Origin of the sequence: Streptomyces flaveolus (assembly GCF_014648815.1) — a bacterium.
Taxonomy (GTDB): Bacteria; Actinomycetota; Actinomycetes; order Streptomycetales; family Streptomycetaceae; genus Streptomyces; species Streptomyces flaveolus.
Map to the genome: position 1 here is coordinate 337,170 of NZ_BMRV01000002.1, position 56,237 is coordinate 393,406.

Consider the following 56,237-nt stretch of genomic DNA (forward strand, 5'->3'; position numbering starts at 1 on the left):
TTCGGCGCCTTTCGCCCGCTCATCAGCCTGAACCGGAAATCTCGTCAGCGACTATACCGGTTCAATAACAGGAGGCAGGAGGCCCGCGATATCCGTTCGCCCACGGTTAACGTACGACCGTGGATCTACTACAACCGGTCATCAAGTCGTACGCATGGGGTTCACGCGACGCGCTGTCCCGGCTCCAGGGGAGGAACACCCCGTCGGCCGGACCGGAGGCGGAGTTGTGGATGGGCGCGCACCCGTCCGGCCCGGCGGGGATCACCCGCGGGGGACGGGAGACGACACTTCTGGACGCCGTGACCCGCGACCCGCACGGGGAGCTGGGCACCGCGTGCGCCCGGCGGTTCGGGGGCAGGCTGCCGTTCCTGCTGAAGGTGCTGGCCGCCGAGCAGCCGCTTTCCATACAGGTGCACCCGGACCGGCAGCAGGCGCGCTCGGCCTTCGCCGCCCAGCAGGCCGACGGCGGCCGCGGCCCCTACGCGGACGACTGGCCCAAACCCGAACTGCTCTGCGCGCTCACCCGCTTCGAGGTCCTGGCCGGCTTCCGCCAACGCGAGGAGGCCGCACACCTGCTGGAGAACCTCGGGGTCGACGGCCTGCGTCCGGTGATCGGACTGCTGCGCGCCGGCACCGACGAGCACGTTCTCTCCGAAGCCCTGCGAGCCCTGCTGGAGTGGGCTCCGGACGAGCGGACGTCACTGGTGTCCGCCGTCGTGACCTCGAGCCGGCGCCTGGCACGGTCCGCGGACTTTGATGCCGCCGCGTACGCGGCGGTGGGGCGCCTGGCGCGGCATCACCCCGAAGACCTCGGTGTCGTGGCCTCCCTGCTTCTGAACCACCGGGTCCTGGATCCCGGCGCGGCCCTGTTCATGCCGGCCGGCGGACTGCACGCCTACGTCCACGGTGTCGGTCTGGAACTGCTCGCCAACTCGGACAACGTGCTGCGTGCGGGACTGACGGCCAAGGAGGTGAACGTGCCCGAGCTGCTGCGGATCACCAACCCGGCGGTGCGCGTGCCGGTAGTCACGCCGACGACCGTCCGGGGGCCGGGAAGAACATGGCTGTACGACTGCCCGGTGGCGGAGTTCGCCCTCTACAAGACTGAACTCGACGGCACCAGCGGGCCTCTCGTGCCCGCGACCGGCCCTCGCATCGCCTTCTGCGCGGACGGATCGGCCCGACTGCACACAGGGGCGAGCGGCGTCGAGCCGCTGCGGCTCACCCCCGGCACCTCCTGCTTCCTCTCCGCCTCGGACGAGGACGTCCGGGTCGAGGGCAGGGGCACCCTGTTCGTGGCCACCGTCGGCCAGGACCCGGGCGGACGCGGCACCCTCGCTTAGAACCCCTTGTTCGTTTCCCTGATTTGACAACGTTGTCGCGCCCGGGGATCACCTCGACGCCGCCACCGCAGCTTCGAGGGTCCCGCGGGGCGACCGGAGGAAGGACCGTATCGGTGTACGCCGCCCTGGACATCGGAGGGACCAAGATCGCGGGAGCGTTGGTGGACGGACGGGGAACCGTCGTCCACCGCGCCGAACTCCCGACGCCTGCGCGGGAATCCACCCAACGCATGGCGCGGACCGTCGACGCCGTGATCGACACCCTGTCGGCCACTGAGGCCTGGGGCACGGTACGTGGTGTGGGCATCGCCAGCGCAGGCCCCGTCGACACGGTCACCGGCACGGTGAGCCCTGTGAACATCCCTGCCTGGCGGGACTTCCCGCTCGTCGAGAGCGTGCGCGCCCATCCGATGCTCGTCGCCGGCCTGGAGCCCGTCCTGCTCGGGGACGCCGTGGCCATGGCCGCCGCCGAGCACTGGCTGGGCGCCGCTCGCGGCGTGGCCAACGCCCTGTGCATGGTGGTGTCGACCGGCGTCGGCGGCGGTTACGTCCTGGACGGCCGACTGCATCCCGGGCCTTCCGGGAACGCCGGCCACATAGGTCACATCTCCGTCGACTTCGACGGACCGCCCTGCGCCTGCGGTGCCCACGGATGTGTGGAGGGGTACGCCAGCGGTACCGCGATCGCCCGCTACGCCGTGCAGCGGGGCTGGTCACCGCAACCGGGTTCGCAACCCTCCGCAGCCGCGGTCGCCGCGTCCGCGCGCGAGGGCGACGAGCGGGCCCTGGCCGCCTACGACCGCTCGGCCCGCGCGTTGGCCGCCGCGATCGCCGGCAGCGCGGCGCTGCTGGAGATCGAGGTCGCGGTCATCGGGGGTGGCGTCGCGCAGGCGGGCGAGACGCTGTTCACGCCATTGCGCCGGCACCTGCGCGCGTTCGCGGCCCTCGACTTCGTGCGCGATCTCGAGGTGCGTCCCGCCGCACTGGCGCGGGACGCCGGCCTCATCGGTGCGGCGGCGGCCGCCCGACAGCAACTCGACGAAATGGGTGGAGCGGCGTCGCCAGTCGTTCAGGGAAGCGCCACTTAACCGGTTTTCCCCGTACCGCTGAAGTGGCCGCCCTTCATGGGTAAGCGTTCCCGTCTTTTCGTGGCCCCTCACCGAAACTCCTGGTGGGTCCTCCCGGAGCGGAACCTCCCCGGCGGAACGCGAAGGGGCGCGGCATGACGCCGCGCCCCTCGACCGCCCGTGCCCGCCGCCTCTACGAAGGAGGTGCGGCGGTCGATGCCCTCGGTACCAGGGAGGGCGTCGCGAAGGGCTGGGACGTCACGTCGTGGCCCGCCAGCACCTCGAACAGCACCCGCGCGACCTGCGCTCCGAAGGTGTGCACGTCGTGGCTCATCGCCGACAGTGTCGGATGCGTCAGCCGGCACAACTGGGAGTCGTCCCACGCCAGCAGCGACAGTTCGTCCGGCACGGAGACGCCCATCTCGGCGGCGACCCCGAGTCCGGCGACCGCCATGATGTCGTTGTCGTAGAGGATCGCCGTGGGCCGCTCGGCGGACAGCAGCAGGGAACGGGTGGCACGCGCCCCGTCCTCGCCCGAGAAACCCGTCTCGACGTGCGGGCCGCGCTCGAGGCCGAGTTCGCTCGTCGTCTGCTCGAACGCGGTCGTCCGGATCGCGCTGTGCCCGAGCCCTCGGGGACCGCCCACGTGCGCGATGCGCCGGTGCCCCAGCACCGCCAGGTAGCGCACCGCCTCGGCGACGGCAGCGGCGTCGTCGGTCCACACCGACGGGAAGCCTCCGGTGAGGGACGGATGGCCGACCGCCACTGCCGGAAGACCGATGCGCCGCAGCGGGGCGATGCGGGGATCCTCGTGATGGAAGTCGACCAGGATCGAGCCCCCTATCTGCCGCTCCCGCCACCAGCGTTCCTGCAGCCCGATCTCCTCCTCCAGCGAGTCGACGAGGCGCAGCAGCAGCGAACAGTCGCGCTCGGCCAGCACGCTCTCGATGCCGGAGACGAACTCCATGTAGAAGGGCTCCAGGCCCAGCAGCCGCGCAGGTCGGCAGATCGCCAGCCCCACGGTGTCGACGGACCGGCGCGACAGGCTGCGGGCCGAGGAGTTGGGCGCCCAGCCCAGCTGGCGGGCCGCGGCGAAGATCCGCTCCCGGGTGGCGTCGGAGACCCCCGGCTTGTCGTTGAACGCCAGGGACACGGCGCCCTTGGACACGCCGGCGGCCGCGGCGACGTCCCTGATGGTGACGCGTTCGAGCGGTGCGCTCACGCCGGTTCCACACAGAACAGTGCTGCTCGCACGGCGTTCGCTCCGGTCTCTGACGCGCCCGTGACCCGCAGCCGGAGCTGTTCACCGGGAAGCAGGGTGCGCAGACCGGTGTCGCAGACCGCGTCCGGTCCCAGCCTGTCGGCCTGCAGGAGGAGGTCGCGTACGAGGGTGTGTGCTGTTACCACGACCTCGACATTACCCGTCCCGGCACCCATCGGGGACTCGACGACCACGTCGTAGTCCGGGACCGGGTAGGCGAATTCCCGGTCCGTGACCGACAGGTGCACACTGCGCAGGTCGCCACTGTCGGCGACGAGGAACTCCTTGGCGGAACGGGGGGCGGGGACCAGGTCCTGCGGCACGGACTGCCGGTGCACCGAACGGGCGGCGACGGTCACGTCGAGCACCTGCTCGGACACGGCGGCTCCGTCCGCACGCAGCCGCCGCAGGGTCACGCGTGCCTGCCAGGGCTCGGCGGACTGGTTGACGGCGGCGAGCACGGGACCGTCGTCGCCCTCTCCCGGCTGGAGCGTGAGCAGCCGGTCCGCGTAGACCCGGCGCAGTTCGTGGTACAGGGGCTTGAGGCGGCCGTCACCGTCGATGGCTGCCCATGAGCTGACCGGCCAGCAGTCGTTGATCTGCCAGACGACGGTGCCGGCGCACACCGGCCAGTGCGAGCGCCAGTGCTCGATCCCGGCGGCGATCGCCCGGGCCTGCACGACCTGGGTCAGGTAGTGCCAGCGGTCGAAGTCGTCCTCGGGCAGCACGAAGTGGCGTTCCACGCCCCGATTCAGCTTGCCGTTGCCGTCTTCGGCCTTCTGGTGGTGCAGCATGCCGGGAGAGTCGGGAGCGAGACGTTCGCCGGGCAGTGCCCGCCGCAGGGTCGCCATCGCGGGCGGCGCCTGCCAGCCGAACTCCGACACGAAGCGGGGCACCGAATCGCGGTACTCGGCGTAGTCCCGGCGGTTCCAGACCTCCCACGAGTGGTGGGTGCCGTGAGCCGGGTCGTTGGGGTGGTGGTCCCAGGAACCGGACCAGGGGCTGCCGGCGGTGTAGGGACGGGTGGGATCGAGTTCGGCGACGATCCGCGGGAGCAGGTCCAGGTAGTAGCCGCCGCCCCAGGAGTCGCCGCGCAGCTCGGGCTCCCAGTCCCAGTCGCGAAAGCCCCAGAGATTTTCGTTGTTGCCGTTCCACAGCACGAGCGAGGGATGCGGCATGAGTCGGACAACGTTGTCGCGCGCCTCGGCCTCGACCTCGCCGCGCAGCGGCTGCTCTTCGGGGTAGGCGGCGCAGGCGAAGAGGAAGTCCTGCCAGACCATGAGGCCCAGTTCGTCGCAGACGTCGTAGAAAGCGTCGTCCTCGTAGATGCCGCCGCCCCAGATCCGCACCAGGTCCACGCCCGCATCTGCCGTCTGGCGCAACCGAGTGCGGTAGCGCTCCGGCGTGATCCGGGACGGGAACACGTCGTCGGGGATCCAGTTGACGCCGCGCGCGAAGATCCGTTCGCCGTTGACGACCAGGGTGAAGCCGGTACCGTGCCGGTCCGCCGAGCGGTCCAGTTCCACGGTCCGGAAGCCGATGCGCCGGCGCCACGAGTCGAGGGGGCGCTCCTCGGAGGCGGGACCGTCTTCGACGAGCACGAGTTCCAGGTCGTACAGAGCCTGGTCACCGTAGCCGCGGGGCCACCACAGGGAGGCGTCGGGCACCTCCAGCGTCAGCACGGCCTGCGTCCCGTCCACGACACCGCGCGCCTTCGCGAGGCCGGCCCCGACGGTGGCACGCACGGCGAGCGGGCGGGCCGCTCCCTGGGCGGTCCGCTCGACCTCGACACGCACCTCGACGCGGCCCGTGCCGCCGTCGACCGTCACCAGCGGACGCACGCCGGCCAGCCGGGCCGTCGACCAGCGCTCCAGCCGGACCGGGCGCCAGATGCCCGCGGTCACCAGGGTCGGGCCCCAGTCCCAGCCGAAGCTGCAGGCCATCTTGCGGATGTACTGGAACGGCTCCGGGTAGACGTTCGGGCGCTCCCCCGTCAGTGCCCGTACCGATGCGGCCTCGTCGTAGGCGGAGGCGAAGTCCACCTCCAGGAGCCCGTGCCGGCCCGTGACGTCGAAGCGGTGGCGCCGGTGCATGTTCCTGGTCCGGCCCAGTTCCCGCCCGTCCAGCGTGATGGTCGCGGCAGTGTCGAGTCCGTCGAAGACCAGATCCGTCCGCTCGTGCTCCGCCCCGGCGGTGTCGGTGGCCCGCAGGTCGCGGACGTAGGTCCAGGCACGCCGGCCGACCCAGGCCACGTCGTTCTCATTGGTACCGAGGAAGGGGTCCGGGATCAGGCCGGCCGTGAGCAGATCAGTGTGGACACAGCCGGGGACCTGAGCGGGCAGCAGGTTCTCGCTGTGGCGCAGGCTCCAGCCCTCGGCGAGCGGGGCGACTTCCTTCATCTACGGCTCCTTCGGCGGGACGGGCCCGGTGTCGTATGCAACGCGGCTCAACCTAACCCCACAGAAGTGAACCGGTCTAGCCTTCATTGCCTGACAGGAGCTGTCGCGGGCGAACAGCGGGAACAGGGACGCTTCGAGGCGCCCTCTCACCTCGTGTAACGATTGAGTATCGCGACGGATTGAGAAGCTTTACCGGTTCACGGACGACTGACATAGTCGCCGTCAACCACCACCGGAGCCCGAGCCGTGATCCTTGGAAAGGAGCTGGGCACATGGGGAAGAGGACGCTGAGCGTCGCTCTGCTCGCCACCGCGATGCTGACCGTCGCGGGGTGCAGCGGAGGGGGCAGCCCGAACGCCGACGAGACCGCCGCCGCGCCGGTGAACCCGGACGGCGTCTCGGGGGACATCACCGTGCTGACCAATCGCACCGACCTGGTCGAGGACGGGACGATGAAGAAGTACGCCGCCGAGTTCAACGAGACCTACCCCGAGGTGAAGGTCAAGTTCGAGGGTCTCACCGACTACGAGGGGGAGGTGAAGATCCGCATGAACACGGAGGACTACGGTGACGTCCTGCTGATCCCGTCGGCGGTCGCCAAGGGCGACTACCCCAAGTTCTTCGCGCCGCTCGGCGACACCTCGTCGATGAAGCCGACCTACCGCTTCACCGACAAGACCGACGTGGCCGGCAAGACGTACGGCATCGCCACCTTCGGAACCGCCAACGGCCTGGTCTACAACAAGGCGCTGTGGAAGAAGGCCGGGATCACCGACTGGCCGACCACGACCGAGCAGTTCCTCGACGACCTCAAGGCCGTCAAGGACAAGACCGGGGCGACCCCCTATTACACCAACTTCAAGGACGGCTGGCCGCTCGAAAGCCCCTGGACCAACAGTGTCGGCTCCCTCAGCTGCGACACCCAGGGCCATGACAAGCTCGCCGAGATGGACGAGCCGTGGGCCGAGGGCAACGACCTCAACACCCTCGACACCCTGCTCTACGACATCGTTCACGAGAAGCTGTCGGAGAAGGACCCGGCCACCACCAACTGGGAAAGCTCCAAGACCCTTCTGGCCAAGGGCAAGGTGGGCAGCATGGTGCTCGGCTCCTGGGCCGTCAACCAGATGCGGGACGCGGCCGAGAAGGCCGGCCAGAACCCCGACGACATCGGCTTCATGCCCCTCCCGTCCCAGAGGGACGGCAAGTTCTGCTCCACCCTGGTCTCCGACTACCAGCAGGCCGTCAACATCCACTCCGACCACAAGGAGGCCGCCCGGGCGTGGATCGACTGGTTCACCGAGAAGTCCGGGTACGCGGCGAAGGAGGGCGCCGTCTCGGCCCTGAAGTCCGAGGGAATGCCGGAGACCCTCAAGGATTACGGTGACAACGATGTCAAGATGATCGAGCGTTCCGCGGCGCGGACGGCCGAGGTCGATGCCATCGACAACGCCTCCGAGATCGGGCTCAACAAGCCGGACTACCGCAAGAAGCTCATCGACATCGCCCGCGGCGCCACGGACGGATCACTCGAGGACTACTTCGACGACCTGAACAAGCGCTGGTCCGAGGCCAGGCAGACCGCCGGCTCCTGACCCCGGCACCCGCCTGAACCCAGCACCCGCCGGGTCCCCTGCCCGCCCCCGGTGGACGGGGCCCGGCGCCCAGTGCCCTCAGCGGACGACGAAAGGCCCTGGCTCCGCAATGACCCGAACCCGAACCGTCTCCACGGCGTCACCGCCCGCCCCGGCCAACGAGCCGGGCCCCACCGGCAAGCAGAACTCCCGGCACCGCGCGCCGGCCGGCGCCTCGTGGCGCGACCGGCCGATGCGCAAGATCACGCCGTGGCTGTTCCTGCTGGCCCCCCTCGCCCTGCTGATCACGTTCACGTACGTGCCGGTGGGCAACATGATCTACTACAGCTTCACCGACTGGGACGGCGTCAGCCCCGACCGCGACTACGTCGGCACGGAGAACTACACCGAGATCTTCACCCGCCCCGAGCTGTTCCGGGTCTTCGCGGTGAGCTTCTACTACCTGGCGGCGTCCGTCGTACAGATCGTCATCGCCCTGTACTTCGCCGCCGTCCTCAGCTTCGACCTGCGCTTCAGGAACCTGTTCAAAGGCATCCTGTTCTTCCCGTACCTGATCAACGGCGTCGCGATCGGCTTCGTCTTCCTGTACTTCTTCCAGGACGGCGGCACGCTCGACTCGGTCCTCTCCTGGTTCGGCGTCGGCAGCGACCACGCCTGGCTGGGCAGCCCGGAGTCGGCCAACACCTCCATGGCCGGCGTGTCCGTGTGGCGCTTCACCGGCCTGAACTTCGTGCTGTTCCTCGGCGCGATCCAGTCGATCCCCGGCGAACTCTACGAGGCCGCCCAGCTGGACGGGGCGAGCCGCTGGCAGCAGTTCCGGCACATCATCGCGCCGAGCATCCGGCCGGTGCTGAGCCTGAGCGTCATCCTGGCGATCTCCGGCTCCCTCTCCGTGTTCGAAATCCCGTACATCATGACCGGCGGCGCGACGGAGACCTCGACGTTCGTCATCCAGACGGTGAAGTTCGCCTTCCAGTTCAACAAGACCGGCCTGGCCTCGGCCTGTGCCGTGGTTCTGCTGGCGATCATCCTGGTGATCACCTGGATCCAGCGCCGCCTCGTGCCCGACGAGAAGGTGGATCTCGTATGACCCTCACCGCTCCCGCCCGCCCGCAGGATCGCACGCGCCGCCGTCCGCGCGTCGGCACGGCCCTGACGTACCTGTCGCTGGTCGTCGCCTCCGTCGTGGTGCTGCTGCCACTCGTCGTGATCTTTCTGACCTCGCTCAAGTCCTACGGGGAGATCTCCGACGGCCAGGGCGCCCTGGCCCTGCCGGACGACTGGCTCAACTTCTCCAACTACGCCACGGCCTTCACCGACGGCCACCTGCTGACGGCCTTCGGCAACACGGCCTTCATCCTGCTGTTCTCGATCACCGGAACCGTGATCATCGGCTCCATGACCGCGTACGCGATCGACCGCTTCGACTTCCGTTTCAAGAAGCTCGTCATGGCGCTGTTCCTGATCGCCACGCTGGTACCGGCCGTGACGACCCAGGTCGCCACCTTCCAGGTCGTCAACAGCTTCGGACTGTTCAACACCCGCTGGGCACCGATCCTGCTCTACATGGGCACCGACATCGTCGCCATCTACATCTTCCTCCAGTTCATCCGCGGGATCCCGAAGTCCCTCGACGAGGCCGCACGGCTCGACGGCGCCAACTCCTTCACCATCTACCGGAAGATCATCTTTCCGCTGTTGAAGCCGGCCATCGCCACCGTGGTCATCATCAAGGGCATCACCACGTACAACGACTTCTACATCCCCTTCCTCTACATGCCCGCAGAGGACCTCGGGACCATGTCGACGGCCCTGTTCCGGTTCAAGGGACCCTTCGGGGCGCACTGGGAGAACATCTCGGCCGGAGCCGTTCTCGTCATCGTGCCGACCCTCGTGATCTTCCTGTTCCTCCAGCGCTACATCTACAACGGCTTCGCCCAGGGGGCCACGAAGTAGCGCTTCCCGCCGTCGCCAATGCGGAGCGGTACACATGAGGGGTCTGACTCCGGTGAGCCAGACCCCGTGTGGACCGCCTGTTCGAAAGGCCGATGTGGTGATGAATCGCCGGTCGGACGCAACCAGCACCGCACTGAAGCCGCACAGGCCGACGCGGCATGTCGGCGTACGTCGCCCGCTGCCATCCACTCCGTGCAGGCTCGGCTGGACGGTCGGCGGGCCGGCCGCTGTGCGGCTACAGCGTCACCGCGTCGCAACGGGGCATCGGTCGCTCCGGCGCTCTCAAAAGGAGCGCTACGAAAACGTCATGACGTCCCAAGACGCCACATCTGCTCGACACGTTCGAGGAAAGCTTCACCTCGCAATGCCGTGGTCGCGCTGACGGAGTGCGCCACCAGCAGTGCCGCACATGCATTGCGTTTCCCCAAGAGGCCCAGCCTGTCAAGAATCTGATGATGCGGAACAGGCAGCGCAGGACTCTGGACTGCAACAATTTCCTGGACGCAGAACTGCACGACCTCTGCACGCACATCGTCTTCTGGCCTCAGACGCTGCCGCCTGACGTTGATGTTATGCAGTAATTTCTTCCTGAAGCCGCCATGGAAACTGACACTGAGATCGCGAGAGACCGCCTCGAAAATCGTTTCCGTATCGGTTGCGACACTGTCTTCCCAAGCCTTTTTCAGCTTTGGCTCTCTCCGCACCCGTGAACTGATGCGCCCCAGCTCGGATAAAGCCAGGATCAACGCCTCCCAGAGGGCTTCTGCTGCGGCCTCCCAGGACCTGTCCGCGGTCCAGGACATATAGAACTTCTTGGCCACATCATCGTTGTGCTGTTTCGCGTGTCGGAGTTTCCTGACCATTGCGTCGAAGGCCACGACCCCCCTCGGCGACTCCACTGAACGCAGGAAGGCCACGTCACTGCGCAAGGTCTCGCGGAACAACTTGTAATATTCCGTGACCAACACGTCGAAGGCTGCTTCCGTGGCGGGGCCCGGCACTGGGGCGGCAGGCGTTTCACAGTCCAGCGTCACGCCAGTACACACGATCTTGTTCCTGGCAAGGACGGCAAGGGGATCAGTCATCGCAGCCGCGTCTCGTGGTACAGGCTCCGGGGTTCAGCCACTGGTCCACGGGTAAGTTTGAACCCGATGAAGAATGCGGGTAGCGGTTGATTCTTCGCGAACTGTTGTGAAGCCGAAAAATGACGTGGTTCGAAGTGGACTTTCGCACTGAGCTCGTTGACCCAGACCTCCCCGCCGGACTCATCAGCCCACAGCACCCTTCCAGTGAACGCCCTCGGGCGGCCTGACTCATCGCCGAGCAGCATGAGTGTGTGCAGGCGTCGAGTCAGCTGTTGTGTCATCTGGTTGACCTCGCGGAACAGCTGCTTGGCCTGGCTGTAGTCCCCCAACATGAAGAACCCCAACGCCTTGACGAAGACGAGCTTGTGCCGGTCGGGAAGCTCAGCATCGTCAAGGTCGGTGGCGAGACGGAGCAGGATCGCCAAGTCGGTCTGCGACAAGTAGACCGGCAGACGGTCACCACGCAGGAGTTGCCGGCCGGTGATCCTTTTCCATGTCAGGTCGAGTAGCAGCTGAGCGCAGCGCCAGTCCCTCTTCGTCTCCAACGGTGCGGACTGCAACCGGCTGAGCGCCTTCGCCTCACCTTCTGGTCCTTCCTCGGCTTCGAATTTGGCCAGAAAGTAGACCGCAGCCGGGTCGGCGTTCGCTTCGAGACTGCGGAGGTTCGCCCATAGAGCCTCGTCATCGGCCAGCAGCTTATGGAGTTCGGCTTCGCGCTTGTCGAGGTCTGCCTGTTGCTTCCCCGACAGCGGTGCTCGGTCCACCGAAGCCAATGTGGCAACAGCGTTGGTGAGCCGGTCCAGTCGCTCCTGAGGCGCGAGCATGTTGGTCCTGATCGCATCGCGGGTCGACCATGCCAGTACGTCGACCGGGTAGAGGTTCCCCGGATCGATGGTTCTTGCCTCGAGAACCGCCCGAAGGATGTCATCCAGCCCGCTGATGACCCCCGACGTCTGAGCGATCTCGGGCTCCGAGGAGATCTCATGAATGATGGAGCCCAGGGTCGAAGCCAGCTCAACAGAGAGGGACAGGCGCATCGGCCCCTTCACCCGGCTGTCGGAGAGAGTCTCTTCCAGCAGATCGCGGTTGTGCTCAAGATCCGCGATTCGCTCCTCTGCGGTCCCGTCGCGCTTTTCCTGGCGCCAGTGCACGAAGGCACGCGTGAAGTTCGATTCCTGCAGCACAAGCCGGGGATGATAGCGTCCGGTCTCATTTCGCCGATCAGCCAGTGCGGCAGAGATGTCCTTGTAGTACGGACGATACTTGCCGTCTCTGGACTTCGGGCCGATTCGTTCGAGGAGCGAGACCACAAAACCGACCTCGTCCGTTGCCCCCGTGTAACCTTCACTGATCCGAGCGGTTCGAATGACTTCGGTGATGACCTCGACCTCTACCTCGAGTGAGACCTCGTGCCGCGCCAGAAGCTCCGCCTCGAGGTGAGTGCGGATCGCCAGGAAGATCTCTCCGTTGTCATCCTCAATGTCTCGGATGATGTCGAAGGAATTCAGCACTTCCTGGATCGTTTGCGCCCCTTCACGACCGAGGATGCGGAGGGCTAGATCGATCGGGACAGGCAGGCCATGTCGGGACGCCGTCAATACCAGGGTCGTCACCCTCTGCATCGGACGACGTTCATCAAATGCCTGCTCCAGCAGGGGTTTTTCGTCCGATTCTGGGCTGGGGAGCAGGTCGCTGAGGTCGAGGCCGGCCGCCCTGAGTGCGGCTGCCATCGCGGTGACGCGCTCACCCTGGCTCAGGTGTGTTCCTTGTTTTCGGACGAGCTTCTCCATACCCCGCTCCGCTGCCCGCATCTCGCGTGCCAAGCCGCTGGTGAGGGTGAAGTGAGAGTCGGGGAGCGCGTGGTAGAGGAATGCAAGGAAGCTGATGTCCAACGCGGCGGACTTGGGAGCTCGAACTTCCATGTCGAAGGATCTGAGCAGGGAGAGGAATTGCGTCAGTTCACCGTCGGAAAGTTCCGCCGGGGCGTCGATGGACGGAAATATGCCGTCTCGGCCGGCGTATCCAGACCCGACAACCAGAACTTTGCGACCGCGCCGACGCAGTTGCCGGAGCAAGGTTGCGTATTCGTCAGGATCCACCATTCCATCCCAGATGAGGACGGTGGCTTTCGCTCCATGACGCTCGGCCCAGGCAGCGTACGTGTCAATGTCGTCGAAGGACGGCCGGACAGTACGCCGCGGTTGGTGCAACACTGCCCAGTCGCCGCTTCGGGCGAGTTCCATGGCGAGCGCAGCCAAGGCCACGCTCTTGCCGGTTGCTGTCTGGCCACGCAGGATGACCGGCTGAAGAACGTCGGGATCGTTGAGCATTTCCGCTACCTGGAGCGCAAGGGCGTCCTCGAAATCCCGGCGAATCTGCATACCCGCAGCAATGCCCCGCCATTGGGGCGATCCCTCGGTAGCACCCATGAAGTTGCGGAACTCTTGGTATCGTGCGGCCTCCGAACTCAGGACCGGCGGTGTCAGCAGGTCCAGGTCGACGGGGCGAGCGGAACGTCGAATCTGGTTCCAGGTGTGAATGTCAATTTCAACGAAACCATCGCCGATCGCGATAACGTGTTGAGAAGCATGGCTGCGGGTTGAGGTGGTGCCGATCGACAGGGCGCCCATCTCGGCGAGCCTGCTCATGGCTTCGTCGAGCGTTTCGAGATGCAGTACCAACTGACCAGTGCTGACCAGGCTCTCGACGAAGACATCGCCGACCCATGGACCGCCCGAGAACAGGTGTACCTGCCCCGCACCGAGCAACCGCAATGCGGGCACCAAGTCGGTCGCCGGCAGGTCGTCGCCAGGCGTCCACCCTTCGATGACGACGACACCTCGCGGGGTGACGGTCTCCGTCATCAGACGCGTGAGTTCCTGGAGGCATCTCATCCGGATGTCGGCAGCTTCCAGGGGATTGGCCGCCGGCTGCTGCCCCTCGGGGAGGTCTTCACCTCCGAGTAAGTAGCAGACCTCGAGCTCGGTCTGACTACGTGACGGAGTGGAGGACATCGCACCAACCGGCATGACCGTCCGCCAATCGGTGCGGAATCGCGCCGCGACGTCCGCCTTGGTACGCGTCGTGTAGACGCCGCTCCAGCGATACTGCGCGGCGGCACGTTCGTCGCACGTACCTGATTGGCCAAAAATGAGGAACGCTGGGCCGGCTGCGAGTCGCGTCGCCAACTCCTGCAGATGAGGTACCTGCTCTGGCATTGGTCTCCTCGCGCGCGTTGCTCAAAGGCAAGCCTGATCGAGCCCAGGTCCTTCCGAGCGAAGGAGTATATGCGAGGCGAGCACCGTCGTGCTGGGTCTGCTCTGACATGGCAGTTGCCGTTCCGCTCGGGGCCGGTCCTGAGGACGCGTCTGCGCTGGTGGCCGACGGGGGTCCTGGTGGTCCATGGCCTCATGGCCACGGTCGCGACCGGCTGGGACGCAAAGGAAGCGCGATGCTGCGTCACGTACCGATGATGCCCACCAGAGCCTCCTACTCGCCGAGATCCTCCAGGTGCTCGGACCGGGCGGAGTACTCGTCGGGGCCGACAGTGGGCCCAGCCGGTCCTTATACGCCTTCCACGAGGGCGACGTCCGCGACCCGGTCGAGCCGGCCGCCCTTCTCGTCCGCCTTCGGACGCGGGGCTGTGCGGACATCACCCTCGGCGTGGGCGGCCGGCTGACGTTCTCCGCGCACGAGCCTCCCTCTCAGGCCGATCAAGCTGCCTGAGCCCTGATCCCGTCGAGCACGATGTCGAGCATCCGGTCGAACTCCGCGGCGGAACCGAAGTCGGCCCACCGGGGCGCCAGGGCGGCCATGCCGGGGTGCGCACCGGGGTCGAACTCGGGCACGGGTGCGGGCCCGTCGGGTCCGCCGCCGGTGGATGCCAGCAAGTGCCCGTTGAGGAAGCCGAACAGCACCATCGGGGCGTCCGCTGCCACTCGGTCAGGCAGGCCGGCCGTACGCATCGCGGAGACCAGACGCTCCAGAGCGGTCAGGGCCACCGGCGAAGTCTGAGCACGGGTGGCCAGCAGCGGGAAGACCCGAGGATGCCGACGAGCCATGTCCCGGTAGGAGTGGGCTGTCCTCCGGGCGACCTCTTCCCAGCCGTTCGGCGCGCCGTCGGGAGCAGCCGCCACTTCGGCGAGCACGGCCTCGCAGACCACGTCGAGGAGCGCGGCCTTGCCCTTGACGTGGTGGTAGAGCGACATCGGATCGACCCCCAGGTCCTCGGCGAGTCGCCGTACGCCGAAACGCTCGAGACCGTCGCGATCCACGAGCGCGACGGCCGCGGCCGCGATGCGCTCCCGGTCGAGCCCCGCCGATGTGCCCCGGGCACGCCTGGCCACGGCCATCCCTCCTCAACCCCTTGTCAAACCTACGACGTAGAAATTAGCGTACACAATGAAACCTACAGCGTAGGTTTTGGCTGACCTGCTGAAGAAGACGGAGAACGGACATGAGCGAAACCGCCACCGCGGAGCGCCCGCCACAGCCCGACTGGTCGTCGGTCACGGACGAGGGTCTGGCCGCCTATCGGGTCGCGGAGAACCACTTCCGGGCGTCCGACGCGGCCCGGCCCCTCCTGGGGCACCCTGATCCGGGCGCCACGATCGGCTGGGAGCAGGTGCCACTGCCCGGCCGTGACGTTCCGGTGCGCGTGTACCGGCCCAGCGGCACCCACCAGACCCCGCTCTCCCTCGTACTCCATGTGCACGGAGGCGGGTTCGTGGGCACAGCCGTCCAGTGCGACTGGGCCAACAGCCACCTCGCCGCCCGCCTGCCCGCGCTCGTCGTCTCCGTCGAGCACCGGCTCCTCGACCGGGACACCTCGCTCACCGAGGCCGCCGCCGACGGCTGGGACGTGCTTGAGCACGTGGTGCGGCACGCCGAGCGGTGGCGCATCGATCCGGCCCGGGTGGCCGTCTTCGGCGAGAGCTGCGGCGCGCTGATCAGCGCCTTGGCGGCGATCCGGGCCAGGGAGGCCGGCCTGCGGCTCGTGGCGCAAGTGCTGGTCAATCCCGCCGTCGACGTGACCAGGACGATGTACGCGCACGCCTCGATGTCCGAGCACGGATACGGCACGGGCCTCTCGGTTCCGCAGCTGGAACTGTTCCAGCGCCTCGCGGTACCACCGGGTGCCGATGGCCGCTCGGTCTCCCCGCTGCACGCCGAGGACCTCGGCTCGCTGGCGCCGGCGCTCGTGGTGGTGCCGACCCATGACGCGGTGGCAGATCACGGCCGCCGTTACGCCGAGCGGCTGAGCGCGGCGGGAACGACGGTGCGGATCACCGAATACCCGAAGGCGGTGCACGCGTTCCTCACCCTGCCGGGAGTGCAGCCGCAGGCCGAGCCCGCCCGCGCGGAGATCCTCGCATTCCTCCGCGCGGCCCTGACGAAGTGAGGGGCGACCGATGAACGCCGGACCGCGCACCCACCCACCCCGTACACCCAGGCGGAACGCCCTGTCGAGCACTCACCGGAGAGGGGCGATCGGCGCGATGTACACGGGACTCGGTCTCACCGTCATCGCGACCGTCACCCCCTACGCGGACCGTGCCACCACCCACCTGCTGGTCGACCACATCCGGGCCGGCTATCCCACCTACTCCCAAGCCCGCGTGGACTCGGCCGTCGACACCTACCTCATGCTGCTGTCCATCACCGGAGCACTCGGCGCCCTGGCCTGGCTCGGGGCGGCCTGGGCCGTCAAAGCGGGCAAGCGGTGGGCCCGTCCTGCCTCGACCATGCTCTTCGTCCTCGGCGCCGGCCTCGGGCTGACCGGGCTCCTCACCAAGGACACCTCAGGCTCGACCGGCCTGCCACCGGCCCTGGGCTGGGCCGGGGTGGCCCCCTGCCTGGCAGGCGCCCTGGCGATCGCTCTGCTGTGGAGACAGCCGCGATCGCCATGACGTGCGGCAACTCCGCGTTCGGCACAGAACCCACCGATACACACCAGGGAGGACGGCACCGTGGAACGCATCGGCATCATCGGAGTGGGAGAGATCGGCCGGGCCATCGTGCAGGGCCTGTGCGGCGCGGGCGGCCCGGCGCCCGAAGTGTTCCTCTCGCCGCGTGGCGCCCGCACCGCCACCGAACTCTCCGAGCGGTACGACGGCGTCCGCGTCTGCGCTGACAACCAACAGGTCCTGCACCGAGCGGAGTTGGCGATCATCGCCGTACGCCGTCAGGACCGGCACGAAGCACTGGACGGCCTGCGGGTGGACGGGGCCAAAGTGGTTGTCAACGTGATGGCCGGGGTCGCGAACGAGGACCTGCGCGGCATGCTCGCCACCGACGCCCCGTTGGTACGCGCCATCCCGCTGCCTTCCGTGCGCGAACGCCGTTCTGTCACCGTGACGTACCCGTCGCACCCGGCCGCCGACGCCTTCTTCGAGCAGCTCGGCGGAGCACTGCCGGTCGCGGACGAGGCGGCCTTCGACGTCTTCTCCGCACTGACCGGGACACTTACCACCCACTACGCCTACCTCGCCGCGCTCACGTCGTGGGCCGCCGGACACGGCATCCCCGCCGACGACGCGGAACGCTACGTGCGGGGCCTCTTCCGGGCCGTCGGCCGCGCCTTGGGCGACGAGACCCGCACCCTGCAACGGCTCGCGGCCGACCACGAGACCCCCAAGGGCAACAACGAACGCATCCGGACCACATGGTTCGACCAGGCCAATGCCGCCACCCTCGACAGCGCGCTCGACGGCCTCCTCGCCGACCTGCGGTGTTCGGACAAGAGACGCACCCCCGGGCCACATCGTGAACCGGACGCTCCCTGCCGAGGACAGTGCACGTCCCCGCACGGGAAAGACAGAGGGCTCGACTTCAGCAAGCCGAGCCCTCTCTGACCTGCATGCTTGCCAGATCAGCGACGTGGTGATCCAGCACCCGCTACACGTTGAAGCGGAACTCCACCACGTCCCCGTCCTGCATCACGTAGTCCTTGCCCTCCATGCGCGCCTTGCCCTTCGCGCGGGCCTCCGTCACCGAGCCCGTCTCCACCAGGTCGTCGAAGGAGATGACCTCGGCCTTGATGAAGCCCTTCTGGAAGTCGGTGTGGATGACACCGGCGGCCTCGGGGGCGGTGGCGCCCTTCTTGATGGTCCAGGCGCGGGATTCCTTGGGACCGGCCGTCAGGTAGGTCTGCAGGCCGAGGGTGCGGAAGCCGACGTGGGCGAGGGTGGCGAGGCCGGGCTCGTCCTGGCCGACGGACTGGAGGAGCTCCAGGGCCTCGTCCTCCTCCAGCTCGGCGAGGTCGGCCTCCAGCTTGGCGTTGAGGAAGATCGCCTCGGCGGGGGCGACCAGCGCGCGCTGCTCGTTCTTGAAGTCCTCGTCGGTGAGCTCGTCCTCGTCGACGTTGAAGACATAGAGGAAGGGCTTCGTCGTCAGCAGGTGCAGGTCGTGGAGGAGCTCCGCGCGCTCGCTGCCCTGGACGATGCCGTGGGCGAAGAGGGTGTCGCCCTTCTCCAGGATCTCCTTGGCCTCCTCGACCGCCTTGACCTTCGGTGCGACGTCCTTCTTGATCCGCGACTCCTTCTGGAGGCGGGGCAGGACCTTCTCGATGGTCTGCAGGTCGGCGAGGATCAGCTCGGTGTTGATCGTCTCGATGTCGTCCTTGGGCGAGACCTTGCCGTCGACGTGGACGACGTTCTCGTCCTTGAAGGCGCGGATGACCTGGCAGATCGCGTCGGACTCACGGATGTTGGCCAGGAACTTGTTGCCCAGGCCCTCGCCCTCGCTCGCGCCGCGCACGATGCCCGCGATGTCGACGAAGTCGACCGTCGCCGGGAGGACCTTCTCGGAGGAGAAGATCTCGGCCAGTTTCGACAGACGGGGGTCGGGCACGCCCACGACGCCGACGTTGGGCTCGATCGTGGCGAACGGGTAGTTGGCCGCGAGCACGTCGTTCTTGGTCAGGGCGTTGAAAAGGGTCGACTTGCCGACATTCGGCAGACCGACGATTCCGATCGTGAGCGACACGTTGCGACTTCCCGTACGTGAGGATGCGGAGGGCGGGGCAGGCCAGACTGGGCCGATCCACCAGTCTACGGGGTGTCCGGTAACGGCCGTGCCGGGCGTCGAACGCGTGGCCAGGCATCGCCCCACGGCGTGTCTGTCGGCCTATTCGGCACATAAACAGACCTAAGTTGGTCCAGTGGAGCAACACGGGACGCGACCTGCGCAGTACGGACCGCGACGGGGCCGGACGCCGTTGCCCCCGCAGGGGCGGGGTGCCGGCGGCGGGCCGGCGAGACCGCCGGTCCGGCCCAGGGCGGGAGCGCCGGCGCCGCTGGTGCCGCGGGTCCTGCGGCGGGTGCGCGCGACGCCCAATCCCCGGCTGACCGGGCTGGGCAGCGGACTGTTCTGCGCGGCGGTGATGGTCGTGCTCGGGTTCCTCGACCAGGTGCTGTTCGGCGGGTCCCTGACGGTGTACGGCCTGCTGTTCCTGCCGGTGTGCGTGCTCACGGCGTTCTGGGTGCGCAGGGGCGACCTGCTGATCGCACCCGTCGTCGTGCCGATCTCCTTCGCCGCCGGTCTGTCGACCGTCGCCGAGCGCGGTGACGGGGGTGTCGGCGGGCGGCTGATGGGCCTCGTGACCGCGCTGGCCACCGAGGCCGGCTGGCTGTACGGCGGGACGCTGGTCGCCGGGTCGATCGTGATCGCCCGGCGGATCCGGCTGGTACGCCGCCGGGCCGCCGCCGCCCGGAACCGGCCGACGGCGTCGTGAAGGGTGCGGGCACCACAGCCACGCCGTGACGGGCGCCGTGCGACGAGTCGTGCGGCCGGGGGCGTCGCGGCGGTCTCGGTACGCATGCGAGACGTGGCCGGGGCGGCCTCGGCAGAACGGCGCGAGGTGGCCGCGGTGCCGCGCCTGTCTTCCGCATGAAGGGCGCGAGGCGGCGGGGCGCGTCGTGTGCCGTGCCGGCCTCCGCGCGAGGGGAACGCTGCGGGGCGCCGTGACAGCCCGGTGCGAACCGGACCCGCGGCCGGCCCGGCGCCCCTGAGCCGCTCGCTCAGCCCGCCGCGCGCATCGCCGCTCCCACGATGCCCGCGTTGTTCTGCAGCTGCGCCGGGACGATCTCCGCCTGGATGCCCTCGATGTAGTGCAGGAACTTGTGGGACTTGCGGCTGACCCCGCCGCCGATGATGAACAGCGAGGGAGAGAACAGCATCTCCACGTGGGCGAGGTACTTCTGCACCCGCTGGGCCCACTGCTCCCAGGACAGGTCGTGGTCTTCCTTGACCTTGCTGGAGGCCCGCTTCTCCGCGTCGTGGCCGTCCAGCTCGAGGTGGCCCAGCTCGCTGTTGGGGACGAGGACGCCGTCGGTGAAGACGGCGCTGCCGATGCCCGTGCCGAAGGTGAGCAGGACGACCGTGCCCTGCCGCCCGCGCCCGGCGCCGAAGTGCATCTCGGCCACGCCGGCGGCGTCCGCGTCGTTGACGACCGTGACGTCCAGTCCGCCGAGCCGCTCGCTGAACAGGGCGCGCGCGTCCGTGTCGACCCAGCTCTTGTCGACGTTGGCCGCCGTACGCACCGTGGCGCCGCCGGTGACGACGCCCGGGAAGGTGAGTCCGACCGGGCCGGTCCAGCCGAAGTGGTCGACGACCTGCTTCACCCCGTCGGCCACCCCGTCGGGGGTCGCCGGGTGGGGGGTGAGCACCTTGCAGCGCTCCTGGGCCAGGTCGCCCCTGTCGAGATCAACAGGGGCGCCCTTGATCCCGGATCCGCCGATGTCCACGCCGAAGATCTGCATGGCTCCACGTTACGACGGGCCACAGACCGTCACGCGGGCGGCGTGTTCCCGGCGGTCACGCCCCCGCCGTACCGGCGCCGCCCCGCTCGGCCACCAGCGCGGCGGCCTCCTCGCGCAGGTCGCGGCGGAGCTCCTTGGGCAGCGAGAAGGTGATCGACTCCTCGGCGGCCTTGACGATCTCCACGTCCTCGAAGCCGCGCGGCGACAGCCACTCCAGGACCTGCTCGACCAGGACGTCCGGGACGGACGCGCCGGAGGTGACGCCGACCGTGGTCACGCCCTCCAGCCAGGCCTCGTCGATCTCGTCGGCGAAGTCCACCAGGTAGGCGGCGCGCGCGCCGGCCTGCTTGGCGACCTCGACCAGGCGCTTGGAGTTGGAGGAGTTGCGGGAGCCGACGACGATCACCAGGTCGGCCTCGGCGCCCATCTGCTTGACCGCGAGCTGGCGGTTCTGCGTGGCGTAGCAGATGTCGTCGCTCGGCGGGGAGATGAGCTGCGGGAACTTCTCCTTGAGCGCGTCGACGGTCTCCATGGTCTCGTCGACGGAGAGGGTGGTCTGCGACAGCCACACCACCTTCGACGGGTCGCGGACCTCCACCTTGGCGACGTCCTCGGGGCCGTCGACGAGCTGGATGTGGTCCGGGGCCTCGCCGGAGGTGCCGATGACCTCCTCGTGGCCCTCGTGGCCGATCAGGAGGATGTCGTAGTCGTCGTTGGCGAAGCGGACGGCTTCCTTGTGGACCTTGGTGACGAGGGGGCAGGTGGCGTCGATGGTGGCGAGCCGGCCGCGTTCGGCCTCCTCGTGGACGACGGGGGCCACGCCGTGCGCGGAGAACATGACGATGTTCCCCGGCGGGACCTCCTCCGTCTGCTCGACGAAGATCGCGCCCTTCTTCTCGAGGGTCTGCACGACGTACTTGTTGTGGACGATCTCGTGCCGGACGTAGACGGGGGCCCCGTACTGCTCCAGGGCCTTCTCGACGGCGATCACGGCGCGGTCCACACCCGCGCAGTAACCACGGGGGGCGGCGAGCAGGACACGGCGGCCAGGCGAAGCGGTCATGGCACCCATCGTAAGGCCGCGTTCGGCGGGTCAGAGATCGCGTGGGCGCGGCATCGGCGGGGACACTGGCGGGGACGTTCCGAGGCACAGTCCGATGCGCTGGCGGAGGCACGATGTCCGAGTCCGGTACGACGGCCCCCGGGGCCGGTGAGGAACACGAGCTGAGGCGCAGCCTGGGCTTCAGGGACCTGGTGGTCTACGGGCTGCTGTTCATCGCGCCCATGGCGCCGGTAGGCGTCTTCGGCACGCTGGACGCCAAGTCGCACGGCGCGGTCGCCCTCGTCTACGTCGTCGCCACGGTCGCGATGGCGTTCACCGCCTTCAGCTACGCCCAGATGGTGCGGGTGGTCCCCCAGGCGGGGTCGGTGTTCGCGTACGCGCGCGTGGCGCTCGGCAACGGGACCGGTTTCATCGCCGGGTGGATGGCGATGCTGGACTACGTCCTCATCCCGGCGGTGGCCTATCTGTTCTCCGGTATCGCCATGGAGGCGCTGGTCCCTGAGGTGTCGCGGTGGGTGTGGACGGCGCTCGCGGTGGTCGTCACGACGGCGCTGAACCTGTGGGGGGTGCGGACGGCGGCCCGGGTGGGGTTCCTGGTCCTCGCCCTGGAGATCGCGGTGCTGCTGGTGTTCGTGGCGGCGGCGATCGTGGTCCTCGCGCGCGACGGCGCCGAGCGGGACTGGCTGTCGCCGCTGTCCGGGGACGGCACGCAGGGGGCGTTCGCGCTGTCGGCGGTGGTCGGCGCGGTGTCGGTGGCGGTGCTGTCGTATCTGGGCTTCGACGCGATCGCGACGTTCGCGGAGGAGGTGACCGGGGGGTCGGCGAAGGTGGCGCGGGCGCTGCTGTTCTGCCTGGCGCTGGCGGGTGTGCTGTTCGTGGCGCAGACGTACCTGGTGGCGCTGCTGGAGCCGGTGACGTCGGCGCGGCTGGCGGCGGAGCCGGGGCGTCAGGGGTCGGCGTTCTACGACGCGGTGGACTCGTCCGTGGGGACGTGGCTGCACGACCTGGTGGCGGTGAGCAAGGCGATCGGTGCGGCGTTCGCCGCGCTGGCCGGGCAGGCGGCGGCCGGGCGGCTGCTGTTCGCGATGGGCCGTGACCGGCGGCTGCCGGGAGCGCTGTCGCGCACGGACGCCGGGGTGCCGCGGGTGGCGCTGCTGGTCGCGGCCGTGATCACGCTGGTGGCGGCGGTGTGGGCGGCCCGGCGGGACGACGGCCTCGACCATCTGGTGTCGGTGGTCGACGTCGGCGCGCTGACCGCGTTCACGCTGCTGCACGCGAGCGTGGTGGGCTGGTTCGCGGTCCGGCGCCGTGGGGGTCCGGTGAGCTGGTGGCGCCATGTACTGGTGCCGGTGCTCGGCGCGGCCATCACGATCGCGGTGATCGTGGAGGCCTCGGGGACCGCGCAGGTGGTGGGGGCGATCTGGCTGGCGATCGGGCTGGTGGTCTTGGCGGTGCAATGGCGACGGAGGAGTCCGGCGGGGGCGTGAGGGCCTGGCCCGGGAGGCCGGGCACACGGGGGCGGGTGCGGGAGCGCCCGCGGGGGGGTGAGGTGGATCGGGCGTCGCGGCCGGGTCGGTGGGAGCGGGCCGGCTGGGCGCGAGGCCGACCGCGGCACGAGGTGACGAGGCCGATCGCCCGGCCCGGGGCGGGCAGGAGGAAGCGGACGCCATCGATTCCGGCGTGGGGTCAGGATGCGGCCGGGGGACACGGTCGCCTCGGCTCGGCGGTACCGCTGGCTCCCCCGGGGCGTGACGGTCACCACGGGGTGGGCCCGTGCCCGCAGCGCGGTGGGCAGGGCCGGCGCGGTCGGCCGGGGCGCAGGTCCGGCCCGGAGCGGTGGGGAGGGAGTCTCGCGGTCGGCTCGGCGGGAGCCAGGCGGTGGGCGGCGCGGGTGTGTCAGGGCGGGGAGCGTTGTCGTACGTGGCCGTTACGCTCGGGCGCATGGCTGCGAACACGTCCCCCGAAGCTCCCCTGCCCGTCGGCGAGGTGTCACGGCTGATCGGGGGCTGGATCGACCGGCTCGGCGCGGTGTGGGTCGAGGGACAGATCACGCAGTTGTCGCGGCGCCCGGGCGCCGGAGTGGTGTTCCTGACGCTGCGCGACCCCTCGTACGACATCTCCGTGAGCGTGACCTGCTACCGCCAGGTGTTCGACGCGGTGGCGGACGTGGTCGGCGAGGGCGCCCGCGTGGTCGTGCACGCCAAGCCGGAGTGGTACGCGCCGCGGGGCCAGCTGTCGTTGCGGGCCGCCGAGATCAAGCCGGTGGGCGTCGGGGAGCTGCTCGCACGGCTGGAGCAGCTGAAGAAGTCCCTCGCGCGCGAGGGACTGTTCGCGCCGGAGCGGAAGAAGTCGCTGCCCTTCCTGCCGCAGCTGATCGGCCTGGTCTGCGGGCGGGCCTCCGCGGCCGAGCGGGACGTGCTGGAGAACGCCCGGCACCGCTGGCCCGCCGTCCGCTTCGAGGTGCGCAACGTCCCCGTGCAGGGCGTGCACGCCGTGCCGCAGGTGGTGCAGGCGGTGAAGGAGCTGGACGCGAGGGACGACGTGGACGTGATCGTCGTCGCGCGCGGCGGCGGCAGCGTGGAGGACCTGCTGCCGTTCTCCGACGAGCAGCTGGTCCGGGCGGTCGCCGCCTGCCGTACGCCGGTCGTCTCGGCGATCGGGCACGAGCCGGACAGTCCTCTGCTGGACCTCGTCGCCGACCTGCGCGCCTCCACGCCGACCGACGCCGCGAAGAAGGTCGTGCCGGACGTCGGCGAGGAGTACGAGCGGGTGCGGCAGCTGCGGGACCGCGCGCGGCGGTGTGTGGCGGCGTTCGTCGACCGCGAGGAGCGGGGGCTGGCCCACGCGCTGGCCCGGCCGGCGATACAGGACCCGCACCGGATGATCGACGAGCGGGCCGAGCAGGTGACGGCCCTGCTGGAGCGGGGACGCCGCTCGCTGCGGCACCAGCTCGACCGGGCCGACTCCGAGCTGACGCACACGCACGCGCGCGTGGTGGCCCTCTCCCCCGCCGCGACCCTCAAGCGCGGGTACGCCGTGCTGCAACGGGCCGACGGCCACGCGGTGCGGGACCCGGGCGAGGTGGAGCCGGGCGAGACGCTGCGCGCCCGCGTCTGTGAGGGTGATTTCTCCGTACGAGTCGACGCATAGGGTGGGTGGATGACCAGCGAGGTGGAGCAGCCGGCGGCCGTGTCCGAGGCGCTCGGGTACGAGCAGGCGCGGGACGAGCTGATCGAGGTCGTACGGCGGCTGGAGGCCGGCGGTACGACCCTGGAGGAGTCCCTGGCCCTGTGGGAGCGGGGCGAGGAGCTGGCGAAGGTGTGCCGGCGGTGGCTGGAGGGCGCCCGGGCCCGCCTGGACGCGGCGCTGGCCGAGGAGACCGGGGCGGGGGACGAGGACGGGGACGCGTAGCCCCCTCCCGTCCCCTGCTTCCGCTGTCTCCTCTACTTCCCGCTGTCCTCGGCGAGCGTGTGCGCGACGAGCGCGTTGGCGTGTCCGTGGCCCAGTCCGTGCTCGGTCTTGAGCCAGGTGACGAGTTCCATGTGCCGGGTGAGCGACGAGGAGCGGATCAGCTCCTTCCACTCCGCGACCGGTCGGCCGTACTTCTTCTCGATCGACGGGAAGTAGGAGGCGGGGCCCTTCACGGTGCTGGTCATGTCGGCGCGGTCCCATCGGTGCGAGTGGCGGTCTGTTGCCTGGTAGGACGGCGGCCGGCGAGCGAAATGATCGCCCGCCGGACGTGACCCGCGTCACTCTTCGCCCCTTGATCACGTGAAGCGGATCACTCCACTCCCCTATTGGTTGAAGCTTGAACTTCTTTGGCGTAGCGTCGTCCCCGTCAACGGCTGCCGTGCCGAACCGCGGGGCCGACGCACATCCCGAGGAAGTTCACGCATGTCTCTCGTTCTTGACCCCGCCGCCCAGGACCTGCTGTTCCGCGAGGCCCGCACCGCCAACACCTTCACCGACGAGCCGGTGACCGACGAGCAGGTGCAGGCGATCTACGACCTGGTCAAGTACGGTCCGACCGCCTTCAACCAGTCCCCGCTGCGCATCACGCTGGTCCGCTCCCCCGAGGCCCGCGAGCGTCTGGTCCAGCACATGGCCGAGGGCAACCGGCCCAAGACCGCCACCGCCCCGCTGGTCGCGATCCTCTCGGCGGACAACGAGTTCCACGACGAGCTGCCGGAGCTCTTCCCGCACTTCCCGCAGGCCAAGGACGCCTTCTTCAGCGAGCGCCCCGTGCGTGAGGGTTCCGCCACGCTGAACGCCGCCCTCCAGGCCGCGTACTTCATCGTCGGCGTCCGTGCCGCGGGCCTGGCCGCCGGCCCGATGACCGGCCTCGACTTCGAGGGTGTCCGCAAGGAGTTCCTGGACGACGACCACACCCCGCTGATGGTCGTCAACATCGGCCGCCCGGGCCCGGACGCCTGGTTCCCGCGCTCCCCGCGCCTGTCGTACGAGCAGGTCGTCACCACCGTCTGAGACGACGCCCGCGGTGCGCCGCGGTCACCGTACGACGAAGGCCCCCGGCAGCGCGCCGGGGGCCTTCGTCGTACGTCTGTCCCGGCCGGGGCTCAACCCGTCTTCAGTGCCGCCGCCATGTCGGCCAGCTGCTCGAACGACCCGGTGCCCGCCACGACGGTCGTCGCGCCCTTGGTGCCGTCCGTGTCCTCGAGCACCAGCGCGTCGTACCGGCCGCCCTCGTAGCGGGTCCACGTCCGCCCGGCGATCTGCTCGGTGGCGTCGGTCTTCCGCCCGCCCTGGCTGGCCTCCTCTATGAAGGTGACCGGCTTCTGCGTGGACTGCTCGACCGCGACGTACTCGCCGTCGGGGGCGCGGAAGCCCAGGTGCCAGGCGTCGAAGTCGTCGCCGCGGAACCGTACGGAGGTCGGCTTCCAGTCCTTGGACAGCCCCTCGGGGGCCGCGATCGGGTACGACGCGGCGCGGCGCGCGGTGAGCAGCTCGACCCGGTAGTCGACCCGCTTGATGTCGGGCTCCCCCTCGCTGTGCGGGATGAAGAGCCACATGCCCAGCCCCACGAGCACGATGACCCCCAGGGAGAGGATCATGTCCCGGGCCGTCTTCTGCTTGCCTTTCGTACCTGCCACGCCCCTATCGTCGCAGGTCCCCGACCCGCTCATCCGTGGGGTCCCCTGCTCATTTTGTCGGACTGACGATAGAGTGCGCCCCATACCCTCATCCGGCCGTCGTCGTATCAGAAAGGTGCGCTCCGATGACCGAGCATCATCATCTGCCGTCCGAGCTGGACGTCCCCTCAGAGGCCCCCGACCGCAACCTCGCCCTGGAGCTCGTCCGGGTCACCGAGGCCGCGGCGATGGCCGCCGGCCGCTGGGTCGGGCGCGGCGACAAGAACGGCGCCGACGGTGCCGCGGTGCGCGCCATGCGCACCCTCGTCTCCACCGTCTCGATGAACGGCGTCGTCGTCATCGGCGAGGGCGAGAAGGACGAGGCCCCGATGCTCTTCAACGGAGAGCAGGTCGGGGACGGGACCGGGGCCGAGGTCGACATCGCCGTCGACCCGATCGACGGGACCACGCTGACCGCCAAGGGCATGACCAACGCGATCGCCGTGCTGGCCGCCGCCGAGCGCGGCTCCATGTTCGACCCGTCGGCCGTGTTCTACATGGACAAGCTGGTCACCGGGCCGGAGGCCGCCGACTTCGTCGACATCAACGCGCCCGTGTCCGTGAACATCCGCCGGGTCGCCAAGGCCAAGCGCCGCACCCCCGAGGACGTCACCGTCGTCATCCTCGACCGGCCCCGGCACCAGGACCTGATCAAGGAGGTCCGGGAGACCGGCGCCCGGATCAAGCTGATCTCCGACGGTGACGTGGCCGGCTCCATCCTGGCGCTGCGCGAGGGCACCGGCATCGACCTGCTGCTCGGCATCGGCGGCACGCCCGAGGGCATCATCTCGGCCTGCGCCGTGAAGTGTCTGGGCGGCACCATCCAGGGCAAGCTGTGGCCCAAGGACGACGAGGAGCGGCAGCGCGCGATCGACGCCGGGCACGACCTGGACCGGGTGCTGACCACCGACGACCTGGTCTCCGGGGACAACGTCTTCTTCGTCGCGACCGGCATCACCGACGGGGAGCTGCTGCGGGGCGTGCGGTACCGGTCCGAGACGGCCACGACCGACTCGATCGTGATGCGGTCGAAGTCGGGCACGGTGCGGCGGATCGACTCCGAGCACCGGCTGAGCAAGCTGCGGGCGTACAGCGCGATCGATTTCGACCGGGCGAAGTGACTCCGTCGGTCTCGCGGGGCGCCCTCTGAAGCGGGGGTGCCGGCGCGTGGCGGGTGCGGCTGCGTCGTGGCTGGCCGCGCAGTTCCCCGCGCCCCTGCGTCTGCTTGCTCCCGGGCGTGAGAAATCACGCCCCGCGCCGCCGGCGGCACTGCCCACTGCGTCATGAAGAGAGGCACCCTCTGTGCGGAGAGGGTGCCTCTCTTCCTGTACGTCGGTGCTAACCCGCCGCGGCTATGCGGCCCGCTGCGGTGCGGGTCGTCTTCTGGAGCTCCAGGTCGCGGCGCCGGCGGCGGGCCAGGACCACTCGGCGTTCGGCGGCGGTGAGGCCGCCCCAGACGCCGTAGGGCTCCGGCTGCAGGAGTGCGTGCTCGCGGCATTCGACCATGACCGGGCAGCGCGCGCACACGCGCTTGGCCGCCTCCTCGCGGGAGAGCCGGGCGGCGGTGGGTTCCTTGGAGGGTGCGAAGAACAGTCCGGCCTCGTCGCGCCGGCACACCGCCTCGGTGTGCCACGGAGCGTCTTGGTCCCTGTCCCGCACGGGTACCCGCTGGGCCGGAACGGCAGCTACCTGCAGGGACGAATGCGGCGGTTGCAGCACGGTCTACTCCTGACGACGGCTTCGCGAGCGAGAGACGATGCGTCAGGCTTACCCGCTGTGCGCGCGCCTATGCACTGGGTTTCCCACCGCGGCGGGCGCCGCGCTACACGTGCTTGCGCAAACCCTTCTCGACCTTGCGCTGCACCCGGTCGAGGATGTCCGCGACGAGCTTGCCGCGCTTGGGGCGCGCCTCGACGCTGCCCAGCACGGCCCAGCCGTCCACGTAGATGACGGGGGCCTCGGCCTCGGCCGAGTCGAGGGAGTCCACCTCGAAGCTGCCGAGGACACCGCCGCCCGCGCCGCGCAGCGACACGTTCTCCGGGACCCGCACATCCACGCTGCCGAAGACGGCGAACGCCTTGATCACGACCTGCTGGTGCTCGAAGAGCGCCTCGCTGAGGTCGATCTCGACGCTTCCGAACACCGCGTAGGCGTGGATACGGCGGCTCGCGCGCCGGCGGCCCCTGCGGACGGCGCCGCTGAACACCGCCACCACGTTCTCCTCGGGGTCCGCCGGGATCGCGCCGAGGGTGGGGCGGTCGGGGGCCGGGGCCGCGGTGGCGCCCCGTCCGCCGTGCGCGGCGGGCAGGTCGCGCACGAACACGTCCAGCTCGCCGACCGTCTTGGCGGCCAGCACGCCCTCCACGCGCTCGGCGTGCTCCTCGGCGGTCAGACGCCCCTCGGCGAGGGCGTCGCGCAGCATGTCGGCGATGCGGTCGCGGTCGGCGTCCGAGGCGCGCAGCTCGGTGACGTGCGGCGCCGTGCCCGCCTGCGGCTGTCGGTCGTGCTTCTGAAGGTCCACGTCGGCAGCGTACCCAAACGCGATAGATCGCGACCAGGGGTGGGGAGGACCTTGTCGCGGTCCGCTTCCCCCGCGGCCCAGTGAGCCTTACCTCACAAGCTCGCCGCCGACGGCAGGTTTTACGCTGGTGGACGCTGCCAACGGAGGCCAGCCGTCGTTGCTGAGGAATCCAGCCGCGCGTGATGTCGAGTGAGGAATGGGCGAGATGCCTGAGTTCGCGTACACCGATCTGCTCCCCCAGGGCGAGGACACCACTCCGTACCGGCTGGTGACCGCCGAGGGTGTCTCCACCTTCGAGGCCGACGGGCGGACCTTCCTCAAGGTGGAGCCGGAGGCGCTGCGCAAGCTGGCCGAGGAGGCCATCCACGACATCCAGCACTACCTGCGCCCGGCCCACCTGGCACAGCTGCGCCGCATCATCGACGACCCCGAGGCGTCGGGCAACGACAAGTTCGTGGCGCTCGACCTGCTGAAGAACGCGAACATCGCGGCGGCGGGCGTGCTGCCGATGTGCCAGGACACCGGCACGGCCATCGTCATGGGCAAGCGCGGCCAGAACGTCCTGACGGCGGGCGGCGACGAGGAGGCCCTGAGCCGGGGCATCTACGACGCGTACCAGAACCTGAACCTGCGCTACTCGCAGATGGCTCCGCTCACCATGTGGGAGGAGAAGAACACCGGCTCCAACCTCCCGGCCCAGATCGAGCTGTACGCGACCGACGGCGGCGCCTACAAGTTCCTGTTCATGGCGAAGGGCGGCGGCTCGGCCAACAAGTCGTTCCTGTACCAGGAGACGAAGGCCGTCCTCAACGAGTCCTCCATGATGAAGTTCCTGGAGGAGAAGATCCGCTCGCTCGGTACGGCCGCCTGCCCGCCGTACCACCTGGCGATCGTGGTCGGCGGCACGTCGGCCGAGTACGCGCTGAAGACCGCGAAGTACGCCTCCGCGCACTACCTGGACGAGATCCCGGCCGAGGGTTCGGAGCTCGGGCACGGCTTCCGGGACAAGGAGCTGGAGGAGAAGGTCTTCGAGCTGACGCAGAAGATCGGCATCGGCGCGCAGTTCGGCGGCAAGTACTTCTGCCACGACGTGCGCGTGGTGCGCCTGCCGCGGCACGGGGCGTCCTGCCCGGTCGCCATCGCCGTGTCCTGCTCGGCGGACCGGCAGGCCGTCGCGAAGATCACCGCCGAGGGCGTCTTCCTGGAGCAGCTGGAGACCGACCCGGCGCGGTTCCTGCCGGAGACCACGGACGAGCAGTTGGCGGAGGAGGGCGACGTCGTCAAGATCGACCTCAACCAGCCGATGGACGCGATCCTGGCCGAGCTGACCAAGTACCCGGTCAAGACCCGGCTGTCCCTCACCGGTCCGCTGGTCGTGGCGCGCGACATCGCGCACGCCAAGATCAAGGAGCGGCTGGACGCGGGTGAGGAGATGCCGCAGTACCTGAAGGACCACCCGGTGTACTACGCCGGTCCGGCGAAGACGCCGGAGGGCTACGCGTCCGGGTCCTTCGGGCCGACCACGGCCGGGCGGATGGACTCCTACGTGGAGCAGTTCCAGGCGGCGGGCGGTTCCAAGGTGATGCTGGCGAAGGGCAACCGGAGCAAGCAGGTCACCGACGCCTGTGGCACGCACGGCGGTTTCTACCTCGGCTCGATCGGCGGCCCGGCCGCCCGTCTCGCGCAGGACTGCATCAAGAAGGTCGAGGTCGTCGAGTACGAGGAGCTCGGCATGGAGGCGGTCTGGAAGATCGAGGTCGAGGACTTCCCGGCGTTCATCGTGGTGGACGACAAGGGCAACGACTTCTTCCAGGACCCGGCCCCGGCGCCCACCTTCACGTCCATTCCGGTACGCGGTCCCGGACTCGCCTGACGAGGACGGTGACGATTCGCCTCCACGGGGAACAGTGGTCCCGGCGCGGACGCTGTGACACGTGGAGGTGATCGTCGATGGCCGACGAGCAGGACAGGACCGAGTACCGCACCGAGCACGACTCCATGGGCGAGGTGCGGGTCCCCGCCCACGCCAAGTGGCGGGCGCAGACGCAGCGCGCGGTGGAGAACTTCCCGGTGTCCGGACAGCGCATCGAGCGCGCGCACATCGAGGCGCTGGCCCGCATCAAGGGCGCGGCGGCGAAGGTCAACGCCGAGCTGGGGGTCCTGGACGAGGACGTCGCCGCCGCGATCCGGGAGGCGGCCGGCGAGGTCGCCGAGGGGAAGTGGGACGAGCACTTCCCCGTGGACGTGTTCCAGACGGGGTCGGGGACCTCGTCCAACATGAACACCAACGAGGTCATCGCCACCCTGGCCAGTGAGCGGCTCGGCCGGGACGTGCACCCCAACGACCACGTCAACGCCTCCCAGTCGTCCAACGACGTCTTCCCGTCGTCGATCCACATCGCCGCGACCGCCGCCGTGAGCCGGGACCTCGTGCCCGCGCTGGACCACCTCGCCGCCGCCCTGGAGCGCAAGGCCGGGGAGTTCGCCGACGTCGTGAAGTCCGGGCGTACGCACCTCATGGACGCCACGCCCGTCACCCTGGGCCAGGAGTTCGGCGGGTACGCGGCCCAGGTGCGGTACGGCATCGAGCGGCTGAACGCGTCGCTGCCCCGGCTCGCCGAACTGCCGCTGGGCGGCACCGCGGTCGGCACCGGCATCAACACCCCGCCCGGTTTCGCCGCCGCCGTCATCGAGGAGGTGGCCCGCGCGACCGGGCTGCCGCTGACCGAGGCGCGCGACCACTTCGAGGCGCAGGGCGCGCGCGACGGCATCGTCGAGACCAGTGGGCAGCTGCGGACCATCGCCGTCGGGCTGACGAAGATCGCGAACGACCTGCGGTGGATGTCCTCCGGGCCGCGCACCGGCCTCGCGGAGATCTCGCTGCCCGACCTCCAGCCCGGCTCGTCCATCATGCCGGGCAAGGTGAACCCGGTCATCCCGGAGGCCGTCCTCATGGTCGCCGCCCAGGTCACCGGCAACGACGCGACCGTCGCCACCGCCGGGGCGGCCGGCAACTTCGAGCTCAACGTGATGCTGCCGGTCATCGCCAAGAACGTGCTGGAGTCGGTGCGGCTGCTCGCCAACGTCTCGCGACTGCTGGCCGACCGGACCGTGGACGGCATCGTCGCCCACCGCGACCGGGCCCGCGAGTACGCCGAGTCCTCCCCCTCCGTGGTCACGCCGCTCAACAAGTACATCGGGTACGAGGAGGCCGCCAAGGTCGCCAAGAAGGCGCTGGCCGAGCGGAAGACGATCCGTCAGGTGGTGCTGGAGGGCGGGTACGTCGAGCGCGGCGATCTCACGAACGAGCAACTGGACGAGGCCCTGGACGTGCTGCGGATGACCCACCCGTGACCGGACGGCCGTCGGGGACGCGGGCGCTCCGCGCGATCACCCGCATCGGATGGCCTGGGCACCTAATATCTGTCCATGGCAGACGGTGAAGAGGTGAACGCGGCGGCACGGGCGGGCGGTCCGGCCGCCCCGGCGGAATTCTGGGCACCCGGCAGTCACATCCTGTGGCGGTACCGGGAGAACGGCGGCCGGCACGTCCACATCGCGCGCCCCGTGACCGTCGTCCGCGACGACGCCGACCTGCTCGCCGTGTGGATGGCGCCCGGCACCGAGTGCGTGAAGCCGGTGCTCGCCGACGGCACGCCCGTGCACCTGGAGCCGCTGGGGTCGCGCTACACCAAGCCGCGCACCGTGCAGCGCGACCGCTGGTTCGGCACCGGTGTGCTGAAGCTGGCCCGGCCCGGTGACCCCTGGTCGGTGTGGCTGTTCTGGGACCCGGGCTGGGTGTTCAAGAACTGGTACGTGAACCTGGAGGAGCCGCTGACCCGTTGGGAGGGCGGCGTCGACTCCGAGGATCACTTTCTGGACATCACCGTGCAGCCGGACCGCAGTTGGCGCTGGCGGGACGAGGACGAGTTCGCGCAGGCCCAGCGGGACCGGCTGGTGGACGCCGGCCTCGCCGAGCAGGTCCGCCGGGCGGGACGCGCGGCGGTCGAGGTGATCCGGGCCTGGGGGCCGCCGTTCTCGGACGGCTGGGAACAGTGGCGACCGGATCCGTCCTGGCCGGTACCGTCGCTGCCCGGCGACTGGGATCGCACTCCCGCGCACGTGTCCCCATGAGACCCTTGATGCGCCCCCGGGCAAGAAACGTAGGATCGTCCTCCGCAAGGGTGCGCAGCGGCAACCGGCGGAGCGTGCACTGTGCTTGACCGATCGTCACCGAGGGGCGGCAGGACGTGAGCGAGGGGTACGAGGGCAATACCGGCACGGGTCGTGAACGGCCCGCCGGTGGCACAGGAACAGCCTCTGACCACGCGGGAATTCCGTTCCTGGGGCCCGTCTTGCGGGTATCGGGATTTCTGCGGGACGAACTGCACGCGCCGCGCGCAGTCCCGGACGGATGGATTCGACACGCGTGACGGAGCACCCGACCTCCTTCGAACGCCCCCCGACGGGCGCCGACCCCACGGACTCCCGCGGGGCGTTCCTCAGTGCCCCCGTGCCGCCGCGGGCCCCCGAGGCCGCCTTACCGGCACAGGGGCGCACCGGGCAGACGCCGCCCGTCCCCGGCGCGGCCGCCTTCGAGCACTCCCAGCCGGGCGCGGAGCACTCCGCCGAGCCCGACACCCACCGCCCGCGGCCCACGACCGAGGGCGTCCCGCTCCAGCCGGGCGGTGCCTCGGGCGGGTCGGGGGCGCCGGCGGGGCAGGACGGCCGTGACACGTCCCCGGAGCCGGACCGGCGTACCGGGCAGCCCACCGCGCCGGGACGGCCCACGCCCATGCGGCGGGACGGGGACCGGCTGCGGTTCGTCGGCGCCGCGACCCGGCGGATCGCCCGGGGCATGGACCTGGACGAGATCGTCATGGGGCTGTGCCGGGCCACCGTGCCCACCTTCGCGGACGCCATCCTCGTCTATCTGCGCGAGCCGCTGCCCGTCGGCGACGAGCGGCCCACCGGCCCCCTGGTGCTGCGGCTGCGCCGTACCGACCGGATACCGGCCGAGCGGGACACCGAGGGCGGTTTCCTGCCCGCCGCCCAGCCCGAGCCCTCCGAGCTGGAGGCCGTCGGCTCCGAGCTGTGCGAGGTGCGGCCCGGCAGCGCGCTCGCCGAGGTGCTGCGCGGGGTCCGCCCGGTCTTCACGGACACCCCCGCGGCCCGTGCCGCCCTGCCCGACCTGCTCGGCGACGGCGGCGAGTTCGCCGTGCCCGGCGGCCGGCGCGCAATCCTCGCGCCGCTGCGCGGCCGGCGCCGGGTGATCGGGGCGGCCCTGTTCCTGCGCGGCCCGGAGCGCATCGCCTTCGAGGGTGACGACCTGCTGGTCGCCGCCCAGCTCGCGACGCACAGCGCGCTCGGCATCGACAAGGCGGTGCTGTACGGGCGCGAGGCGTACATCGCCGACGAGCTGCAGCGCACGATGCTCCCGGAGAACCTGCCGCGCTGCACCGGCGTACGGCTGGCCTCCCGTTATCTGCCGGCCGCCGAGACGGCGCGGGTCGGCGGCGACTGGTACGACGCGATCCCGCTGCCCGGCAGCCGGGTCGCGCTGGTCGTCGGGGACGTCATGGGCCACTCGATGACGTCGGCGGCCATCATGGGCCAGCTGCGGACCACCGCGCAGACCCTGGCCGGGCTCGACCTGCCCCCGCAGGAGGTGCTGCACCACCTGGACGAGCAGGCCCAGCGCCTCGGCACCGACCGCATGGCGACCTGCCTGTACGCGGTGTACGACCCGGTCTCGCACCGCATCACCGTCGCCAACGCCGGTCACCCGCCGCCCGTCCTGCTGCACCTGGGCGGCCGTGCCGAGGTGCTGCGGGTGCCCGCGGGCGCCCCGATCGGCGTCGGAGGCGTGGACTTCGAGGCGGTGGAGCTGGACGCCCCGGCGGGTGCCACCCTGCTGCTCTACACGGACGGTCTGGTCGAGTCCCGCCTGCGCGACGTGTGGACCGGCATAGAGCAGCTGCGGGAGCGTCTCGCGGCGACCGCGCAGCTCACCGGGCCGGACCATCCGCCGCCCCTGGAAGCCCTGTGCGACGAGGTGCTGGACATGCTCGGGCCGGGCGACCGGGACGACGACATCGCGCTGCTCGCCGCCCGGTTCGACGGCATCGCGCCCAGTGACGTGGCGTACTGGTCCCTGGAGCCGGAGGACGCGGCCCCCGGCAAGGCCCGCCGCCTGGCCCGGCGCGCCCTGGGCCGCTGGGGCATGGAGGAGCTCACGGACTCGGTGGAGCTGCTGGTCAGCGAGGTCGTGACCAACGCCGTGCGGTACGCGACCAAGCCGGTCACCCTGCGGCTGCTGCGCACCGACGTGCTGCGCTGCGAGGTCGGCGACGACGTGCCGCAGCTGCCGCGGCTGCGGCAGGCGCGCGCCACGGACGAGGGCGGGCGCGGGCTGTACCTGGTGAACCGGCTGGCCCGGCGCTGGGGCGCGACCCGGCTGAGCACCGGGAAGGTGGTCTGGTTCGAGCTGAACCGGGGCTAGAGGCAGCGGAAGGGCGCCCGGTGAAGCACCGGGCGCCCTTTCACGTACCTGCCGACGGCCTGCGGGCTACTGCTCGCGCCGGTCGTTGTCCGGGAACAGCGGGTCCTCCGGCTCCGTGGACACCCCGCCCGTCGGCGGCTGGGTCGACGGGCTGTTGGACGGGGACATCGACGGGGACTCCTCCGGCTCCTCGGTCGTCGGCTCCTCGGTCGGCTCCTCGGTCGTCGGCTCCTCGGTCGGCGTCTCCTCGGCCGTCTCCTCCTCCGAGGGCGACTCGGACGGCGACTCGCTGACCGTGGGCGAGGTGGTGGGCTGCACCGCGGCGCCCTGCTTGGTCTCCAGGTCGAACTCGGCGACGTCCGTCATCACGCCGAAGGTGTACGCGGCCCAGATCTGCGCCGGGAAGCCACCGCCGTTGACGCGGGGCTGGCCGCCCGCCTCGTACATCGGTACCTGGGCGAAGGTCTTAGAGTCCTCGCCGAACAGGCCCACGGAGGTGACCAGGCCGGGCGTGAAGCCGGTGAACCAGGCCGACTTGTTGTTGTCGGACGTACCGGTCTTGCCGGCCACCTGCTGGCCGTCGCGCATCGGGTTGTCGCGCACGGACTTCTTGGCCGTACCGTCGTCGACCACGCCGGTCAGCACGGACGTCACCGTGTCGGCGGCCTCGCGGCTGATGACCTGGTCGCCGATCGGGTCGGGGAACTCGACCTTGCGGGAGTTGTGCTCGACCGACTTCACGACGGCCGGGGTGACCTTCTTGCCGTGGTTGTCGAGGGTGGCGTAGACGCCGGCCATCTCCAGCGGGCTCGCGCCCATACTGCCCAGCGTCTGCGCGGGGACGGCCTCCATGCCCTCGGTCTCCATGCCGAGCTTGCCGGCCACGTCCACGACCTCGGACATGCCGACGTCGACGCCCATCTGCGCGAAGACGGAGTTGACCGACTTGTTCATCGCCTCCTGGACGTCGATGGGGCCGTAGTCGGCGTCGTCCTCGTTCTCGGGGGCGAAGCCGACCTCCTGGCCGCCGTCCACCACGGGGCGCTTGCTCGTGCCGTCGTACATGGTGTTCGCCGTGATCGGCACGCCGTCCTGCGTCTCGGCGTCCTCGTCCACGGCGGCGGCGAGGATGACCGGCTTGAAGGTGGAGGCGGGCTGGTAGTCGTCGCGGGTGGCGTTGTTGCGGAAGTGCTTGACGTAGTCCACGCCGCCGTACATCGCCACGACCGCGCCGGTCTTCGGGTCGACGGACACGGCGCCGGCCTGGACGTCGGCGTCCACGTCGCGCTTGGCCGGGTCGAGCTTACTGGTCAGCTGCTCCTTGACGGCCTTCTCGAGCGCCGTCTGCTTCTTCTTGTCGACGTTGAGCGTGACGGTCCAGCCGCCTTCCTCGACCATCGCCTCGGCCTGCTTCATGTCCTCGGCGGTGCCGCCGGCGACGAGCTGCTTCTTCAGCGCCGTGTTGGCCGCCTCGACCAGGTAACCGGTCTGACCCTCCATCCCGGGTGCCGGCTTGGGCTCCTTGGGGACCGGGAACGTCATGGCCTGGCGGTCGGCCTTGTCCAGCCACTTCTGCTCGACCATGTTGTTCAGGACGTAGTTCCAGCGCTCCTGGACGAGCTTCTTGCCGGTCTCGCTGGCGATCGCCCAGTCGTACTGGTTGGGCGCCTGGAGCAGCGCGGCGAGGTACGCGCCCTGCTCGACCGTCAGGTCCTCGGCGTCGACGCGGTAGTAGGCCTGGGCGGCGGCCTGGATGCCGTAGGCGCCACGGCCGTAGTAGCTGGTGTTGATGTATCCGGCGAGGATGTAGTCCTTGGGCTTCTCCCGGTCGAGCTTCAGGGAGATGACCAGCTCCTTGAGCTTGCGGGAGACGGTCTGGTCCTGGGTCAGGTAGTAGTTCTTGACGTACTGCTGGGTGATCGTCGAACCGCCCTGCGCCCCCTTGCCGGAGAGCGTGTTGAGCACCCCGCGCGCGGTTCCCTTGAGGTCGACGCCGGAGTCCTTGTAGAAGGTCTTGTTCTCGGCGGCGACGAAGGTGTGCTGGACGTCCTTGGGGACCTTGGCCAGGTCGACGATCTCGCGGTTGTAGCCCTTGCGGGCCATGATCGAGCCGTCGCTGTACTTGTAGACGTTGCCCTGCCGCTGGGCGTCGGCGTTCCCCTCGGGGATGTCGATCACCATGTACAGCACGATGAAGGCGCCCATGCCGAGCAGGATCACGCCGAAGAACGTGCCGAGGATCTTCTTCCAGGTGAACAGCCGGCGTATGAGACTCCGGTCGGCCGTCGGTGAGGAGCGGCGTCGACTCGGCGCCGCGCGGCGGCCACCGCGCTGGCGCGCTCTTCTCTCTTCCGCTCGTCCCATGGGTCCGATCCGCTCCGATTCGGTCGTGTGTGCTCACCCGTCACACAGGTTCGCCGCTCAGGTCAGCTCAGAAAGCTAACACCGGGAGATATGGCAAACGGCTGCGGATCCGCCCTTGTACGGACGTGAGAATCAGCACCCGTTCCAAGGGAACCGACGTCCGAGAGGGGTTGAGGGTTGTCATGACAGGGAAAAGTGTTATCACTTAGATAGACCGCAGCAATCATCGGAGTGCGTGCGAGCGCACCTCGCGAGAACGGGGGACCACCATGTCCGTACGAGAAACACCGCAGGTCGAAGCCGACGTGCCGCAGATGCCGGCACCGCGGGTGCGGGAGACCCAGGCGCCCAGCATCGGCGGCGGGCTGGCGCTGCTGCTGGGGCTGCTCGGGCTGCTCGTCGGCGCCGGGCTGATCGTCACCGCCACGGCGGTCTCGGCGACCGGCGCGAAGGCCGGGCTGATCGTCGGGGGCATCGTGATCGCCCTGGCGGCGTTCCTGGCGATGTGCGGACTGAACATGGTGGCGCCGGGCGAGGCCCGGGTGGTGCAGCTCTTCGGGCGGTACCGGGGGACGATCCGGCAGGACGGGCTGCGCTGGGTGAACCCGTTCACCTCGCGCACCAAGATCTCGACGCGGGTGCGCAACCACGAGACGGCCGTCCTCAAGGTGAACGACGCCTACGGCAACCCGATCGAGCTGGCCGCGGTCGTGGTGTGGCGGGTGGAGGACACCGCGCAGGCCACCTTCGAGGTGGACGACTACATCGAGTTCGTCTCCACCCAGACCGAGGCGGCCGTGCGGCACATCGCCATCGAGTACCCCTACGACGCCCACGAGGAGGACGGACTCTCGCTGCGCGGCAACGCCGAGGAGATCACCGAGAAGCTCGCCGTCGAGCTGCACGCGCGCGTGGAGGCGGCCGGCGTGCAGATCATCGAGTCCCGCTTCACGCACCTCGCGTACGCGCCGGAGATCGCGTCGGCGATGCTCCAGCGGCAGCAGGCCGGCGCGGTGGTCGCGGCGCGGCGGCAGATCGTGGACGGCGCGGTCGGCATGGTCGAGGCGGCGCTGGCCCGCATCAGCGAGCAGGACATCGTGGAGCTGGACGACGAGCGCAAGGCGGCGATGGTGTCCAACCTGATGGTCGTGCTGTGCGGTGACCGCGCCGCCCAGCCGGTCCTGAACACGGGGACGCTCTACCAGTGACGACCCCGCCCGAGGGCACGCCTTCGTCCGAGGGCCCGGCCCCCAAGCGCCGGCCGCAGCAGCGCAAGCAGGTGCTGCTGCGGCTGGACCCGCAGGTGTACGAGGCGCTGGCCCGCTGGGCGGGCGACGAGCTGCGCTCGGCCAACGCCCAGATCGAGTTCCTGCTGCGCAGGGCGCTCGCGGAGGCAGGCCGGCTGCCCGGGGACGCCGGGCCGCTGCCGCGCCGGGGGCGCCCTCCGCGGCGCGGTCCGGGCGCGGCGCCACCGCCGTGACCGGCCGCGCCGCCGCGTGATCGCGGGGGCGCGGCCACTGTCGTAGCGGAACCGTGACATTCGGCCCCGACCTGCGGTCCCGCACCCCGTGCCAGGGTCTCTGCACCCCGCGTATACATGGCGCGTATACACCGTGTGTAGAGTGCGGGCATGTCCATCGGTCACACCCTCCTGGGACTCCTGGAGTCCGGGCCGCGCCACGGTTACGACCTGAAGCGTGCCTTCGACGAGAAGTTCGGTCATGACCGGCCGCTGCACTACGGCCAGGTCTACTCGACGATGTCCCGCCTGCTGAAGAACGGCCTCGTCGTGGTCGACGGCATCGAGGCGGGCGGCGGTCCCGAGCGCAAGCGGTACGCGATCACCGACGCCGGGATCACCGACGTGCAGCAGTGGCTCGCCACGCCGGAGAAGCCCGAGCCGTACCTCCAGTCGACGCTGTACACGAAGGTCGTCCTCGCGCTGCTCACCCACCGCGACGCCGCCGACATCCTCGACACCCAGCGCTCGGAGCACCTGCGCAGCATGCGCATCCTCACCGACCGCAAGCGCAAGGGCGACCTCGCCGACCAGCTCATCTGCGACCACGCCCTGTTCCATCTCGAGGCCGACCTGCGCTGGCTGGAGCTCACCGCCGCGCGCCTCGACAAGCTCCGTGAGGTGGTGGCCCGATGACCGCTCCCGCAGGTTCCCTGCTCTCGGCCGAGAAGCTGACCAAGGCCTACGGCCCGACGCTCGCCCTCGACGGCGCCGAGTTCTCCATCCATCCGGGCGAGGTCGTCGCCGTGATGGGCCCCTCCGGGTCCGGCAAGTCGACGCTGCTGCACTGCCTCGCCGGGATCGTGACCCCCGACTCGGGGACGATCACGTACGACGGGCGGGAGCTGTCCGGCATGACCGACTCCCAGCGCAGTGCGCTGCGCCGCTCGGAGTTCGGGTTCGTGTTCCAGTTCGGGCAGCTCGTGCCGGAGCTGACCTGCGTCGAGAACGTGGCCCTGCCGCTGCGCCTGAACGGCACCTCCCGCAAGGAGGCCGAGCGGGCCGCGCTGGCCTGGATGGAGCGGCTGGAGGTCGACGACCTGCGCAAGAAGCGGCCCGGCGAGGTCTCCGGCGGCCAGGGACAGCGCGTCGCCGTGGCACGGTCGCTGGTCACGAACCCGCGCGTGCTGTTCGCCGACGAGCCGACCGGCGCGCTGGACTCCCTCAACGGCGAGCGTGTGATGGAACTGCTCACGGACGCCGCCCGCTCCACCAACGCCGCCGTCGTGCTGGTCACGCACGAGGCGCGGGTGGCCGCGTACTCCGACCGCGAGGTCGTCGTACGGGACGGGAAGTCCCGGGACATGGAGCGGGCCGTATGAGAGGGCGCCGTTGGGCCGCGGACCTGGGCATGGGCTTCCGGTTCGCCTTCACCGGCGGGCGCGAGGGCTGGACCCGGGCCCTGCTGACGGCCGTCGGCGTCGGCCTCGGGGTGGCGCTGCTGCTGCTGACGACGGCGCTGCCGAACGCGCTGACCGTCCGGCACGAGCGGGAGGCCGCGCGCACCGACATCACCTTCGACTACGGGCGGACGCCGAAGGCGGACGACACCCTGATCGTCGCCGACGTCGACACGGACTTCCGCGACGACACCGTCCGGGGCCGCGCCCTGGAGGCCGAGGGGCCGCGGGCACCGCTGCCGCCGGGGGTGGAGAAGTTCCCGGCCGTGGGCGAGATGGTGGTGTCCCCCGCGCTCAAGGAGCTGCTGAAGTCGGACTCCGGCAAGCTGCTGCGGGAACGGCTGCCGGAGCGGATCACCGGCACGATCGGGGAGAGCGGGCTGATCGGCTCGCACGAGCTCGCCTTCTTCCGGGGGGCCGAGGACCTCGCGCCCCGCATCGAGAGCGGCCGGATCGTCCGGATCGACCACTTCGGCGACCCCGACCCGGGGCCCGAGCAGTCGGACCCCGTGCTGCTGCTGCTCGTCCTCGTCGTCTTCGTGGTGCTGCTGATGCCGGTCGCGGTGTTCATCGCCGCCGCCGTGCGGTTCGGCGGCGAGCGGCGCGACCGGCGGCTCGCCGCGCTGCGGCTGGTGGGCTCCGACAGCCGCATGACCCGGCGGATCGCGGCCGGCGAGGCGCTGGCGGGCGCGGTGCTCGGACTCCTCTTCGGTGCCGGGTTCTTCATGATCGGACGCCAGCTGGCCGGTACGGCCGAGGTGTTCCGCATCAGCGTCTTCCCGAGCTACCTGAACCCCTCCCCGCTGCTGGCGCTGCTGGTGGCGGTGGCGGTACCGGCGGCGGCGGTGCTGGTGACGCTGTTCGCCCTGCGCGGGGTGGTCATCGAGCCGCTCGGCGTGGTGCGGACGGCGAAGCCCGCGCGCCGACGGCTGTGGTGGCGGCTGCTGCTGCCGGTGGCCGGCCTGGCGATGCTGTACCCGATGATCGGCAAGGGCCGCGGCAACGGGGACTTCAACCAGTACCTGGTGACCGGCGGCGTCGTCCTGCTGCTGGTCGGCGTCACCGCGCTGCTGCCGTGGATCGTGGAGACGGTCGTCGCCCGGCTCGGCCGGGGCGGCGTGTCCTGGCAGCTGGCCGTGCGCCGGCTGCAGCTGAGCAGCGGTACGGCGGCCCGCATGGTCAACGGCATCGCCGTGGCCGTCGCCGGGGCGATCGCGCTGCAGATGCTGTTCGCGGGCGTGGACGACGACTACACCAAGAGCACCGGGAAGGACGTCACGCAGGCGCAGATGGAGGTGGCCCTGCCGACCGGGACACCGGTGGACGCGGCCGCCGGGAAGCTCCGGGCCACCCAGGGTGTCGAGGCCGTCTTCTCCTACTCCGAGGGCTACGCCGGCGACCGGCGCAAGGACCCGGAGAACTCGACGACGCTCACCGTGGGCGACTGCGTGGCGCTGCGCGAGATCGCGACGCTGACCTCGTGCCGCGACGGTGACGTGTTCGCCGTGCGCGGCGCCGAGTGGGACGCCGATGTCGATGTGATGGCGCTCGCGAAGGGCGGGCGGACGATGTACCTCGACCCGTCGTACGAGGGCAGCCCGAAGAGCCGGGAGATCCCCTGGAAGGTGCCGCCGGGCGTCAAGGAGGCGGCGCCGCGCCGTGGCCTGCTCGCCGGGATCGACCGCGGGGGGTTCCTGATCACCCCGAAGGCTCTGCCGGACTCGCTCGCCCCCGCGCTGGAGGGCCACGCCTACCTCCGGCTCGACGAGTCCGTGCCGGACGTGTACGACCGGGTGCGGAACACCGCGGCGTCCGTCGACCCGCTGGCGTACCCGATGGTCTGGACGGCCACCGAACGCACCGACCGGTTCGACGCCATCCGCACGGGTCTGTTCGTCGGCGCCGCGTGCGTGCTGGCGCTGATCGGCGCGAGCCTGCTGGTCTCGCAGCTGGAGCAGCTGCGCGAGCGCAGGAAGCTGCTGTCGTCCCTGGTCGCCTTCGGCACCCGGCGCCGCACGCTGAGCCTGTCGGTGCTGTGGCAGACCGCGATACCGATCGCGCTGGGCCTGGTGCTGGCCGCGGTGGTCGGCCTGACGCTGGGCACGGTGCTGCTGAAGATGACGGGCACCCCGGTCGCCGTCGACTGGATCGGAGTCCTGTCGATGACCGGCATCGGCGCCGCGGTCGTCCTGGTGGTGACCCTGGCCAGCCTGCCGCCGCTGCTGCGCCTGATGCGCCCGGAGGGGCTGCGGACCGAGTAGTCCCGTCCGTCCCGAGCCCGGACGCGGCACGCACCCCGTGCCCGTCCGCGCGTCCGGACGGGGCCGGCGGTCCCGCCGGTGCGCCCGTCAGCCGCGGACCGTCCGCACGGGAAGGTCCTCCATCGCCTCCCGCAGCGCCGCCGCCAGCTCCTCGTACTCGGCGGCGCGGGCCGCGCCCGTGCGCATGGCGAGGGCGATGCGCCTGGTGGGGGCCGGGTCGGCGAAGGAGCCGGTGAGCAGCTGGGTGGAGCGGGACGTCTCCACGCGGACCGCCGTGCGCGGCAGCAGTGTCACGCCGAGGCCACCCGCCACCAGCTGCACCAGCGTCGACAGGCCCGCCGCCGTCGTGGTCGCGGGGACGTCCGCGCGGCCGGCCTCCCGGCAGATGTCGAGGGCCTGGTCGCGCAGGCAGTGCCCCTCGTCGAGCAGCAGCAGGTTCAACTCGCGCAGCACGCCGCGCTCGATGCCCTCCCGGCCGCCGAGCCGGTGGTCGAGCGGGGTGACCAGCACGAAGTCCTCGTCGAAGAGCGGGAGTTCGGTGACGCCGGGGACACCGAGCGGCACCGCCAGCAACAGCAGATCGAGGCGGCCGGACCCGAGGCCGTCCAGCAGGCTCGCCGTCTGCTCCTCGTGGACCTGGAGATCGAGGTCGGGGTAACGGTCGTGGACCAGCCGCAGGACCGTCGGGAGCAGATACGGCGCCACCGTCGGGATGACGCCGAGCCGCAGCGCCCCGGTGAACGGCGCGCGTACCGCCTCCGCCTCCTCCAGCAGCGCCCCGACCTCCGCCAGGACCGCCTTCGTCCGCACCGCGAGCCGTTCCCCCGCCGGTGAGAGCAGCACCTTGCGCGTCGTACGCTCCAGGAGGGTGACACCGAGTGCCTCCTCCAGGGCCGAGACGGCGCCGGAGAGCGCCGGCTGGCTCATGCCGATCGCGGCGGCGGCATCGCGGAAGTGCAGATGCTCGGCGACCGCAGCGAAGGCCCGCAGCTGGGCGAGGCTGGGCTGCCTCTTCTTACCGGTCACTAATAGCCACCTCCGATCAACTCGACCGAGTGTAGCTATTTCACTAATCAATGCACTGTGTGCCAACATCAATAACGTCCAACCCATGGGAAACACTCGCAAAACGGGTGTTTCTTCGCTGCAAGGAGAGCGCGTGCTCACTGTCGGTGACAAGTTCCCCGAGTTCGATCTGACCGCCTGCGTCTCGCTGGAGAAGGGCAAGGAGTTCCAGCAGATCAACCACAAGACCTACGAGGGTCAGTGGAAGGTCATCTTCGCGTGGCCCAAGGACTTCACCTTCGTGTGCCCGACCGAGATCGCCGCCTTCGGCAAGCTGAACGACGAGTTCGCCGACCGTGACGCCCAGGTCCTCGGCTTCTCCGGCGACTCCGAGTTCGTCCACCACGCCTGGCGCAAGGACCACCCGGACCTGACCGACCTGCCGTTCCCGATGATGGCGGACTCCAAGCACGAGCTGATGCGCGACCTCGGCATCGAGGGCGAGGACGGCTTCGCCAAGCGCGCCGTGTTCATCGTGGACCAGAACAACGAGATCCAGTTCACCATGGTGACCGCCGGCTCGGTCGGCCGTAACCCCAAGGAGGTCCTGCGGGTCCTCGACGCGCTGCAGACCGACGAGCTCTGCCCGTGCAACTGGAGCAAGGGCGACGAGACCCTCGACCCGGTCGCGCTGCTGGCCGGGGAGTGATCTGACATGTCCCTCGACTCCCTGAAGTCCGCCATACCGGACTACGCCAAGGACCTGAAGCTCAACCTGGGCTCGGTCATCGGCAACTCCGACCTCCCGGCGCAGCAGCTGTGGGGCACCGTGCTGGCGACCGCCATCGCCTCGCGTTCCCCGATCGTGCTGCGCGAGCTGGAGCCGGAGGCGAAGGCGAACCTCACGCCGGAGGCGTACACGGCCGCCAAGTCGGCCGCCGCCATCATGGCGATGAACAACGTCTTCTACCGCACCCGGCACCTGCTGTCGGACCACGAGTACGGCACCCTGCGCGCCGGTCTGCGGATGAACGTCATCGGCAACCCGGGCGTCGACAAGGTCGACTTCGAGCTGTGGTCCTTCGCGGTGTCCGCGATCAACGGCTGCGGCATGTGCCTGGACTCGCACGAGCAGGTGCTGCGCAAGGCCGGCATCGACCGCGAGGTCATCCAGGAGGCCTTCAAGATCGCCGCGGTGATCGAGGCCGTCGGCGCCACGCTGGACGCCGAGGCGGTTCTCGCCCAGTAGTCCCGCCGTACCCGGCGAAAAGGGCCCCGCTCACCGTCCTGGTGAGCGGGGCCCTTCGCGTCGCTAGGCCGGGGGCGCCTCCGGTGACGGCTCGGCCTCGGCGGCGGGCTCCGGCCGCGGTTCCGCCGCCGGGGACGCGTCCGTCGACGTCGCGCCGCGCGGCCTGGGCGCCTGCCGCACGGCGGCCTCGCGGGAGTAGGCCCGCAGATAGCCCACGACGGTGTTCGTCACCGCGACCAGCGGTACGGCGACCACCGCGCCGCCGATGCCGGCCACCATGCCGCCGGCGGCCACCGACAGCACCACGGCCAGCGGATGGACCCGCACCGCGCGCCCGAGGATGAACGGCTGCAGGATGTGGCCCTCGATCTGCTGCACCACCAGCACGACGACGAGCGTCATGACCGCCGCGAACATGCCCTGCGTCACCAGCGCCACGACGACCGCGAGGGCGCCCGACACCACGGCGCCGACGAGCGGGATGAAGGCGAACAGGAAGATGAACACGGCCAGCGGCACGGCCATCGGCACGTCGAGGAAGTAGATGCCGAGGCCGATGAAGATGGCGTCGATCAGCGCGACCACGACCGTGCCGCGCACATACGCGGTCAGCGTCCGCCAGGCGCGCGGACCGGCACCGGCGACGCCCGGCCGGGCCGCGGCCGGCACCAGCTTCAGCGTCCACTGCCAGATGCGCTTGCCGTCGTAGAGGAGGAACAGCGTCGAGAAGGCGGCCAGCAGGATGCCGGTGAGTGCCTCGACGACGACCGTGACGCCCTCCAGTCCTGCGGAGGTTATCTGGTCGGTGTTGGCCCCCACCGCGTCGCGCAGGTTCTTGGCGATCTCGTTGATCTGCTTGTCGGTGACGTGGAAGGGGCTGTTCAGCAGCCAGTTCCGCAGTTCGTCGATGCCGTCCTGGACCTGGTCGGAGAGGTTGTCGATGTTCTCCATGACCTGCCAGGTGACGAACCAGCCGATCAGGCCCATCACCACGAAGCCGAGGATGGCGGTCAGCGCCGTGGCCGGCCCACGGGGCACCCCGCGCCGCCGCAGCCACGCCACCGAGGGCTGGAGCAGGGCCGTGATCAGCAGCGCGGCCACGAACGCCAGCACCACCAGCTGTACGGCGCTGATCACCTTCATCAGCACCCAGAGGGTGCCCGCGAGGACCAGCAGCCGCCATCCGGCTTCCGCCGCGACCCGCATGCCCCACGGCACCGCCTGCGCGGGGTCGGGCCGTTCCCGGAGAACCGGCGTGTGGTCCACGAGCGTGTGCCCGTGCCCGGCGGACCCGTGGTCCGCGTCCGGCGAGGACACGTGGTCCGGGGCGTGCCCCGGTACGGCGTCGTGGGCTTCGGGGTCCTCCCCCTCCGCCTCGGCACGACGCTGGTCCAACTGCCTGCTCATCCGGGTCAGTCCGGCGCCGAGCCGGTCCAGCCACCCTGGCACTCGCGACATGATCCGTCCTCTTCCCCCGTCTCTCCCCACCACTCCCCCCTGGAGTCGTTCCGGTCCGACCGTACATGGCGGGAGCGCGAAAGCCCCTCACCGTAGGACGGCGAGGGGCTTCGCGAGGTTGAGCGGTGGTCCGTGCCGGGCCGGCTCAGTACCAGTGGTTGTTCTGCCAGAACGCCCAGGCGTCGCACGGGCTGCCGTAGCGGCTGTCCATGTAGTTGAGGCCCCACTTGATCTGGGTGGCCGGGTTCGTCTGCCAGTCGGAGCCCACCGAGGACATCTTGGACCCGGGCAGGGCCTGGAAGAGGCCGTAGGCGCCCGAGGACGCGTTGACGGCCTGGTAGTTCCAGCTGGACTCGTGGTCCACGATGTTGCTGAAGCACTGCCACTGGCCGCTGGGCACCATCTGCCGTGCCATCGCCTGGATCTGGCTGACGCTGTAGGAGCTCTGGACGGCGAAGGTCGTGGACTCGCGCTCGGCGTCGCGGCTGGCGGCTTCCTGCTCCGCCTCGCGCTTCTTGGCCTCCTCGGCCGCCTTCTTCGCCTTCTCCTGCTTGGCGACGGCGGTTTCGGCGGCTGCCTTGCGGGCCGCCTCCTCGGCGTCCTTCTTGGCGCTCGCGTCCGCGGCGATGGCCTGTACGTCGGCCTGCTGCGTCAGGGACGCGGTCTGCACCTGCGCCTGCTCGCCCATGGGGATGTCCGCGAGCAGCGTCGTGCCTGCTGCCGTCGCCTCCGCGTCGTGGTTCTGCGCGGTGCTGCCCGAGGCAACGCCGACGACGCTTCCGACTGCGGTGACCGCCGTGGCCGAGGCCACTGCGAATCCCCGGACCGAGATCCGGCTCACACGGTTTCCTTCCAGCATCGCCCGCTTCGGTGACCCTCGCGGACGCAATCGTGCCCCTGGCACTGGCCTCCCCAACTACGGGTCACGGGAGGCACGGGCCCGGTGGACAACTCCCTCGACGGGAGCGCCGCGTGGTGCTCGGGCGGCATACGACGCTGCTATGGAGTTGGCCTGGTGCTTCTGTGGTGCCGTACCGCTGGGGGTACAGATGTGTCGTATGCGGGGCCTGACAGGAATGAGACTCTGCCGTAACCCGACGGGGTGAGGCAATTCTGTGTTGCGTGTGAAAGCTCACATCCCGTTTGGGCCTGGGGATTTCGAGAAACCTCCACGCGCGACGACGCCGCCCGGCTAGGCTCTTGGCCTTTCCGGACGGCGTCGACCGTCGGGGCAACAGACCCTTGTCGGGTCGCAGTTCTCAGATGTGCCCGTCCTCCAGCATTTCGGTCACTAGCGCCGCGATCTGGGACCTCTCGGACCGCGTCAGCGTGACGTGGGCGAAGAGCGGATGGCCCTTCAGCTTCTCGACGACGGCGACCACTCCGTCGTACCGCCCCACCCGCAGGTTGTCCCGCTGCGCCACGTCGTGGGTCAGCACGACCCGCGAGTTGGCGCCGATCCGGGACAGGACGGTCAGCAGGACGTTCCGCTCCAGCGACTGGGCCTCGTCCACGATCACGAACGCGTCGTGCAGCGAGCGGCCGCGGATGTGGGTGAGCGGCAGGACCTCCAGCATGCCGCGGGCGGTGACCTCCTCGATGACCTCACGGCTGGTGACCGCCGACAGCGTGTCGAAGACGGCCTGCGCCCAGGGGCTCATCTTCTCCGCCTCGGAGCCGGGCAGATAGCCGAGCTCCTGCCCGCCGACCGCGTACAGCGGACGGAAGACCATCACCTTCTGGTGCTGCCGGCGTTCGAGCACGGCCTCCAGTCCCGCGCACAGAGCCAGCGCCGACTTGCCGGTGCCGGCCCGGCCGCCCATGGACACGATGCCGACGTCCGGGTCGAGCAGCAGGTCGAGCGCGATCCGCTGCTCGGCGCTGCGGCCCTTGATGCCGAACGCCTCCCGGTCGCCGCGCACCAGCCGGACGCTGCCGTCGGGCGTGACGCGGCCGAGCGCCTTGCCGCGCTCCGACTGGATGGTCAGCCCCGTGTGGACGGGCAGCTCGGCGGCCTCGGGGACGTAGACCCGGCCCTCCTCGAAGAGCACGTCCACCTGTTCACCCGGCAGGGTGAGTTCGGACATGCCGGTCCAGCCGGAGGCGTCCGTGATGGCGAGCTCGGCGCGGTACTCCTCGGCGAGCAGGCCGACGGAGGACGCCTTGATCCTGAGCGGGAGGTCCTTCGACACGACGGTGACGTCGAACCCCTCGGCCTGCAGATTGCGGGCGACCGCGAGGATGCGGGAGTCGTTGTCCCCCAGGCGGTAGCCGGTGGGCAGCACGCTGGGGTCCGAGTGGTTGAGCTCGACACGCACGGTGCCGCCGAGATCCCCGATCGGGATGGGGGCGTCGAGGCGACCGTGCCGCACGCGGAACTCGTCGAGCAGGCGCAGGGCCTGCCGGGCGAAGTAGCCGAGTTCGGGATGGTGCCGCTTGGCCTCCAGCTCCGTCACCACGACGATCGGGAGCACGACCTCGTGCTCGTCGAAGCGGTTCAGGGCGTTGGGGTCGGCCAGCAGGACGCTGGTGTCGAGAACGTAGGTGCGCCGATCTGGCTTGTGGCGCTTTGTGCTGGTCACCACGGAAGGACGTACCCCCTCGGAAGAGGTCGGGGAGCGACGGAGTGGATGCTGGGCCGGGAGGGCGGGAGCGAGCCGGCCGGTCGTCGGCCGCCCTGCACGGGCGCGGACCGCGAACCGGCCCTCCGCCGCTTCTTCCGCGCCGTGACCGCACGGTAGGGCTGGTGCAAAGGGCCTCCCGGGCGTACGGCTCTGTGCCGTCCGCTGAGATCCGATGCCCGTGGTTCGGGCGTCGACCTGCTTGCCTTATGCCCTCGAACGAGCTCCGCCATGCAACGACGCAGGACGACGCACCGGTGAACTCCTCATGACGGGCGCCCCACGAGGGCACTCGGGCGGGTCGGGGTGCGGGCCCCTGGGACCGGGCGGCGCCGAGGGCAGAAAAAACGGGCCGGTCCGTGGGGGGGGAGACGGACCGGCCCGAGGGGGGGTTTCCACCATAACCCTTCGTAAGTGATGCTGCGTGCATCGGCGTGCCACAACTACTCTCCGGAATCGTCCGGCGACGCCCGGGTGCTCACGGAATCGCCTATTCCGCCCTGAATCATGGCCAAAACGCGGCCACTCACACGGAATTCACAGGGAAACGGGTGACAGGAGTGGCGACACGGAGGCTCGAATGCGCGCCAGGTCCGGTACGGCGAAGCGCCCCCGCATCCCTCCACCGGGTGACACCACCGGCGAACGCCCGCTTGACCGGGCACCGCGCAGCCCCCTCCACTGCGCGGTGCCACACGCGCAGCTTTGCTCACGCGAATTACCTGCTTCGAATTTACGTGATCACGGCGGACGGTTTCGACCCGTGCGGGGCGCCGGTGGATAACGATGTGGAAACCCTGTGAGGATCGCGGGACGATTCCGCACGCTCCCTCCGGAGCACGGACATTTGCGAAGGTAGGTCGCTTACGCCCGGAACATTCCACCCGACCGGGCGCGTATCTCGGCCTTTGCGGACAGTTTCCGACCCAGTGGGGTGCTCACGTCCCTTCATGACGAAGACCGCGATATCACCTGGGCCGCGGCGAGCGCACGGCGGCTCGAACGACAGTTCCTGGCCATGTCCGCCCGAACGGGCACACCGGTCGCCGACGTGGTCCGTACGCGATCGCCGCGCAGCCGCGCGAGCTGCTGTTCCCCGGGGCCGCCTCCGAGCGGGCGCCGGCGGGCGGCCAGGCGGGCAACTTCCCCGTGCCGCTGGTGGACGGAGTGGTGGCGGGCGCCTGGCACCAGCGGCGCCGGGGGCGGCGCACCACGGTGACGGTGGAACCGCTGGGGCGTCCGACGGCGCGGCAGCAGCGGGAGCCGGCGGCGCAGGCGGCCCGGGTCGGGGACGTGCTGGAGGCCGAGGCGGAGCTGGTGGTGGGCGAGGTGACGGTGGGCCCCCACGCCTGAGCCCCGGTGCCCGTCCCCGGCCTACGGGCTCGGTTTGCGGGCCTCGAAGAGGTGGCGTGCGCTGTGGGCCACGAAGGGCCCCTCGGCCTCGATGCGGTCGTGCAGTTCGCGGAGGCGGGGCCGGTACTCCTCGACGGTGAAGCCGGGGACCATCCACACGACCTTGCGCAGGAAGTGGACGACGGCGCCGATGTCGTGGAACTCCATCCGCAGCCGCTCCGCCCGCACGTCGACGATCTCCAGCCCGGCGGCCTCCGCGTCGGCACGCTCACGGTCGGGGTGGCGGTGGTGGTGGTTCTCCTCGGGCAGGGGGCCGAGGAAGAACTCGATGAGCTCGAAGACGCTCGCGGGGCCGACGTGCTGGGCGAAGTACGTGCCGCCGGGCAGCAGCACGCGCGCGATCTCGTCCCAGTGCGGCCGGACGGGATGCCGGCTGACGACGAGGTCGAAGACCCCGTCCCCGAACGGGAACGGCGCGTCGTCGGGCGAGGCGACCACCGGGACGCCGCGCGGGCGGAGCAGTTCGGTGGCCTTGGCGACGTTCGGCGCCCATCCCTCGGTGGCGACGACGAGCGGGGGCCGGTGCGGGGCGGCGACACCGAGGGCGATGTCCAGGACCTCGCCGCCGCCGGTCTGCACGTCCAGCACGGCGGTGGCCCCGGCCAGCCGCCCGCCCATCGAGCGCGCGTATCCCCAGGACGGCCGTTCCTCGGTCGCCCGCCCCTCGAACCAGGAGAAGTCCCACCCTTCGGTGGGGACGGCGTCGCCTTCGGCCACGAGGTCGTCGAAGGAGCGGGAGGAGGCGGGGGCCATGGGACGGTCGATCCGATCTGTGTCTGTGGTCTTCGCGGGAGTACTGGTGGTGGTCGACGGCTGGGGCGTCAGTCCACCAGGGGCCGGACCTGCTCGGCGGCGAACCGGACGAAGCCCTCGGGGTCGGGCTCGTCGCCCGTCGGCTGGAGGACGACGGTGTCGGCGCCGGCCTCGGCCAGCCGCCGGACGGCCTTGGCCACGTCGTCGGCGTCGCCGGCGACGCCCAGGTCCGGCACGGCTCCGAGGCCTTCGGCCCGCTGTTCGGCCCGCAGCCGCTCGGTGGAGCCGGGTCCGGTGGCCGCGAGGAGATACACGACCACCCTGTGCGGCTCCGTCCGCCCGGCCGCCGTCCGACCCTCGTCGATGAGCCGACGGGCCTGCCGCACGGCGTCGGGCGGGTTGGACGCGGTGAGGATCGTCCCGTCGGCGGCCTCCCCGGCGAGCCGCAGCGAACGGGGCCCGGTGACCCCGGCGAGCACCTCGGGCGCCTGGGCGGGCGGCCAGTCGAGGGCGACGTCGTCGAGCCGGACGTACCGTCCCCCGGTCGTCACCCGCTCCCCGCGCAGCAGGGCCCGCAGGGCGAGCAGGTACTCCCGCAGGAGGGTGACGGGCGACTCGGCCCGCGCCCCGACCTGGCCCATCCAGTCCTGGACGCCGTGTCCGACGCCGAGGATCGGGCGGCCGGGGAACATGCGGTGCAGGGTGGCGGCCTCCATGGCGGTGACGGCCACGTTGCGCAAGGGCACGGGCAGCAGTCCGACGCCGACCCGGAGCCGCTCGGTCCAGGCGAGGGCGGCGGCGGCCGTGGAGATCCCTCCCTCGAGGAAGCAGTCCTCCCACAGCCACAGCTCCTCCAGCCCGGCCTCCTCCGCGACGCGTGACACGGCACGCAGCCGTTCGGGGGCGAGCTGGGGGCGGAACACGACGCCGAGTGCGGTCATGGGCCCTTCCTACACTTGGCGCGGGGCGCGGGACAACGACATTTCGCGGTCCGGCAAGCCGTCGGGGCGTGGCGCGGGGAGGGAGTCGGCATGGGGCGACGCTGGCGGGACGGGCGGGGGCGCCTGGTCGTGGAAGGCGGACCGGACGGGAACGCGGTCACCGTGCCGCTGGAGATCGCCGCGTCCTACCGGGCCCGCACCAAGGGGCTGCTGGGCCGCGACTCGATCGACGGGGCGCTGCTGCTGTCGCCGGCCAACAGCGTGCACACGTTCCGGATGCGCTTCCCGATCGACGTGGCCTACCTGGACCGGCGTCTCACGGTCATCGCCGTACGCACCATGCCCCCGGGCCGCCTGGGCCTGCCGCGCCTCCGCGCCCGGCATGTACTGGAGGCGGAGGCGGGGGCGATGGCCGGGTGGGGGGTGCGGGCCGGGGTGCGGGTGGAGGCGGTGGAGGGGTAGGGGCGGGCTTCACGAGGTGCGCGGGAAGGAGACCTCGACCCGGCGGTTCTTCTTGCGGCCCGCCTCCATCGAGTTGTCGGCGATGGGGTAGTCCTCGCCGTAGCCGCGGACCTCGTAGGTGATGCCGGCGTCGTTCAGGGTCTGGGCGAGGAGTTCCTGTACGGCGTTGGCGCGCTGCTTGGACAGGACGTCGCCGTGGGCGGAGGAGCCGAGGTTGTCGGTGAAGCCGAAGACGCGGATCTTGTTGGCGTTCTGGTTCTTGATCTCCTCGGCGATCCCCGCGACACGGGACTTCGCCTCGCCGCCGAGCTTGGCGCTGTCCTTGCCGAACAGCACCTCGGCCTGGAGCGCGAAGGTCACGTTGGTGTTGGTGTCCTCGCGGCGTTCGTCACCGCTCTGGTCTTCGACGACCGACTTGATGTCCAACACCTTGGCCTGCGCGAGCGTGGCCCCGTCCGGGAGCTTGAGGTCGGGGTCGTTGGGGTCGACGTCCACCGGGGCGGAGGCGGAGGCTTCGGTGCCTGGGGGGTCGACGGGGTCGTCGTCGGCGTGGGCGGTGGCGCCGTAGAGGTTCGTCGCGAGCAGGAGGGTGGCGGTGCTGAGGGCCAGGGTGAGGCGGGGGTACGGGGTCATGGTGGGCCTCACCCGGAGATCTCGATGCCGGCAGCCGAGAACATGGGGAGCTGGAACGTCACCTCGGTCGCGGTGGCTGGGGGTGCGGGGAACTGCATGAAGACCGGAAGTGACTCCCCCGCCTTCAGAGCAGGAAGATTGCTGGTAGTAAGCGGTCGGCCCTCCGTGTCCCTCAGTACGTAGTACCGCTTCTTTCCTTTCGAGTCGACCAAGGTGGCTCCGCCGAGCGAGCTGCCATTGCGGATGATCTCGGTCTCATTGCCGCTCAATTGCGCAGGCACGTTGACGGTCTTACTGCCGTCGTTCTTCAGGTCACCGCTCACAGTGACGAAACCACCTGAATCACGCTGTGCGGCGGTAATCTTGAGAAATAGACCCGCGGGACCCCTCAACTCGGCGAGGGGCTCGTCCGACTGGCTTTCCTGAGCGCTCGGTTGTGACCCACTGGCCTTAGAGGCAGACGCGGAGGGGCTGGGCTTGTTGTCCTCATCTGCGCCCCCACAACCCACCACGCCGAAGGCCAGCCCGATCGCGATTGTCAATGCGACCGCTCCCCTGCTGTCCTTGAGTGTGAACCGAATACTCATGATTCCGCTTCCTTCGTCCTCGTCGTTCGCATGTCAGTCGGCCAGGTGAACATCGAACAGATCCTCGGGCTTCGGCAACTCCGAGACATCTTCCGGTTCGAGATCCCAGTCCTGGCCCCCCTCGCAGGCGAGCTTGGGCAGCGTGTCATCGCCGGGGTCCTCAACAGGTAGCTCAAACGAGCAACGGGGCTCGATGACGGCAGTGGCAGACTCTGTCGCTCTCTGGCCCTCCGTACCCGGCACGATGGTGTCCCCGACAGTCTCATTGGTCTCGGCCACGACCCTGTAGGACAGCGGCCCCACCAGGGTGCAGTCCACGCTTGCGTCATTGCGTGCCGCTAGTTGGTATGCGCGCCAGCACCCGTTGCCGACTGGCGTGTTGCCGTCGAAGATCTCCTGCCAGACATCAGGCTTCTCAACATTCTGCAGCCACTGGCCCGCAAGGGCATCCCGCGTCTCCAACGCCGCCGCAAGAGCGGCGGCATCAGCAGCTGTCTGAGCCTCATTGCGAGTTGCTGCGGCCTGGCCGACCGCGAAGTATGCGAACGCGAGAAAGAGCAGACCTCCCACCACCGTGATGTAGATGGGGAAAGCCTGCCCCTCGTCGCCGCCGTTACGACCGCGCGTCAGCCACCGGTAACTTCGGTGATCTTGTCCCTGATCGCGTTGTAAATCGTCTGCCCGATGTCCGTCCCCGTGATCGCCAGCACGATCGCCACCACCACCGCGATGATCCCCAGGTACTCCACCGCCGTCTGTCCCTTGTCGTTCCGCGCGGCGCGGGACTTCAGGTGGGTGACGGTGGTGTGCAGCCAGTTGCTCATGGTGTTGTCCTCCAGGGTGGCCGGTGCCGCGCTCGTCGTCCGGAACGTACGGCGGGACCGTCCGCCCCTCCGAGGGCCCCAGGACCCAATCGCGGGCCCAATTGCGTACCGAGGGTCGGCTCATCGCGCTCACCCCAGGCCCAGCCACTTGGCGGTGGCCTCGGAGCGGTTCGTGCTGTGGAGCTTGGCGAAGATCCGGTTGATGTGGTTCTTGACCGTCTTCTCGCTGATGAAGCACGTGGCGGCGATCTGCTGGTTGGTCATGCCGGATGCGATGTGGTCCATGATCTCCACCTCCCTCGTGCTCAGTTGGAACCGCGACCTGTCGGGAGTACCAGACGACGACTGTCCCACATTCGGTTGCAGTTGCGAAAGAGTCTGTACAGATGTACGTCTATTGGGTGGATGCGCAGGCGAGTTGGGCCTGCCCGAGACATGTGCACTCGCACTCCCCCGACCCTGCTCCCGCAGCTGGGCCAGCAGCGCGTCCGCCGCCGTCGGGGTGAAGTGGGCCCTGCCCTGCCGCACGTCCCGTACCGCCGCCACCAACTGGTCCGCGGTGAACTCGCCGTGGACCAGGTAGCCCCCCGCACCGCGCCGCAGGGCCTCCCGGACGATCTCCGACTCCCCGCTGTACGTCAGCATCAGCACCGGGGCGATGCCGACCAGGTACGGCAGGGCGGAGATGCCGTCCACGCCGGGCATGCGGACGTCGAGGAGGATCACGTCGGGGCAGTGCTGCTGTGCGGCCTCGCATGCCTGGCGGCCGTCGGCGGCCTCGGCGACGACCGTGATGTCCGGGCGGCCGGAGAGCAGCGCGGTGAGACCGGCGCGGACGACCGGGTTGTCGTCGGCCACGACGACCCGTAGGGCGGCGGCGGGCGCGGGCGGCGGGAAGGGGTGGAGTCGGTGGCCGTTCCGGTTCGTCTCGTCGTCCGGCATCGGAGGTGCTCCTCTCCTGACATGGGGGGTCGTCGGGTACGCCGTGCTCATGCGGGCGGGCTCGTGCTCGCGCCGGGTGCGGGCGCCAGGGCGGCCAGGGGC

The 56,237-nt window shown here is 70.0% G+C and carries 52 protein-coding genes and 1 pseudogene (1 of these 53 only partly in view); 27 read left to right on the plus strand and 26 right to left on the minus strand.

Translation table 11 applies throughout. The features are described from left to right. Positions 1-119: 119 nt before the first annotated feature. Positions 120-1,343, plus strand: coding sequence for a mannose-6-phosphate isomerase, class I (gene manA / locus IEZ05_RS05440; protein ID WP_189228845.1), 1,224 nt, complete (start codon positions 120-122; stop codon positions 1,341-1,343). Positions 1,344-1,456: 113 nt separating this feature from the next. Next, a complete protein-coding gene (locus tag IEZ05_RS05445; RefSeq protein WP_189228846.1) occupies positions 1,457-2,431 on the plus strand; it encodes an ROK family protein in 975 nt (324 codons plus the stop codon). 172 nt (positions 2,432-2,603) lie between these two features. On the opposite strand, the gene IEZ05_RS05450 is transcribed toward IEZ05_RS05445, so the two are convergent. Then, the gene (locus tag IEZ05_RS05450) at positions 2,604-3,632 is read right to left on the minus strand and encodes a LacI family DNA-binding transcriptional regulator (protein WP_189228847.1); all 1,029 of its coding nucleotides are present in this window, start codon (positions 3,630-3,632) and stop codon (positions 2,604-2,606) included. Next, on the minus strand, positions 3,629-6,070 hold the full coding sequence (locus IEZ05_RS05455) for a glycoside hydrolase family 2 protein (protein ID WP_189228848.1): 2,442 nt from the start codon (positions 6,068-6,070) through the stop codon (positions 3,629-3,631). The genes IEZ05_RS05450 and IEZ05_RS05455 overlap by 4 nt, the downstream gene beginning before the upstream one ends. A 272-nt stretch (positions 6,071-6,342) precedes the next feature. On the opposite strand from IEZ05_RS05455, the gene IEZ05_RS05460 reads away from it, so the two are divergent. The 3 genes from IEZ05_RS05460 to IEZ05_RS05470 all read left to right on the plus strand — a co-directional run bounded on the left by IEZ05_RS05460 (position 6,343) and on the right by IEZ05_RS05470 (position 9,621). Next, on the plus strand, positions 6,343-7,665 hold the full coding sequence (locus tag IEZ05_RS05460; protein ID WP_189228849.1) for an ABC transporter substrate-binding protein: 1,323 nt from the start codon (positions 6,343-6,345) through the stop codon (positions 7,663-7,665). Between the two features lie 109 nt (positions 7,666-7,774). Then, positions 7,775-8,755 carry a carbohydrate ABC transporter permease gene (locus IEZ05_RS05465; RefSeq protein WP_189228850.1) on the plus strand — a complete coding sequence of 327 codons (981 nt, stop codon included), beginning with the start codon at positions 7,775-7,777 and terminating at the stop codon, positions 8,753-8,755. Continuing rightward, on the plus strand, positions 8,752-9,621 hold the full coding sequence (locus tag IEZ05_RS05470; protein ID WP_189228851.1) for a carbohydrate ABC transporter permease: 870 nt from the start codon (positions 8,752-8,754) through the stop codon (positions 9,619-9,621). The genes IEZ05_RS05465 and IEZ05_RS05470 overlap by 4 nt, the downstream gene beginning before the upstream one ends. Before the next feature lie 305 nt (positions 9,622-9,926). Here IEZ05_RS05470 and IEZ05_RS05475 read toward each other — a convergent pair whose 3' ends face one another. The 4 genes from IEZ05_RS05475 to IEZ05_RS05485 all read right to left on the minus strand — a co-directional run bounded on the left by IEZ05_RS05475 (position 9,927) and on the right by IEZ05_RS05485 (position 15,052). After that, complete coding sequence (locus tag IEZ05_RS05475; RefSeq protein ID WP_189228852.1) at positions 9,927-10,706, minus strand: hypothetical protein; 780 nt, start codon at positions 10,704-10,706, stop codon at positions 9,927-9,929. Next, a complete protein-coding gene (locus IEZ05_RS05480) occupies positions 10,703-13,924 on the minus strand; it encodes a P-loop NTPase (protein WP_229869573.1) in 3,222 nt (1,073 codons plus the stop codon). Before IEZ05_RS05480 ends, IEZ05_RS05475 begins: the two co-directional genes overlap by 4 nt. A 346-nt stretch (positions 13,925-14,270) precedes the next feature. Continuing rightward, positions 14,271-14,399: a hypothetical protein gene (locus IEZ05_RS36735; protein WP_268255146.1), complete on the minus strand. Its 129-nt coding sequence runs from the start codon at positions 14,397-14,399 to the stop codon at positions 14,271-14,273. 20 nt (positions 14,400-14,419) lie between these two features. Then, complete coding sequence (locus IEZ05_RS05485) at positions 14,420-15,052, minus strand: TetR/AcrR family transcriptional regulator (RefSeq protein ID WP_229869574.1); 633 nt, start codon at positions 15,050-15,052, stop codon at positions 14,420-14,422. 110 nt (positions 15,053-15,162) lie between these two features. On the opposite strand from IEZ05_RS05485, the gene IEZ05_RS05490 reads away from it, so the two are divergent. The 3 genes from IEZ05_RS05490 to IEZ05_RS05500 all read left to right on the plus strand — a co-directional run bounded on the left by IEZ05_RS05490 (position 15,163) and on the right by IEZ05_RS05500 (position 17,560). Further along, positions 15,163-16,107, plus strand: coding sequence for an alpha/beta hydrolase fold domain-containing protein (locus tag IEZ05_RS05490; protein ID WP_189228854.1), 945 nt, complete (start codon positions 15,163-15,165; stop codon positions 16,105-16,107). A 97-nt stretch (positions 16,108-16,204) separates the two neighbouring features. Further along, positions 16,205-16,615, plus strand: a complete 411-nt coding sequence (locus IEZ05_RS05495; protein ID WP_189228855.1) for a hypothetical protein — start codon at positions 16,205-16,207, stop codon at positions 16,613-16,615. 60 nt (positions 16,616-16,675) lie between these two features. Then, positions 16,676-17,560, plus strand: a complete 885-nt coding sequence (locus tag IEZ05_RS05500; RefSeq protein WP_189228856.1) for an NAD(P)-binding domain-containing protein — start codon at positions 16,676-16,678, stop codon at positions 17,558-17,560. Between the two features lie 43 nt (positions 17,561-17,603). On the opposite strand, the gene ychF is transcribed toward IEZ05_RS05500, so the two are convergent. After that, complete coding sequence (gene ychF, locus IEZ05_RS05505; RefSeq protein ID WP_189228857.1) at positions 17,604-18,692, minus strand: redox-regulated ATPase YchF; 1,089 nt, start codon at positions 18,690-18,692, stop codon at positions 17,604-17,606. A 175-nt stretch (positions 18,693-18,867) separates the two neighbouring features. On the opposite strand from ychF, the gene IEZ05_RS05510 reads away from it, so the two are divergent. Further along, positions 18,868-19,440: a DUF6542 domain-containing protein gene (locus IEZ05_RS05510; protein WP_189228858.1), complete on the plus strand. Its 573-nt coding sequence runs from the start codon at positions 18,868-18,870 to the stop codon at positions 19,438-19,440. Positions 19,441-19,726: 286 nt separating this feature from the next. On the opposite strand, the gene ppgK is transcribed toward IEZ05_RS05510, so the two are convergent. After that, positions 19,727-20,467 (minus strand): polyphosphate--glucose phosphotransferase, encoded by a 741-nt coding sequence (gene ppgK / locus IEZ05_RS05515; RefSeq protein WP_189228859.1) that lies wholly within the window; start codon positions 20,465-20,467, stop codon positions 19,727-19,729. Between the two features lie 55 nt (positions 20,468-20,522). Next, positions 20,523-21,539 (minus strand): 4-hydroxy-3-methylbut-2-enyl diphosphate reductase, encoded by a 1,017-nt coding sequence (locus IEZ05_RS05520; RefSeq protein WP_189228860.1) that lies wholly within the window; start codon positions 21,537-21,539, stop codon positions 20,523-20,525. Between the two features lie 104 nt (positions 21,540-21,643). Between IEZ05_RS05520 and IEZ05_RS05525 the strand changes: the two genes are divergently transcribed. The 3 genes from IEZ05_RS05525 to IEZ05_RS05535 all read left to right on the plus strand — a co-directional run bounded on the left by IEZ05_RS05525 (position 21,644) and on the right by IEZ05_RS05535 (position 24,941). After that, positions 21,644-23,017, plus strand: a complete 1,374-nt coding sequence (locus IEZ05_RS05525) for an APC family permease (protein ID WP_189228861.1) — start codon at positions 21,644-21,646, stop codon at positions 23,015-23,017. Between the two features lie 454 nt (positions 23,018-23,471). Beyond that, positions 23,472-24,680 carry an exodeoxyribonuclease VII large subunit gene (gene xseA, locus IEZ05_RS05530; RefSeq protein ID WP_189228862.1) on the plus strand — a complete coding sequence of 403 codons (1,209 nt, stop codon included), beginning with the start codon at positions 23,472-23,474 and terminating at the stop codon, positions 24,678-24,680. A gap of 9 nt (positions 24,681-24,689) precedes the next feature. Continuing rightward, on the plus strand, positions 24,690-24,941 hold the full coding sequence (locus tag IEZ05_RS05535) for an exodeoxyribonuclease VII small subunit (protein WP_189228863.1): 252 nt from the start codon (positions 24,690-24,692) through the stop codon (positions 24,939-24,941). A gap of 32 nt (positions 24,942-24,973) precedes the next feature. Here the strand turns inward: IEZ05_RS05535 and IEZ05_RS05540 are convergent, their stop codons facing one another. Further along, complete coding sequence (locus IEZ05_RS05540) at positions 24,974-25,186, minus strand: DUF4287 domain-containing protein (protein WP_189228864.1); 213 nt, start codon at positions 25,184-25,186, stop codon at positions 24,974-24,976. A 238-nt stretch (positions 25,187-25,424) separates the two neighbouring features. Here IEZ05_RS05540 and IEZ05_RS05545 point away from each other — a divergent pair, with 238 nt between their 5' ends. Continuing rightward, positions 25,425-26,015 (plus strand): malonic semialdehyde reductase, encoded by a 591-nt coding sequence (locus IEZ05_RS05545; RefSeq protein WP_189228865.1) that lies wholly within the window; start codon positions 25,425-25,427, stop codon positions 26,013-26,015. Positions 26,016-26,107: 92 nt separating this feature from the next. On the opposite strand, the gene IEZ05_RS05550 is transcribed toward IEZ05_RS05545, so the two are convergent. Then, positions 26,108-26,641 (minus strand): DUF4245 domain-containing protein, encoded by a 534-nt coding sequence (locus tag IEZ05_RS05550; protein ID WP_189228866.1) that lies wholly within the window; start codon positions 26,639-26,641, stop codon positions 26,108-26,110. Between the two features lie 125 nt (positions 26,642-26,766). Here IEZ05_RS05550 and glpX point away from each other — a divergent pair, with 125 nt between their 5' ends. Beyond that, positions 26,767-27,801 carry a class II fructose-bisphosphatase gene (gene glpX, locus IEZ05_RS05555; RefSeq protein ID WP_189228867.1) on the plus strand — a complete coding sequence of 345 codons (1,035 nt, stop codon included), beginning with the start codon at positions 26,767-26,769 and terminating at the stop codon, positions 27,799-27,801. A 217-nt stretch (positions 27,802-28,018) separates the two neighbouring features. Here glpX and IEZ05_RS05560 read toward each other — a convergent pair whose 3' ends face one another. Further along, the gene (locus tag IEZ05_RS05560) at positions 28,019-28,399 is read right to left on the minus strand and encodes a WhiB family transcriptional regulator (RefSeq protein ID WP_189228868.1); all 381 of its coding nucleotides are present in this window, start codon (positions 28,397-28,399) and stop codon (positions 28,019-28,021) included. Positions 28,400-28,502: 103 nt separating this feature from the next. After that, positions 28,503-29,201 carry a DUF1707 SHOCT-like domain-containing protein gene (locus IEZ05_RS05565; RefSeq protein WP_189228869.1) on the minus strand — a complete coding sequence of 233 codons (699 nt, stop codon included), beginning with the start codon at positions 29,199-29,201 and terminating at the stop codon, positions 28,503-28,505. A 196-nt stretch (positions 29,202-29,397) separates the two neighbouring features. On the opposite strand from IEZ05_RS05565, the gene IEZ05_RS05570 reads away from it, so the two are divergent. From IEZ05_RS05570 to IEZ05_RS05585, 4 genes are all read left to right on the plus strand, one after another. Then, entirely contained in the window at positions 29,398-31,074 is a 1,677-nt protein-coding gene (locus IEZ05_RS05570) for a fumarate hydratase (RefSeq protein ID WP_189228870.1), read from the plus strand. Positions 31,075-31,151: 77 nt separating this feature from the next. Next, positions 31,152-32,555, plus strand: a complete 1,404-nt coding sequence (locus tag IEZ05_RS05575) for a class II fumarate hydratase (protein ID WP_189228871.1) — start codon at positions 31,152-31,154, stop codon at positions 32,553-32,555. A gap of 75 nt (positions 32,556-32,630) precedes the next feature. Beyond that, positions 32,631-33,335, plus strand: coding sequence for a cytidylyl-2-hydroxypropylphosphonate hydrolase (gene fomD, locus IEZ05_RS05580; RefSeq protein WP_189228872.1), 705 nt, complete (start codon positions 32,631-32,633; stop codon positions 33,333-33,335). A 280-nt stretch (positions 33,336-33,615) separates the two neighbouring features. Continuing rightward, positions 33,616-35,703 carry a SpoIIE family protein phosphatase gene (locus IEZ05_RS05585; RefSeq protein WP_189228873.1) on the plus strand — a complete coding sequence of 696 codons (2,088 nt, stop codon included), beginning with the start codon at positions 33,616-33,618 and terminating at the stop codon, positions 35,701-35,703. Between the two features lie 66 nt (positions 35,704-35,769). On the opposite strand, the gene IEZ05_RS05590 is transcribed toward IEZ05_RS05585, so the two are convergent. After that, positions 35,770-38,067 carry a transglycosylase domain-containing protein gene (locus IEZ05_RS05590; protein ID WP_189228874.1) on the minus strand — a complete coding sequence of 766 codons (2,298 nt, stop codon included), beginning with the start codon at positions 38,065-38,067 and terminating at the stop codon, positions 35,770-35,772. 269 nt (positions 38,068-38,336) lie between these two features. Between IEZ05_RS05590 and IEZ05_RS05595 the strand changes: the two genes are divergently transcribed. From IEZ05_RS05595 to IEZ05_RS05615, 5 genes are all read left to right on the plus strand, one after another. Continuing rightward, positions 38,337-39,275 carry an SPFH domain-containing protein gene (locus tag IEZ05_RS05595; protein ID WP_189228875.1) on the plus strand — a complete coding sequence of 313 codons (939 nt, stop codon included), beginning with the start codon at positions 38,337-38,339 and terminating at the stop codon, positions 39,273-39,275. Next, positions 39,272-39,547, plus strand: coding sequence for a type II toxin-antitoxin system antitoxin (locus IEZ05_RS05600; RefSeq protein WP_189228876.1), 276 nt, complete (start codon positions 39,272-39,274; stop codon positions 39,545-39,547). The genes IEZ05_RS05595 and IEZ05_RS05600 overlap by 4 nt, the downstream gene beginning before the upstream one ends. A 150-nt stretch (positions 39,548-39,697) precedes the next feature. After that, a complete protein-coding gene (locus tag IEZ05_RS05605) occupies positions 39,698-40,222 on the plus strand; it encodes a PadR family transcriptional regulator (RefSeq protein ID WP_189228877.1) in 525 nt (174 codons plus the stop codon). After that, positions 40,219-40,908 (plus strand): ABC transporter ATP-binding protein, encoded by a 690-nt coding sequence (locus IEZ05_RS05610; RefSeq protein ID WP_189228878.1) that lies wholly within the window; start codon positions 40,219-40,221, stop codon positions 40,906-40,908. Before IEZ05_RS05605 ends, IEZ05_RS05610 begins: the two co-directional genes overlap by 4 nt. Then, positions 40,905-43,247 (plus strand): ABC transporter permease, encoded by a 2,343-nt coding sequence (locus IEZ05_RS05615; RefSeq protein ID WP_189228879.1) that lies wholly within the window; start codon positions 40,905-40,907, stop codon positions 43,245-43,247. The genes IEZ05_RS05610 and IEZ05_RS05615 overlap by 4 nt, the downstream gene beginning before the upstream one ends. 87 nt (positions 43,248-43,334) lie before the next feature. Here IEZ05_RS05615 and IEZ05_RS05620 read toward each other — a convergent pair whose 3' ends face one another. Next, entirely contained in the window at positions 43,335-44,273 is a 939-nt protein-coding gene (locus IEZ05_RS05620; protein WP_189228880.1) for a LysR substrate-binding domain-containing protein, read from the minus strand. A gap of 133 nt (positions 44,274-44,406) precedes the next feature. Here IEZ05_RS05620 and IEZ05_RS05625 point away from each other — a divergent pair, with 133 nt between their 5' ends. Then, positions 44,407-44,961 (plus strand): peroxiredoxin, encoded by a 555-nt coding sequence (locus IEZ05_RS05625; protein ID WP_189228881.1) that lies wholly within the window; start codon positions 44,407-44,409, stop codon positions 44,959-44,961. Between the two features lie 6 nt (positions 44,962-44,967). Then, a complete protein-coding gene (locus tag IEZ05_RS05630) occupies positions 44,968-45,501 on the plus strand; it encodes an alkyl hydroperoxide reductase (protein WP_161164848.1) in 534 nt (177 codons plus the stop codon). Between the two features lie 63 nt (positions 45,502-45,564). Here IEZ05_RS05630 and IEZ05_RS05635 read toward each other — a convergent pair whose 3' ends face one another. The 3 genes from IEZ05_RS05635 to IEZ05_RS05645 form a co-directional block, all read right to left on the minus strand. After that, complete coding sequence (locus IEZ05_RS05635) at positions 45,565-46,959, minus strand: AI-2E family transporter (protein WP_189228882.1); 1,395 nt, start codon at positions 46,957-46,959, stop codon at positions 45,565-45,567. A 145-nt stretch (positions 46,960-47,104) separates the two neighbouring features. Next, entirely contained in the window at positions 47,105-47,800 is a 696-nt protein-coding gene (locus IEZ05_RS05640; RefSeq protein ID WP_189228883.1) for an aggregation-promoting factor C-terminal-like domain-containing protein, read from the minus strand. A gap of 418 nt (positions 47,801-48,218) precedes the next feature. Then, complete coding sequence (locus IEZ05_RS05645; RefSeq protein WP_176153973.1) at positions 48,219-49,544, minus strand: PhoH family protein; 1,326 nt, start codon at positions 49,542-49,544, stop codon at positions 48,219-48,221. Positions 49,545-50,639: 1,095 nt separating this feature from the next. Here IEZ05_RS05645 and IEZ05_RS05650 point away from each other — a divergent pair. Next, positions 50,640-50,933, plus strand: a pseudogene (locus IEZ05_RS05650) (DNA glycosylase AlkZ-like family protein); the annotation flags it as partial. Between the two features lie 21 nt (positions 50,934-50,954). Here IEZ05_RS05650 and IEZ05_RS05655 read toward each other — a convergent pair. After that, positions 50,955-51,746 carry a class I SAM-dependent methyltransferase gene (locus IEZ05_RS05655; protein ID WP_189228884.1) on the minus strand — a complete coding sequence of 264 codons (792 nt, stop codon included), beginning with the start codon at positions 51,744-51,746 and terminating at the stop codon, positions 50,955-50,957. Positions 51,747-51,814: 68 nt separating this feature from the next. Continuing rightward, positions 51,815-52,687 carry an LLM class flavin-dependent oxidoreductase gene (locus tag IEZ05_RS05660; protein WP_189228885.1) on the minus strand — a complete coding sequence of 291 codons (873 nt, stop codon included), beginning with the start codon at positions 52,685-52,687 and terminating at the stop codon, positions 51,815-51,817. 90 nt (positions 52,688-52,777) lie between these two features. On the opposite strand from IEZ05_RS05660, the gene IEZ05_RS05665 reads away from it, so the two are divergent. Next, positions 52,778-53,149 (plus strand): DUF192 domain-containing protein, encoded by a 372-nt coding sequence (locus tag IEZ05_RS05665; protein WP_189228886.1) that lies wholly within the window; start codon positions 52,778-52,780, stop codon positions 53,147-53,149. 9 nt (positions 53,150-53,158) lie between these two features. Here IEZ05_RS05665 and IEZ05_RS05670 read toward each other — a convergent pair whose 3' ends face one another. The 6 genes from IEZ05_RS05670 to IEZ05_RS05695 form a co-directional block, all read right to left on the minus strand. After that, positions 53,159-53,782 (minus strand): OmpA family protein, encoded by a 624-nt coding sequence (locus IEZ05_RS05670; RefSeq protein WP_189228887.1) that lies wholly within the window; start codon positions 53,780-53,782, stop codon positions 53,159-53,161. An 8-nt stretch (positions 53,783-53,790) separates the two neighbouring features. Continuing rightward, complete coding sequence (locus tag IEZ05_RS05675; RefSeq protein ID WP_189228888.1) at positions 53,791-54,369, minus strand: hypothetical protein; 579 nt, start codon at positions 54,367-54,369, stop codon at positions 53,791-53,793. A 33-nt stretch (positions 54,370-54,402) separates the two neighbouring features. Next, positions 54,403-54,999, minus strand: coding sequence for a pilus assembly protein TadG-related protein (locus tag IEZ05_RS05680; protein ID WP_189229216.1), 597 nt, complete (start codon positions 54,997-54,999; stop codon positions 54,403-54,405). Next, positions 54,996-55,193, minus strand: a complete 198-nt coding sequence (locus tag IEZ05_RS05685; RefSeq protein WP_189228889.1) for a Flp family type IVb pilin — start codon at positions 55,191-55,193, stop codon at positions 54,996-54,998. Before IEZ05_RS05685 ends, IEZ05_RS05680 begins: the two co-directional genes overlap by 4 nt. 129 nt (positions 55,194-55,322) lie before the next feature. Next, positions 55,323-56,135 (minus strand): response regulator, encoded by an 813-nt coding sequence (locus tag IEZ05_RS05690; RefSeq protein WP_189228890.1) that lies wholly within the window; start codon positions 56,133-56,135, stop codon positions 55,323-55,325. A gap of 47 nt (positions 56,136-56,182) precedes the next feature. Then, a protein-coding gene (locus IEZ05_RS05695) for a histidine kinase (RefSeq protein WP_189228891.1) crosses the window boundary here: on the minus strand, positions 56,183-56,237 show its 3' end. It continues 1,571 nt past the right edge of the window; only the last 55 of its 1,626 coding nucleotides appear in the window; its start codon lies off the right edge, out of view — the gene reads right to left on this strand; it ends in the stop codon at positions 56,183-56,185.

Bases quoted from the DNA above. Each gene is read 5' to 3' on its own strand.
- IEZ05_RS05455 (WP_189228848.1), bottom strand. From the start codon at position 6,070: ATGAAGGAAGTCGCCCCGCTCGCCGAGGGCTGGAGCCTGCGCCACAGC.
- IEZ05_RS05460 (WP_189228849.1), top strand. From the start codon at position 6,343: ATGGGGAAGAGGACGCTGAGCGTCGCTCTGCTCGCCACCGCGATGCTG.
- IEZ05_RS05465 (WP_189228850.1), top strand. From the start codon at position 7,775: ATGACCCGAACCCGAACCGTCTCCACGGCGTCACCGCCCGCCCCGGCC.
- IEZ05_RS05470 (WP_189228851.1), top strand. From the start codon at position 8,752: ATGACCCTCACCGCTCCCGCCCGCCCGCAGGATCGCACGCGCCGCCGT.
- IEZ05_RS05475 (WP_189228852.1), bottom strand. From the start codon at position 10,706: ATGACTGATCCCCTTGCCGTCCTTGCCAGGAACAAGATCGTGTGTACT.
- IEZ05_RS05480 (WP_229869573.1), bottom strand. From the start codon at position 13,924: ATGCCAGAGCAGGTACCTCATCTGCAGGAGTTGGCGACGCGACTCGCA.
- IEZ05_RS05490 (WP_189228854.1), top strand. From the start codon at position 15,163: ATGAGCGAAACCGCCACCGCGGAGCGCCCGCCACAGCCCGACTGGTCG.
- IEZ05_RS05495 (WP_189228855.1), top strand. From the start codon at position 16,205: ATGTACACGGGACTCGGTCTCACCGTCATCGCGACCGTCACCCCCTAC.
- ppgK (WP_189228859.1), bottom strand. From the start codon at position 20,467: ATGCAGATCTTCGGCGTGGACATCGGCGGATCCGGGATCAAGGGCGCC.
- IEZ05_RS05520 (WP_189228860.1), bottom strand. From the start codon at position 21,539: ATGGGTGCCATGACCGCTTCGCCTGGCCGCCGTGTCCTGCTCGCCGCC.
- IEZ05_RS05525 (WP_189228861.1), top strand. From the start codon at position 21,644: ATGTCCGAGTCCGGTACGACGGCCCCCGGGGCCGGTGAGGAACACGAG.
- xseA (WP_189228862.1), top strand. From the start codon at position 23,472: ATGGCTGCGAACACGTCCCCCGAAGCTCCCCTGCCCGTCGGCGAGGTG.
- IEZ05_RS05535 (WP_189228863.1), top strand. From the start codon at position 24,690: ATGACCAGCGAGGTGGAGCAGCCGGCGGCCGTGTCCGAGGCGCTCGGG.
- IEZ05_RS05540 (WP_189228864.1), bottom strand. From the start codon at position 25,186: ATGACCAGCACCGTGAAGGGCCCCGCCTCCTACTTCCCGTCGATCGAG.
- IEZ05_RS05545 (WP_189228865.1), top strand. From the start codon at position 25,425: ATGTCTCTCGTTCTTGACCCCGCCGCCCAGGACCTGCTGTTCCGCGAG.
- glpX (WP_189228867.1), top strand. From the start codon at position 26,767: ATGACCGAGCATCATCATCTGCCGTCCGAGCTGGACGTCCCCTCAGAG.
- IEZ05_RS05570 (WP_189228870.1), top strand. From the start codon at position 29,398: ATGGGCGAGATGCCTGAGTTCGCGTACACCGATCTGCTCCCCCAGGGC.
- IEZ05_RS05575 (WP_189228871.1), top strand. From the start codon at position 31,152: ATGGCCGACGAGCAGGACAGGACCGAGTACCGCACCGAGCACGACTCC.
- fomD (WP_189228872.1), top strand. From the start codon at position 32,631: ATGGCAGACGGTGAAGAGGTGAACGCGGCGGCACGGGCGGGCGGTCCG.
- IEZ05_RS05585 (WP_189228873.1), top strand. From the start codon at position 33,616: ATGGATTCGACACGCGTGACGGAGCACCCGACCTCCTTCGAACGCCCC.
- IEZ05_RS05590 (WP_189228874.1), bottom strand. From the start codon at position 38,067: ATGGGACGAGCGGAAGAGAGAAGAGCGCGCCAGCGCGGTGGCCGCCGC.
- IEZ05_RS05595 (WP_189228875.1), top strand. From the start codon at position 38,337: ATGTCCGTACGAGAAACACCGCAGGTCGAAGCCGACGTGCCGCAGATG.
- IEZ05_RS05605 (WP_189228877.1), top strand. From the start codon at position 39,698: ATGTCCATCGGTCACACCCTCCTGGGACTCCTGGAGTCCGGGCCGCGC.
- IEZ05_RS05610 (WP_189228878.1), top strand. From the start codon at position 40,219: ATGACCGCTCCCGCAGGTTCCCTGCTCTCGGCCGAGAAGCTGACCAAG.
- IEZ05_RS05615 (WP_189228879.1), top strand. From the start codon at position 40,905: ATGAGAGGGCGCCGTTGGGCCGCGGACCTGGGCATGGGCTTCCGGTTC.
- IEZ05_RS05630 (WP_161164848.1), top strand. From the start codon at position 44,968: ATGTCCCTCGACTCCCTGAAGTCCGCCATACCGGACTACGCCAAGGAC.
- IEZ05_RS05635 (WP_189228882.1), bottom strand. From the start codon at position 46,959: ATGTCGCGAGTGCCAGGGTGGCTGGACCGGCTCGGCGCCGGACTGACC.
- IEZ05_RS05655 (WP_189228884.1), bottom strand. From the start codon at position 51,746: ATGGCCCCCGCCTCCTCCCGCTCCTTCGACGACCTCGTGGCCGAAGGC.
- IEZ05_RS05660 (WP_189228885.1), bottom strand. From the start codon at position 52,687: ATGACCGCACTCGGCGTCGTGTTCCGCCCCCAGCTCGCCCCCGAACGG.
- IEZ05_RS05665 (WP_189228886.1), top strand. From the start codon at position 52,778: ATGGGGCGACGCTGGCGGGACGGGCGGGGGCGCCTGGTCGTGGAAGGC.
- IEZ05_RS05670 (WP_189228887.1), bottom strand. From the start codon at position 53,782: ATGACCCCGTACCCCCGCCTCACCCTGGCCCTCAGCACCGCCACCCTC.
- IEZ05_RS05675 (WP_189228888.1), bottom strand. From the start codon at position 54,369: ATGAGTATTCGGTTCACACTCAAGGACAGCAGGGGAGCGGTCGCATTG.
- IEZ05_RS05685 (WP_189228889.1), bottom strand. From the start codon at position 55,193: ATGAGCAACTGGCTGCACACCACCGTCACCCACCTGAAGTCCCGCGCC.
- IEZ05_RS05690 (WP_189228890.1), bottom strand. From the start codon at position 56,135: ATGCCGGACGACGAGACGAACCGGAACGGCCACCGACTCCACCCCTTC.